Raw genomic sequence first — 57,671 nt, 5'->3', positions numbered from 1 at the left:
TTAGCTCTGCCCCTTGCTATGGGCGGCTGGTCGTTAGCTTTGTTTTCCGTCAGTGCCGTCACGGCGATCTGTCGGTGCAGGTGCGAAAGGCATCGGCGAGGTGGCGGGTGCCGTGGGGATCGCCGACCATGTTCATGCCGCTGGCCGTGAGAAAGAAGTGGACGGGTCCGGCGATGCTGCGGGGGGCGATCTTGGGGACGATCCAGATGGCCGCGCGGCGCAGCCAGTCGGGCAGGTAGGTGATGCGGGCGGGCCTGTTCAGGGTGGCAAAGGCGAGGTGGGCCAGTTCGGTTTGCGTGAAGGTTTCGGGGCCGCCGATGTTGCACCATGTCGCGTTGGCGGCGATGGCATCGTGGACGGCCTCTGCCAGATCGGCCCCGTGGATAGGGTTGATGCGTTGCGATCCGTCGCCAAACAGCCAGATGCGGCCCTTGCGCGCCATGTCGAGGAATTCGACCATGTCCGAGAAATAGCCCGTGGGCGCGATGACTGTTGTGTGGATCGGGGCGGCCTGAAGCTTGCGGACAAAGGCGCTTTTGGCGGCGACCATCGGGACGCTGCTCATCCGGTCGGCATGCAGGACGTGGATATAGGCAAACCGGGGAACGCCCGCGCGCAGGGCTTCGGCCAGAAGGTTGGCATTGGCCTGATAGTCCACGTCCCAGTAGCCGACCCCGTCGGTTTGGCGGGTGATCCCGAGGCTTGAGACGACAAGGTCCATCCCCGCCATCAGCCCCTCCAGGGCTTCGGGCCAGGTGGCTTGCGCCTCGACGATGTGATCGGCGCAAAGGCCCTGGGCGTGTTCGGCGTTGCGGACCAGCGCAGTGACCTGCCAGCCCTGCCGTTTGTACTGCGAACAGATGTGGCGACCGAGGTAGCCGGTGGCACCGGCGACAAACACGTGTTTCATGGCGGGCTCCTTGGTCAGTGGGGGGCAGGGACTGCGAGTTTCGCGGTTGGGCGGATGCAGGCGCGGGCGATGGCCCCCGCGAATAGGGCGCGCAGGGCGTCAAAGCGATGATGGCGGGTGGATAGAATCTGGAGCATGGATCAGGTCCTCAGCCAACAACCGGATGACCGCGGCGGCGCAGGCATTCTATCACGATGGTCTCGCGCTTGTCTGCCGCGTCGGAGGCACCGGCGGCACCGCCGCTGATCGCGCCTACAATGGCCCCGCCAAGGGGATCGCTGTCGTTGTCGACTTCGCCGAGAACCGCGCCGATGCCCGCGCCTATCAGGACGGCCTGTTTCGTGGAGCGGTTCAGGTGCTGCTGGTCCCGGGCGAGGGTTTGGCATTCGGCGAGATCGGATTGATAGGCGGCGTTGGGCTGGCCGTCGAGAACGGGCTGATAGGAGGCCCCGCGATCGGTGCAGCCAGCGGCAACAATCAGGAGGGGGAGGAGGTAGGCGGGTTTCATTGGGAATGGTCTTTCTGGAATGGGATCAGAGGAAGGAAAGGTCGGAGATGTCGGCGAGGCCGCGCAGGAAGATCGTGTCGCCGTCACCGTCGAGCGTGAGGGTGAGGCCGGTATCTTCGACGGCGTGGCTGGTGATGCTGCGGCCTTGCAGGGAGAGGTGATCGGTTCCGGCCTGATAGTCGGTGATGATGTCGTGATCGGCATGGCCGTCGCGTTGCGACGCCGAGAAGACAAAGACATCGGCACCACGGCCGCCGGTCATCTTGTCGTCCCCGTTGCCGCCGGGAAGGACGTCTTTGCCCTGTCCGCCGAACAGCCGGTCATCCCCGTTGCCGCCCTTGAGGATATCTGCGCCCTTGCCGCCGCGCAGGGTGTCGTGGCCCGCTGCGCCAACAAGGATGTCATTCCCCCTTTGGCCGCTCAGCACGTCATGTCCGAAGCCGCCGTTTTCATAGTCGTCGCCCGATCCGCCCTTGAGGCGGTCTTGGCCGGCGAAACCGCGCAGGTGGTGATCGCCTGTCGCGTCCGTTGCGACGGTGAGGGTGTCGGACTGGTTCGTTCCAAGGTGCAGGGCAGAGCCATCGGTGAAGATGAAATCGTCGCTGTCGTAGGTCTGGATGTGCGCCGCCAGCTTGAGCCGCGCGTCCTCGGCGACAAGGAAGGAGACACCGTCGATGGTTTCGATCTGAAGGGCGGCGGCGCTGATGTCGTCAACGGTGATGTCTTCGCCTGTGGCCGGTTGCTGCCATGCGGTATCTTCGCTGAGTTCCAGGGCGGTGGAGAGGGCCAGGCCGGTGCTGGAGGCGTCGCCGTTGCCAAGGTTTACCATCGCCGAGAAGATGCGCCCGCTTTCAAGGTGCAGGTAGGTGGCGGATTCAGAGCCGAAGATGTGGCCGGAGAACCCGACAAAGGTGCCGATGCCGTCGAAGGTGAACTGACCGAGACCGTAGTTGAAATCAAAGCCGCGCGGATCGGTGCTGCCGTTGTCGAAATCAAGCAGCATTTCAAGAACCTCGGGTGAGGCGAGGGTCTTGTCGACAAGCAGGGCCTTGAGGAAGGTGGTCATGTCGGCGGCGGTCGAGACCACACCGCCTTCGCCGTGGGTGTGGGCCTTGACCCATGACATATCGACAATGTCGCCGTCGATGAGGAAGTGGCCGTTGACGAGATCGGGATTGGCGCGGAAGTCGTTCAGATAGCTGTCCTCCATGCCCAGGGGGGCAAAGATGCGATCGTGAAAGACCTGTCCAAGGTTCTGGCCGGTCACGGCTTCGATCACCTTGCTGAGGTAGAAGTAGTTGGTGTTGGAGTATTCATAGGTCTGGTTCACGGGGGCGGAGGCGGGCAGCCCTTTGAGAAGGGCGAGGATTTCCGCGGTGCCGAATTCTTCGTCGGGATTGTCCACGATGTGGCTGAGCTGGCTCGTGCCGTCGGGGCGCACTGCGCTGGTATAGTTCACGATGCCGGTGGTCATTTGCAGCGCCTGTCGCACCGTGGCGATGTCGGCGTTGGCGATACCGTCGGTCAGGGCCGGATCAAGATAGCTGGCAAGCGGTGTGTCGAGGTCGATCAGACCTTCCTTGGCGAGTTCCAGAACCACTAGGCCGGTCATCATCTTGGTCTGGGAGCCGATCTCGTAGCTTTGGGTGTGGTGCAGGGGCGCGCCGTCCACCTCGTCGGTGCCGCTGGCGACAGTGGCCGTGCGCTGGCCGTCAGTGACCGAGATGATGGCGCCGGGAAGGCTGGAGGTTTGGGTGAAATAGTCGGCGATGGCCTGTGGCGAGAGGGACAGGGCCTTGGGGGAAAAGACGGTCATGTGATGTCCTTGCGTCTGGAGTGTGCAATCAGTTGGTCAGCGTCAGTGGCTGTTGGGGGCTGATATGCACGTCCGGCCCGTGACCGGCGACCGGACAGGCTGGATCAGACGTTCGGACAAGCTTGTTCGTACGGTCTTTTTATTTTTGGTATGTTTTACAGGTATTTATGGCTGGTGGGTTCTGCGCCATTGGGAGGGTGTCTGGCCGGTGATCTTTTTGAAACTGGTGTTGAACGTGGATTTCGCGTTGAAGCCGACGGTTTCGCTGATCTCGAGAATGGTCATTTCGGTTTCGATCAGAAGGGCGCAGGCGTCGCTGATGCGGCACTGGTTGATGTAGTCGTAAAAGGACATGCCGAGACGGGTGTTGAGCACTTCCGACAGGTGGATCGAGGGGACCGCGATTTCGGCGGCAAGGCGGCGCAGGTTGATATCGTGATCGCGCCAAAGCTGGTTTTGGGCGACGCGCTGTTCCAGCCGCTGGGCATAGCGGTCGAGATCCTCGGGTTGCAGGCCGGAACGGGCGTAGCGCCGGTTTTCGGTGTCGGGTTGGGGCGTCTCCTGGGGGGCAGGTGGCGTTTCGGGAAGGACTTCGGCGGACCATTGGGGCAGGGGCGGGACAGCGCGCAGGGCGAAGATCCCGAAAGACCCTGCCAGTATCAGGTCAAACGCCGCCGACACCCAGCCCGCGCGGATTTCCGGACGTCCCATCAGGAGGCCGATTTCGTCCACGATCACGATGAAGGCCAGAAGGAAGATCGTGGCGACCAGCGCGTCCAGCCACCGCAGGGTCCTGCCCTCCAGATCGGAAAACAGGGTTCGGATGTTGCGCTTGTGCCTGTAGAGGCGGCGCACGCTCAGGCCGCCGTAGAAGATCAGGAAGACCACCCACATCGCCCAGAAGGTGTTTTCACCGAGTTCGGCAAGCTGTTTGTAGGCGGGAGACAGATCGGAGGTCGACATGTTCCGGCGGATTGCGCCCGGTTGCAGCAGGCGCGGGGCGAGACACAGGAATGCGATGACAAAGGGCAGCAGGTGCAGGAGGTCACGGCGGCTCAGGGTTGGGTTCGAGCTGGTGAGGCCGCGGACGTAGAAATAGAGCGACAGGATGAAGCCGGGGATCAACACGTCCTGCCATTGATAGAGCGCGTCCGGACCAATCAGGACGGGGCCGTAGAGCAGGGAATCGAGCATGTCGAGGCTGTTGATGGTGAAAAAGGCCACCATCGCCCAGAGGAACATGCGGCGATCGGGCGTTTCGTAGAGGCGCAGCGCAAGTCCCAGAAGGACAAACAGGGAAATGGCCAGAGAACCGGCCAGCCCGAGGTGTTCAAGGTAAAGATCGTAATCAATGGTCATGTTGAAAAAGAGGCTGGTCAGTTTTTCGCGGTTGGTTCTGGTCGTGGCTTGGGATCGACGAAACGAATGTCGAGATCAAAGAGTCGGGCCAGCTGGCGGAGGAAGCCGGGGGAGGCAGAGATAATGACGTCGGCACCCAGTGTCACGCGCAGGGTTTCGTGGAATGCGTGATCCGTTTCCCCGAGGATGACCTTTGTCGCGCCATTGAGGAGGGGGCGGAGTTCTTTGCCAAGCGCCTGTTCCAGGGCCTGTGCGGTCATGGTTTTGTCGATCAGCAGGTCCCGGTTGTCTTCGACAAGCCGTTCTGCGAGTTTTGTAAAGCCATCGGAGACAAGGATGTGCGAAGAGGTGCCAACGTCCTGTTTCACCTGGTTCAGGACGTTCAAGTGCGTTGGCGTATCTACAAACCTGCGCCGATCGGACCATGGCACATCAGTTTGCAGTGTCGAAGGAGTAAAGACCCCACGTCTATGCAGGATTTTGTCTGCCGCCACGGCCATGTCAAAAAAGTCGGGGAAGTCATTTGCTTCAATCTGCGAAACGTCACCGCGCCGCACATGAACGGCTATGCCACCTGCGCCAGTCTTGTGTTTTGAAATCTCTTCGAAAAGGCGGCCGTTGCGAGCCAGCCGGCGCAGTGTCGGGTGGCTTTCCTTATCTCTGTCGCCAAGAGCACTTTTGATATCCGGGTTGTTGTAGCAGCCCAGATCAAAGGCGTAGGTGTCAGAGATGTCGGAAGCGATCATCGCCAAGCTTGTCGCCTTCTTGCGCGCGATAGCAGGCTTTGGAGCCATGATGCTTTTGAAACCGAGCTGATGAAAGAAGTCGTGGTTTCCGAGGCTGTTGCGTTGGTTGTTCTCCGGGATGAAAACTCTGGGATCGAAACCAAACGCATCTGCAAGATGAAAAAAGGAGTTCACCTGTTTGAGCATGTCTCCGAATCCGGCATTCCGGACGTAGAGTGTTGACTGCTTCATGTTTCGCGCGGCCCTGGTTGCAAATGCCTGTTCGAGCGCATCGTGGCGCTTGTCCGGCTGTAAGGCAAGGGCGGCGGAACTGTGGATGGGGGCCGCGTCTCGCACCGGTCTGCGCAGGATTGGATCAGATTTCGTCTTCCGGCTCGTCAACAGGGTCGAGCACCAGCAGCAGCCGTGTTTCGCCCGTCCCTTCAATGGGGGGCGAGCGGTGCAACAGGCCGCTGGCAGGGTGTTCGGGCCAGCGGGTGCCGCGCAGAATGATCGGGGAACTGGCCGGAACCGTGAAGACGCGGTCTGGGTCGGAGCCGGTCTGGCCTGTTCCATATTGCGTTCCCGTCCCACGATAGGTGCAGACCAGCCGAGCCTGCACGGCATCGACGTGGAACTTGCGGCAGGCGTTGGTGGTGACCAGATCAAGGCGCAGACGCAGCCAGCGCGCGCGCATCGTGCTGGCAAAGATGTCTGAAAGGGCGGCGATGTCGTCGATCAGCCGAGTTCGGTTGGCACAGTCGGGCGTGCCCGCCCTGTCGCAAAGGTGCGTGACTGCGTCACGCACGCCGTCCGGCCGCAGGATGATCCGTGCGCTGGGCAGGTTTTCCGGCGGCAGGGTTTCGATCCAGTTCTGGAACGATTTCAAAGGATGACGATGCCAGACCACCGCCGCGTTGCCGGGGCGGTGGATGGCCGAAAGTCCTTCGACGTCGTCCACTTGCTGGACACCCACTGGGGTGCCCTGCATCAGCGTGTGAACCGTGCTGTCGTGCATCAGCGGCGGCCCCAACGCGGGAACGGATCGTCCATGTCGGCCCAGAGGTCCGGTGTGAATGCCTCTGCATCCACAAGGGCGGCGTTCAGGCGGGCGCAGATATCTTCGCGGTCCATGCCGGTTCCGATAAACACGATCTCCTGACGGCGGTCGCCCCAGGGTTCGACCCAGTTGCTGGCGATTTCGGCCTGCGCCTGCGGATGTGTTGGCAGGCGATCCTCGGGAAGGGAGGCCCACCAAAGACCAAGCGGCGCAATCGAAGACAGCGCGCCGGCGAGGCTGAATTCTGCGGCCCATTCCGGGCGGGTGGCGATCCAGAAGTGGCCCTTGGCTCGGATGACGCCGGGCAGGTCGCCGTTCAGGGCCGCATAGAGCTTGGCTGGATCAAAGGGCGCGCGGGCGTGGTAGGCAAACGAGGTGATGCCGTATTCTTCGTCTTCGGGGGTGTGGTTTGCGAACCCATAGAGTTCCTTGGCCCACATCGGATGTTCATGTGCCGTGTCGAAATCAAACAGCCCGGTGTCGAGAATAGAGTCTGCCGGCACATCGGAGTGGTTGGTTTCGATGATCCTGGCATCGCCGTTCAGGGCGCGGATGATCTTGCGCGCGTGATCGGTGCGTTCGGGGCCGGCATCGTCCACCTTGTTGAGGATCACCACGTCAGCGAATTCGATCTGTTCGGTGAGCAGGCTGACAAGGCTGCGGTTGTCTTCCTCGCCAAGGGATTCCCCGCGGTCATTGAGGAAGTCGTGGCTTGAGAAGTCCTGAAGCAGGTTCACCGCGTCGACGACAGTGACCATCGTGTCGAGGCGGGCGACGTCCGAGAGGCTTTGACCGTTCTCATCGCGGAAATCAAAGGTGGCAGCGACGGGCAGGGGTTCCGAAATTCCGGTGGATTCGATCAGCAGATAGTCAAAGCGGCCTTCCTCGGAGAGGTGGCGCACCTCTTTCAGGAGGTCATCGCGCAGGGTGCAGCAGATGCAGCCGTTCGACATTTCGACAAGGGTTTCTTCCGAGCGGGAGAGTTCGGTGCCTTCGCGCACCAGATCGGCGTCGATGTTGACCTCGGACATGTCGTTCACGATGACGGCCACGCGGCGGCCATCGCGGTTGTTCAGAACGCGGTTCAGGAGGGTGGTCTTGCCTGCGCCGAGAAAGCCCGAGAGGACGGTGACGGGCAGGCGGGGATCGGCGTGCGATGCGTCTTTCATGTTATTGGTCCTGTTCGCGTGACGGGCTTGCGCCGCGCAGCATGTCGAAGCTGCGCTGAAGTTCGAATTGCGAGAGGTCGCGGGCGATCACCACGATGCGGGAACGGGTGTCGTCATGGGGCCAGTTTTTCACAGGCAGCGGCGGATCAAAGATGTTCTGGACGCCGTGGAAGACAAAGGGGGTCTCGATGTCTTCGAGGAACACGATGCCCTTGACGCGCAGGAGATCGGTGCCGCGCAGCATGACCAGCGTGTTCAGCCAGTTGTCGAACACCTCGCTGCTGATTGGATCGTCGAGGATGATCGAGGCCGATTCAATGCGGGCATCGTGGTTCGAAAGCGTTGCCTGTACCGGGGCAGGGGCGGCGAAGCCCGAAAGGTTGGCCAGGGGATCGACGGCTGGCTTGCGCCCGGTGGTCCATGTCATCACGTCGGCGGGCACCGCGCCCTTGCGCATGCCGCTCAGGCCCCAGAGTTTGCCGCTGAGGCCCGCGCCCTTGACGGAATGTACAATGCGGGCGGTCGCATTCAGGCCACGCAGCCGTTCCTCGAGCATCATTGTCTGTTCCGGGGCCACGAGATCGGCCTTGCTCAGCACCAGAAGGTCGGCCATCGCGACCTGCGACACGGCTTCAAACTGGTCATCCAGAGTCTGTGGGCCGTTGGCGGCATCGACCACGGTGACGATCCCCTCCATGCGCGTGCGCTGGGCAAGGTAGCGTTCGACGAGAAGGGTTTGCAGGATCGGTCCCGGATCGGCGAGGCCCGTGGTTTCGATCACGATCCTGTCGAAATCGAAGTCACCGTTTTCGCGACGGCGGAACAGGTCGGAGACGGTGTCGGCAAGTTCACCGCGCACCGTGCAGCACAGGCAGCCCGATTGCATCAGCACCACGTCGTCTGTCGAGGTTTCCATGAGGTCGTGATCCAGCCCGGCCTCGCCGAACTCGTTCACGATCACGGCGATACGGCCTGCCGAAGCGTCGGACAGGATCGCGTTCAAAAGGGTTGTCTTGCCTGCGCCGAGAAAGCCGGTGAGCAGGGTGACGGGCATTCGGGAGTCCAATGGTGCCTCCTTGGAGTGGATACCGTCTTTGGCGCCGAGGGGACGTGGGCGCAAAGAGGGCCGGAATTCTGATCGGGAAGTGGTGTACGTTATAATATAACATCGCGCAAGGGGCGTTTTACTAGACCGGAAGGTTTCCTGTTTTTTCGTCAGAAATTTGGGTTGCAATGTGGGCTTTAGATCGTGCCCGCAGGTGAAACGACTTCGTGAACGAAGGAGGTCCACTGTGAGAGGAACTCCTGCCCCAGAATAGATGGAGGGCGCTGGCTGGACGTGACGATGGAGTAACCGAAGGGCACTTTGGGCTCGAAGCGGGCAAAATGAATACGTCCGCGATCTCCGTGCATTCGCTTGTAGCTTTCGGCGCTCATAGCATCGACGAGGGCGCAGATGCGACCGGTTTCGATGAAATGGAACAAGGGAAAAAAGAACTGTGCCTGAACACGAACGTTGAAAGTTGCTCTTGCTGTCAGGAAGGCGCGTTCTGTCGCTTCGTATACTTGGTGGCCGGTTTGCAGAGAGCCCATCATCTCGCCATCGAGTTCGGCGGCATGAATGCTGTCGCGGCCGGCGAGTCGGTGGGTTTCTGGAACAGCTAAAAGACAGTCACAGCGTATGTGTTCTGCCTCAAAAAGATCACGACGTGTGCTGTCGACGGCAATATCGCAAAAGCCGACGTCGAAACTTTGTGCAGCAACAAGGCTCATGATTTGCGGGGAACTGCGGGTTGCCATCGTGACATGTACGTCGCCTCGATCCGCAATGAAACGGCTTAGAAAGTCGGGAAGGAGATAGGCCGACGTACCCGGCATCGCCGCAATCCTGAGGGTGCCTCGTGTCCGGTTGCGCAAGTCACGCAAGTTGGCTTCGGTCGTGTGCATCCGATCCAGAATTTCTGTTGCTTCCGTAAGGAGATAGTGCGCTTCGGGAACAGGGATCAGGCGGCGGCCTTCACGGTGAAATAGTTCAACCCCGAGGTGGTTTTCAAGCGCCTTGAGTGAGGCGCTGATTGCGGGCTGTGTTCGGTGCAGGTTGCGGGCTGCGGCGCTGACCGATCCGGTTTTCATGACTTCTCGAAAGACGGCAAGTTGCTGCAGGTTCATCGCAAATCCATATAAAAAGTATTTATATAAACCATAATATTTCAAATTTGATTTTATCTTTCAACTCTCCCCAAACTGCTTTCATCAAAAATCACGAGCGACCGTTGAGAGACGGCCGCTACGTTACAAACTCGCAGGAAGGAAATGAGAGAATGAGTTTCACCAAGAAAATGGCCGTTGCAGCGATTGCCACGCTGCTGAGCGCGTCGCTTGCGGCGGCACAGAGCCCGACCTTTTTCCGCATCGGCACCGGCGGTGCAGGCGGCACCTACTTCCCGATTGGCGGTACCATCGCCAACGGCATCTCTGCCCCTCCCGGTGCGCGTCCCTGTGACAAGGGTGGCCAGTGTGGCGTGCCCGGCCTGATCGCGATTGCGCAGTCCACCACCGCATCCGTTTTCAACAATGCGGCCGTTCAGAACGGCGAACTCGAGGCTGGCCTGGCTGCGGCTGACGTGACCCGGTCCATGTATCTGGGCGAAGGCAAGTTCAAAGGCAAACCGCACCCGAACCTGCGCATCATTGCCAACCTCTTCCCGGAAGACCTGCACCTCGTTCTGCCAAAGGGCGGCTCGATCAATGACCTCGGCGACCTCGAAGGCAAGCGTGTCGGTATCGCGCAAGCCGGTTCCGGCACCCAAGTTGCCGTGCTTCAGATGCTGGAAGCATGGGGTGTGAACCGCGACAACATGGACGAAGCCGAACTGAACAACTCGCAATCGGCCGAACGTCTGGCTGACGGCCAACTGGATGGCTACTTCTACGCGGCGGGCTGGCCCGTTGCGGCGATGGTTCAACTGGCCTCGACCAAGGGCATGGACCTGCACTCTTTCACCGAGGCAGACCTGGCCAAGATCAACGAAATCATTCCGGCCTACATCCCGTCGAAAATCCCGGCGGGCGTTTATGAAGGCGTTGATTATGACGTGAACACCCCTGCGGTGTCCGCGATGCTGGTTGTCTCGGCTGAGCAAGACGAAGAACTGATCTACGGCATCACCAAGGCGCTGTGGAACTCCAACACCCGCAAGCTGCTGGACAATGGCCACGCCAAGGGCAAGCAGATCACCGTTGAATCTTCGCTGGACGGCGTCGAAGCACTGGGCGTGCCGCTGCACGCAGGTGCCGAGCGTTTCTACCGTGAAATCGGTATGATCGACTAAGGCGACCAGAGTTTCCAAGAAATTTAGACGGGCGGTGGAACGACAATTCTGCCGCCCAGATTCCGAGAAAAACAAAAAGGTACCCTGGGGGACACGATGGCCGACAATACCCATGAGCTTTCAGCCGAAGAGCTGGCCGCCATTGAAGAAAAATACGATGAAGGCGCCGCGACCCGCTCAGTTGGTCAGAAAACCGGGTTGCTGCTGCGCGGGGTGGCGCTGGCATTCGCCATTTATCACTATCTGACGGCCGGTTTCGCCCTGCCGCCCGATCATTGGCACATGGGTTGGCACCTGGCCGGGCTCTTCATCCTGATTTATGCGTTCTTCCCCCTCGCGAAAACGAAAACGTCTTTCGATCTGAAAACCGGGGCGCTGCACCTGGGAGGCATCCCACACCTGGACTGGTTGCTGATGGTCCTTGGTGTATCGGCGGCGCTTTACCTCGGGTTTGCATGGCATGGTGTTCCTTGGCTGGGGATCGAGGAACAGACGTTCCGCATGGGCAACCCCAATACCTATGACATGGTCTTTGGCTGCATCATCATTGTGCTGGTTCTGGATATCGCGCGACGTACGCTGGGTTGGGTTCTGCCACTGATCATCTGCGTGTTCATGTGCTACGCCCTGTTCGGCCCGATCTTCCCCGGCATCCTTCAGCACCCAGGCGTGAAGTTCCGCACCTTTGTTTCGTCGATGTATTTTCCGCAGGAAGGCATCTACGGCGTGACCCTGTGGGTCGTTTCCACCATCGTATTCCATTTCGTCCTGTTTGGCGTGATCGCCCAGCGTACGGGTCTGGGACAGCTGTTCATCGACAACGCTACCATTCTGGCAGGCCGTTATACGGGCGGGCCCGCGAAAGTGTCTGTGGTATCGTCGGCCTTCTTCGGCACGATTTCGGGCTCTTCGGTGGCAAACACCGTTTCAACCGGTGCGCTGACAATTCCGAACATGCGTCGCCTTGGCTATCCCGGCCATTTCGCGGGCGGGGTTGAGGCCGCGTCCTCCGCTGGCGGCCAGATCACGCCGCCGATCATGGGCGCCGCTGCCTTTATCATGGCCGAGTTCCTCGAGGTCTCGTACACCACCATCGTAATTGCAGCGATCTTTCCGGCCATCCTGCACTACACCGGCGTTTTTGCCGTGGTGCACCTGATGGCGCGCAAGCTCGACCTGAAGGGCTTGAGCAAAGACATGCTCCCCAAGTTCAAGGAAGTCTGGGCCGATGGTTGGGCGAATATGCTGCCGTTGATTGCCCTCCTGGTCGTGCTGTTTTCGGGCTACACGCCGTTCATGTCGGCGTTCTGCGGTATCTCGGTCGCGATCGTCGCGGGCATGGCGCGGTACAAAAATCCCATGACGCTGGTCTACCCGGCGGCCTTCATCGCGTTTGTCATATGGAAATACTCCAATGGCGGGTTCGATTTGCCGATGTCCGCCCTTCTTATCGCCTGCTCCGCATTGGCCACCCTCAACCCACAGAAACGTATCAACCTTCCGCAGATGGCCGAGACGTTTGAGACTGGCGTGAAGTACGCGCTGGCCGTGGGCGCGGCCTCGGCTGCTGTGGGCATCGTCGTGGGAGTGATCAACACCACCGGGATCGGCTTTCGCATCGGTTTCATGGTCACCCAAGGCGCGGGCTCTCTTGGCGCGGATCTGCACGGGTTGTTCAGCTTTGGCGGCTTTGAACTGTTCTCGGTCGAAGATCTGACCCTGTTTATCTCCCTCGTCTTCATCGCTCTGGCCTGTATCCTGATGGGCGCGGGCATCCCGACCACGGCACTTTACATCATGCTGGTGTCCGTGGCGCAGCCTGCGCTTGCCCAGTTGGGTGTTCCTCCGATCGCAAGCCACCTGTTCGTTCTCTACTACGGTGTCGTAGCCGAAATCACACCTCCCGTTTGTACCTCGGCCTATGCGGCAGCGGCGATTGCCAATTCCAACCCCTTCAGAACCGGCATATCGGCCTTTACGCTGGGCTTGGGCAAAGTGGTTGCGCCGATGGCCTTTGTCTACGCGCCGGTTCTCCTGTTCGTTTCCTCCACCGGATTCGATCTGTGGGAGTTCACCTATACCGCCGCAAGCTGCATCCTGGGGGTTGTCGCCCTTTCGGCCGCAGTGGTTGGCTATTGGCTGGCCCCCATGGGCACGGTGTATCGCTGGCTGATGGCGCTTGCAGGGCTGATCTTTATCGCGCCCACATTGCAAGCCGATCTGGTGGCGCTGATCGTGGCATCACCCGCGATCATAAGTCAGCTGATCGCGCGGCGTAACCGGGAAGCGGCGGCGTAACCATGACTACACAAGTCACAGTACTAGGGGCTGGCATTGTTGGCATCTGCTCTGCGCTGTCCCTGCTGGAACGTGGCCATCAGGTCACATTGATCGACCGCGACGCACCGGGCCAAGCCACCTCTCTTGGCAATGCGGGCGTAATCTCCCCGTGGTCGATCATTCCCCAATCCATGCCGGGCACCTGGAAAAAGGTGCCTGGCTGGATGCTGGACCCGCTGGGTCCGGTTTCTGTCCCCGTCAGTTATCTTCCCTGGGTCGCCACTTGGGGACTCAGGTTTCTCGCCAACAGTCGGGAACACAGGGTCCGTGAGATTTCGGCTGGCATGGAGACGCTGAACAGGGATTGTGTCACCGGCTTTCGAAACCATCTGCGCGGCACCGGGGCCGAGGACTTGGTGGAAGATAGCTACTATGTTCACGCCTACCGCGACCCGAATGCAGCCAGTCTGGACACCCTCGACAATCGCATTCGCTTGGCTGCAGGAGCCGAACTGGATTGCGTGTCCGGTGGAGAGTTGCTGGAGATAGAACCCGACTTGTCACCCGATTTCAAATCCGCTGTGATCATCAAGGGCCAGGCGCGGGCCCGCTCGCCAGGGCGGATTGGCGCGGTTCTGGCCGAGAAATTCCAGACCATGGGTGGTGAAATCCGTCGAGAAACGCTGCACAGTATCGCGCCGAATGGAGACCAGTGGATTTACCGCACCGACGCGGGCGAATTTAACACCCCCAAACTGGTGCTATCCATGGGGGCTTGGTCCGCGAAGATACTCAAGCCACTGGGCATTCGCTTACCGCTTGAGGCAGAACGCGGTTATCATGTCACCTTTACCGAGCCCGGCATCAAGCTGAACAACTCGGTGCTGGATGCGGACAATAAATTTGTGGCCTCCTCGATGGAAGACGGAGTCCGCGCTGCGGGCACTGCCGAATTCGCGGGGCTTGACGCACCAATCAACGAAAAGCGCATCACGGGCCTGATCGAACTGGCCAAACGCATTTCCCCCAAGCTGAAAACCGAGGCACGGACCACATGGTCGGGCCAGCGCCCAAGCTTTCCAGACAGCCTGCCCGCGATTGGCGAAATTCCTGGGTTCCCGAACCTGATAACGGCCTTCGGCCACAGCCACTATGGGCTGATGCAGGCCCCGAAAACAGGGCAGTTGGTGGCCGAACTGGTTTCGGGCGCGCGTCCCAATATCGACATGAACATCTATTCTCCAACCAGGTTCTAAACAATGCTTCAATCCGGCGGAAAAAACATCTGCGGCGTCTCTATCGGCGTGCTGTCATTGGAAAGCTATTTCCCCAAACCACCCGGTCATATCAAGAACCCGTCAAGTCTGCCCTTCACCTTGTCGTACGAAATACTTGACGGGATCACGGTGCCGGAATTGCTCAGCAATCCGAACGGCGCGATGAAGGACCAGATCATCAAGGCCGCCAAACGTCTTGAGGCCTCGGGCGTGCGGGCGATCACGGGATCATGCGGATTTCTGGCGCTTTATCAGAACGATATTGCAGCAGCCGTCGAAGTCCCCGTTTTCGTATCGTCCCTCGTGCAGGTGCAAATGGCCCACGTGATGACCGCCGCACCAGTTGGCATCCTTACGGCCTCTGCCCCTTCACTGACCAAGGCGCATTTGAACAACGCCGGGGCGGGAGGTGTTCCCGTGGAAATCCAGGGGCTTGAAGAGACCAGCGAGTTCGCCACGGTCATTCTCCGCAACGAGCGCGATGACATGGACCTTGCCAAAGTTGCAGATGAAGTGATTGCAGCCGGCAAAGCACTTGTCGCCCGTGCGCCGGAGATTGGAGCCATCGTTCTGGAATGCACCGACCTGCCCCCCTATGCGCACCGCATTCAGGCTGCCCTGGAACGCCCCGTGTTTGACCTGACCACACTATCGACAATGGTGGCCTCAACCGTGCAGCGGGTTCCCTATTCCGGTTATATCTAGCAAGGACGATTACCTCAGGTTTCGCTGTCGTTCAGGTCGTCCAAATTTGCGAGGAAACGGCGCAGGTAGTCGTTGAACTGCTCGACGTCCTGCGGGGAGAAACCCGCGAGGAGTTTTTTCTGGCGGCTGAGGGCGAGCGCCAGCATGTCGTCGTGCAGGGCCTTGCCCTTTGGTGTCAGGTTCCAGTCCTTGCGTCGCGGATCAGGGTGATCGCTTTTGGCTTCGGCCAGACCTGCGCCTTCTAGGCGGCGCAGGCTGCGGCTGACGGCGGCCTTGTCGATGCCGATGGTCTTGCTGGCGGTCGCCACGCTGCTTCCGGGGACGCGGGTCAGCATGACCAGCATGCGCCAGTCCATCGCGCCGATTCCGAAACGATCCTGATAGACGCGCGCCGCGCTACGGGTGAAGCGGTTGGCGGCAAAATTGAGAAGAACAGTCGGGGTGCGGGAAAAGCCGAGGGTCTCGGAGGCAACGCTGCCATCGTCGTTGGGAACCCCAACCAGGAACATGGAATCCGGAAGGTCTTGGGAGTTGTCAGCCATTGCGTGCCCTTGGGTTTTTCACAGTGGTATCGTGCATGTGTTGACATGACAACAAATATTGAGTTGTCATGTCAACACATGAGTCGTGAAACGATTGTCGGGAGGTTTTCATGTCCAACGCTCCGGTTTACGAAATTGATCCCAAGGCGTTTTGGGAGGATCCCTATCCCGATCTCAAGAAGATGCGGGCCGCCTTTCCGGTGTGTTTTGTTCCGCAGCTTGGGGCGACGCTGATCACGCGGCGCAACGACATTTTCGACAACGAAAAGAAAATCGACGTGTTCTCGTCGGATCAGCCGGACGGGTTGATGACCCAGCTGATGGGGCAAAACCTGATGCGCAAGGACGGCGCGCCGCATATGACGGAACGCAAGGCGATTTTCCCGACGGTGTCACCGCGCACAGCCAAGAACGTCTGGCGGCAGAAGTTTGAAGAGATGACTCGGGAGGTGCTGGACGACATGCGCCCCCTTGGTCGCGCCGACATGGCCCGCGACATCGCCCGCCGGATTTCCGGTGAGGCGCTGAAGATCGTGACCGGGCTGACCAATATCACCTGGCAGGAGATGGATCGGGTCAGCCAGGGTATGATCGACGGTTGTGCCAACTATGCGGGGGATCCGGCGGTGGAGGCGAATTGCCATGACTGCACGGCGGCGATCGAACGTTATATCGACGAGATGACACCGGTGTTGCAGGCCGCGCCGGATACGTCTTTGCTATCGGTTCACCTGCAGGGCGGCATGTCGCAGGAACAGGTTTATGCCAACGTGAAGCTTGCAATTTCCGGTGGGCAGAACGAGGTCAGGGATGTGATTTCCGGGGTGATCTGGGCGCTGTTGACCCATCCGGACCAACTGGTCCTGCTCAGGAGCGGCGCGGTGCCGTGGAGCAATGCCTTTGAAGAATATACGCGCTGGATTGCTCCGGTCGGCATGTCGCCGCGCCGCGTGGCGCAGAGGTACGAGTTGCACGGTGTGACGTTCGAGCCAGAAGACCGCGTGTTCCTGATGTTTGGGTCGGGCAACCGTGATGAAGAGGTGTTTGACCGGCCCGAAGTCTTTGACGTGACACAGGATTTCTCGGCGTCGATCTCGCTTGGGGCGGGGCCCCATTTCTGTGCCGGGGCCTGGGTGGCGCGGGTTTTGATTTCGGAAGTGGCTTTGCCGCTGATCTTTGAACAGCTGAAAGGGCTGCGGCTTGAGGGGGAAACCAGCTTTGGGGGCTGGGCCTTTCGCGGGCCGCTGACAATGCCTGTGGCCTGGGATGTGTGATTTCTGAATTTGGCTCTACATATTTGATATTGCTTCATAAAACCATGTTGTGCCAGCTTGTGTGAGCTCGAAATCACACGGGGATCACACCCGACGCTTAGGACATTCTTAATGTTTCTGAGTGGAGGGCTGAGAGTTGGCCGATTGGATCGTGAACCCCGACGAGGCGTCGATGCTGAACCTTCGGGCGGGGATCAAACCTGCCGAGGTGCGGGCCGTTCTCCCGGCGGGGACGTCGGTGGCCAAGCTGGGCGCGCACCCGGATGATGCGATCTGGTGGCATGTGCGTGCGTTTCTGGCTGGCGGTGACGTCGAGGGCTACCTGCATTCCGGTTACCTGACCGAGGCCACGGGCACGCCGGTGGCCGATGTGCCGGTTCCGGCAGGCATGCCAGCCTGTAACCTTGCGCCCAAAGGGAACCTCAGGACACAGGATTTCGGCAGGGCGCGGCCGCTGGATGAAAACACCATGCCCGAACGCAGCGCGGCGGATCCGGCGCAGATCATCGCGATCATCCGTTACCTTGATCCCGGGCGCGGCACGCATCTGCGGTATCAACCCAAGTCTTCTGCCACCTACTGCAACATCTATGCGCATGACTATTGCGCGCGGATGGGTGTTTACCTGCCGCGCGTGTGGTGGCGCGAGAACGCCCTTGCCACGATTGCCGCCGGGGACACGCCGCAGGTTCTTTATGCCAACACCGTGCGCGAGTTGAACGCGAATTCCCTGCACGACTGGTTTGAAACCTATGGCGGCGCCTTTGGTTGGCGGCGGGTGTTTTCCGCAACCGATCTTCAGGACGCGGCCAATGCCGGCGGTGTTGGCATCATCGTTGCCAAGCGCAAGGACGAGAGCCGTTCTGGCCATATAGCGGCGGTGGTGCCGGAACACGGCCATCTGAACGCGGCGCGTCATGGTTCGGAAGTTCTGCGCCCGGTCATGAGCCAGGCGGGCAGCCGCAACTATACCGCCGAAACGCCATCGTCGCGCTGGTGGCTTCACAGCAAATTCAAATCATTCGGGTTCTGGGTCCATGACTGACGCTTTATCTTTCGACACCGATCTCGCCCCGATCCGCGATCTGCACATGTCGGAGGATTTGCTTAGGCGAATTTTTCCGAAACGGGCTAAGCTGCGGCAACGACAGCCCGATTGGGTATTTGCAGATTGGAATTCAGACGTGCATTGGCCGGATGCCCAGGTGCGTGTCCTGCGGGAGACTTGGGCGCGACACGACAGGCGACAACAGATTTTTGCCCCCGGATTCTGCGTTTATCAGGCGCTGACCACCGATGGTCAGAGCGTGAGCGGGGCTGCGGAAACGGCGAAGGGTGCGGTGTCGCGTCTGTTGGGTGAGACTGCCGAGGCTGCGTATTTGTCTGCGGGGCCGGTCGTCGCGTTTGCAGCGGAGGCGGATGGGTTGGCCGCTGGGACGGATCGGGCTGCGACGGCGCATCGTGCGCTGATGGAAGCGGTGGAACGCAAGCGTATTCGTGAGTGGTGGCAATCCGAGGTTTCGGCCTGTCGGGTGGATGCGGCGTGGATGGCGGCGGTTGGACTGGATGGCTGGCTGCGTGATCTGCGCGAGGGTGCAGAGATCGTCCGGCAAAGCCGGCTTTGGCGGTTGCCATCGGTGGCGGGTGAGACCGTCATGATCGCGGCCAGTTTCGGAGCGCCCGACGAGGCACCTGTTGTGGGCTATGGAACAGCGGTTGATCCGGTTGCAGCGGCGCGCAAGGCGCTTCGTGAAACGCTTTTGATGGAAATGCGGGTTGTGGATCAACGCGCCTATGAGAGTGGGGCGGTGGCGTCGGACGAGGTTATGGCGCGTCGTCTTGCCGAGACGCGCCGCGTTGGGGACAGGGCGGTCGGGCTTTTGCCGCATGATGGCCCCCGCGATTATCCGGCCCCTGTGCCGGATGTGGATGTCGATGTGCTCGAGTGCTGGCTTGGTGGTGTTCACTATCATTTCTACGCCGATCTGCCTGTAGTGCATTGCAAAGTGAAAGGACAAAAGATCATGACCAGTGACGGCTTCCCCTTCTATCGCGACGCAGACGACGCCCCGGAGGCGGCGCGCGCGCCCGTGGGGTGTTGCCCCGTATCCAAGGCGCAGTTTCAGAAGAAATCGGTGATCTCCGCTCCAACCGATGGGGCCGGTAGCCCGGTGCCAAGCCGCCCGGCGATTGCGCATCTGGCCGGCAGCGCGGACTGGCGGGTGTTGTGCCAGCGCGAGGTGGCGCAGATCCCGTCCGGCTATACCTATCTGGCGCAGCTGGTGGGCCATGACATGGGACACAGCACGCCGCTGGATCAGGTTGTCTATTCCGCAAAGACCCAGCAGGGTGCGACCAACAACCTCCAGACGCCGATGCCGCAGGCCATTGCCGAGCGTCAGCAGGCAGAGGGCGTTTCGCCGGTTCGCTATAACCTGATCGAAAACCCGCTGACGCTTGAGACGGTCTATGGCACGGGGCCGGACCTGATGAACCACGTCTTTGATCAGGCGACCGGAAAATTCCATCTGGAACGCGGATCGCGGATTGCCAAGACCGCGACGGCGGGCGGTATGGCGGTGCGGGCGCTGTATGATCCGCGCAATCGCGACACGCTGATGCTACATGAGCTGACGGTGGCGTGGATGCAGTTTCACAACCGCACGATGGATCGCCTGAACGCAGCCGGTGTGGCGTGGGAGGATGCCTATAACATCGCGCGGGTGCATTGCGTGCTGGTCTGGCACGACATCATTCGCGAAGACCTGTTGCCGCGCTTCGTGCTGCCGGGTGTGATGAATGCCCCGCTGGATGCGTTGCATCAGGTGGACGAGGTGACGCTTTTGCACGCGATTTTCCGGGCGTTCCACTGTCTGCCGCTGGATGCCTATCGTCTGCGCCGTGGCAATATTCGCGGGCGTGCCCTGAAAGACCTGATGTCGACCAGTTTTGCTCCATCTCTGGCCGAGAGGGAATGGGATATCAGTTGGGACTTCTTCTTTTCCAGTGACGCGTTCCAGCACGGCAAGGCGCTGCCGACGACCGGCATTTCGCCCAGTTTTGCCCAGACGTTCAACGTGAATGGCAGCCATATCAGCCTGCTTGATTTCAACACCGCCGCCGAGACCCATCCGCTGTGCATCGCCGACCCGTGGTTCGCCGATCTGCGGGCAAACTGGACCGTGTCGGATGTGTCGGCGCCGATGACGGCAGCAGACCTCTGCGCGGCATTCGAAACCCGCTTTGGCACGGATCGGGCGATTGATCCGGCGGTGCTGGCCAATGCGCCGCTTTACGAGGTGCTGATGGTCGAGGGGCTGTTGCAGGGCGCGCGCGGCGGGTTTGGCCCACTGGGAAGTTGCCTGCTTCGGGGATCGCTGGAAGCGGCGATGGCACGGGTGAAACTGCACCCGGAAAACAAGGCGCAGAGGGATGCACTGTTGGGGCAGTTGCACGCGCCAAAAACAATGTTGGACCTGATAAATTCAAAATAAAGGAAATGACCATGAAGGGTGGAAAATACATCATCGTCGGAGCCGATCTTGGCGATGAACAGAACATGATCACTTTTGACGAAAACGGCGTGGGCGTGATTGTCGCCATGGCCGACAGCCTGTCTCCCGAGGGCACCGTGATGGCAACGCTTGCCGCCGATCCGGCGCTGGCCAAGGTGGTGGGGTCTGGGCCGCTGAACGTGGAAGCCATCGGGCGGCTGATGGTGCACATGTCGGAAAACCCGTCCCCGTCCGAGGCGCAGAAGGCAAATTACGAAAGCGTCGTGAAATACGCGATGACGGTGCTTGAGCGGCCCAAGGACGGCAAGCTGGACGACGGTGACCGCGCCGCCCTTCTTGCCGAAACGCAGGTGCGGATCGAGTTCGAAACCCGTGCGGCCGTCGAGAATGCCGCCGACAAGAACGTGCGTATCCTCGTGGTGCCGTCGGATGGCACCCTTGCGGAGGGGCAGAGCGCGGCCAAGCAGATGGACCCGCATTACCAGCCGCCGCTGAGCTATGATCTTGACGAGTACCTGATGCTGTCGCATCTACGCGACAAGGTTGAAAAGCTGCTGCGGGATTTCGATGGCTCGCAGGTGGCAGGTTGGGAGTGCACGCATCTTCCGGCGCTGCTGGGCCATGCCGAGACGTGGATCAACGAAAACACCTATCACCACATTGATGGCGCGCCCGACGCGGACGATGCCTTTAACCAGATTCTCGACACGCCTGAGCGCGCGTTCCACCGCGCTGTCGGGATCTACGGCACCAATATGTGCCGCTAGGCAGCATGTGTCGCGACGGCCTGTAATACCCCTCGGAGGTCGTCGCGCACGGCTTCGTCGCGGAATGGAAAGACCGAGACGAACCAGTCAATAAGAGATTGTTTTCCAAAGCTTTCGTCGCCTTTCCACATGGGGGCGATTTCCTGCTGGTAGGCCTCAAGCCGTTCCGCGGCGGCGTCGTGTTCGCCAAGTTGCCAGAGCGAGGCGGTGTGCCAGCCGCCCACCGTGGTCATCAGGCCGCGGCCTTCGGAACAGTTGCGTTCGGTCAGGGCGAAATCCCCGCACAGGTAATCGGTGGCGGCAAGGTAGATCTTGTAGAAAGGTTCCATGCCTTCCCTTTGATCCCGCGTGCGGCGCGCCAGTTCGGCCGCGCGGTCGAGGCGGTGGGTAAAGGCAAAGCCAAGCGCGGTGGAGGCCATGGTCAGGGTGTTGTCCTGATTGAGGTTGAGGGCCTGTTCAAAGTGGAACTCGGTCAGCTCGAACTCGCCCCGGTGACAGTAGCACCATGCCAGAACCCTGTGGGCCCGTGTATCCAGCGGGTCGATCGTCACGGCCTCGATGGCGTGGTGCAGCGCCATCTGCTTGACGTCTTCGGTCTGGTAGGTGCCGGGCAACAGGATGTGGCGCACATTCAGCGCGCCCGCCAGTTCGGCATGGGCCGGGGCAAACTTGGGGGCTTCGGCGGTGACCTTGCTGAGCATTTGCAGGGCTTCGGCCTCGGTGTCCGGTGACCAGGCATCCAAGAGCGCCTGCGAGCGCAGCCAGTAGTCATAGGTGTCGGCGGCGGGGCTGACATCGGAGCGGCCCGCAACCTCGACAGACAGGGCGCGGGCGATGTTCATCAGGACGGGATGTACCTTGTCGTCCCAGCCGACCTGCGGCGCGGCGATCACGTCGGACCAGACCAGTTCGCCACGGTCGGGGCGGCTGACTTCGACGTGCAGGGTCTGGGTGCCGGCCACGGGCAGGAGTTGCAGGTCCAGCGCGAGATAGGCCGACGCGGTGTTGCGATCATCCAGGATCTGCCATTCGCGAAAGCGGCTGAGGCGGCGGCGAAGATCGGCGGCCAGCACCTTGAGCAGGCTGTTGTCCTGATCGCTGGCGCCGGGGTCTATGGCCGGTGCAACCGAGACGGTCAGTTTCGGGCGGATGTCCTGCTGCCAGGTGAGATCGGCCTTCTTTTCGGGGTCGAGCTTGATCGCCGCGACAAGGGCCTGTGTCTCGGAATCGGGCTCGTGATCGTATTCCTCGCCAAGATAGCGATACAGCGCGTTGTAGCATTCAAGGGCGCGGGTGGGGGCCTGGTTTTCCCAGTAGTGCTGCATCAGAAAGCGCACGGCCTGTTCGTTGGAGGGCTCGATCTCGAGGGCGAATTCGGCGGCCTCCACCGCGACGTTGCGCGCGGATCGTGACGAGAATGTCTTGTCCAGCGCCTCGCGCAGGTCAGTCAGAAAGCGGCTGCGCTGGATCACGAGCCAACTGTCGAGAGAGCCGCTGAGGCCAAGGAGCGTGTCCATCTGGGCCAGGCAGAGACGCACGATGTTGCCGTTTTCCGTGCACCATTCCTTGGGCGACAGGGCATGGGCCAGGTCACCCAGAAAATCCGATATGCCGGGCCAGGCCAATGTGACCTGTCCCGCGCCGGTTTCAATCGCGATGCCGGGCGCGTTTTCCAGTGTCAGGCGAATCTGGCGCACGGTTTGCCGGAACGAGGCGTTTGCCTGTTTTTCCGCCGAATCCCGCCAGAGCAGATCGATGATCTTGTCGGTGCGATGCGGTTGATTCGAGGTGCAGGCCAGATAGAGAAAGAGGGCGCGGGCTTTCTTAAGCCTTTGCGAAGAAATCACTTCAACCAATTCGACAGGTCGCATCCTCTGACCGCCTTACCCTTTAATCTATCCCCTCAAACTTCATTAACACTTTTTAAGAAAAAGCAAAAAACCTTTAAATTTGGCATGGTTCCACGGTTTGCGCCCTGCGCGTTGGGTAAATCACACGGGGATCACACATAGGTGGCATTACCGGATCACGGTCGCTACCGACCGCTGCGAGTTCTTCGCAGAAATCTCCCCAGCCCCCGGCGCGTAGGATGGCGACCAACTCCATTGCCACCACGCGTCGGGGTGTTTCTTGACGAAATCACGCGGCCGAGAAGACCCCTTGTTCCTGAAGGAAGGTGAGCGAAGGCATGACTTTGATCTCGAGGTATTCTTCGAGACCCGCCTTGCCGCCCTCACGTCCGTTGCCGGATTGTTTGTAGCCCCCGAAAGGGCTGCCGTAGGTGGTGCCGCGCCCGTTGATTGCCACTGCGCCGGCACGAAGTTGCGAGGCGACCCGTGCCGCGCGTGAGGCGCTGCCTGTCTGGACATAGGCGTAGAGGCCATAGTCGGTGTCATTTGCAATCGCGATCGCCTCTTCTTCGGTGTCGAAGGGGATGATCACCAGTACGGGGCCGAAAATCTCTTCGCGTGCGATACGCATCTGGTTATGCACGTCGGCAAAGATGGTCGGGCGCACGTACCATCCCTGTTCAAGCCCCTCGGGTTTGCCAAGCCCCCCCGCGAGCAGACGGGCGCCTTCATCGATGCCGATTTGGATCATGGCCTGAACGCGGTCGTATTGCATCTGGTCGAACATCGGGCCGATGTGGGGGCCTTCTTCCGCGGGATTGCCAACCGCCTGCGCCTTTGCCGCACGTTCCGCAATCTCCAGAGCGGCGGCATAGCAACTGCGTTCCACGAGAAGGCGTGTTGGGGCGTTGCAGGATTGTCCGGTGTTGTGAAAACAGGCCTGCACCGAGGCGGTGACCCGGGCTTCGAGATCGCAATCAGCAAACAGCAGGTTGGGAGATTTGCCGCCCAGTTCGAGGGTGACGCGCTTGATCGTGTCGGCGCTGTCTTTCGAGACGAGGGTGCCTGCGCGGGTCGAGCCGGTGAACGACATCATGGCAATATCGGGGTGGCGCGACATGGCGGTGCCGACCGACGGGCCATCTCCGAAAACGAGGTTGAAGACACCTGCGGGATAGCCTGCCTCGTGCACCAGTTCGGCAAATAGCGCGGCAGAGAGGGGCGTGTATTCGGAGGGCTTGAGGACACAGGTCGCCCCGACGGCGAGGGCCGGAAGGACCTTTTGCGCGATTTGGTTGATCGGCCAATTCCACGGGGTGATCAGGCCGCATACGCCAATGGGTTCACGGGTCAGGATATCGCCGTTTGGCAGGGCTTCCTGATCTTCCATCGCGGCAAGAAGGGTGGCGAAATCCTCGGCATAGGCGGGGCCACATGCGGTCTGTTCGTCGCGCGCCATGCTGATCGGTGCCCCCATCTCCTGGCTGATGGCGGCGGCCATGTCGTCGTTACGCGCCACAAGAAGGTCACGCAGTCGGTGCAGAAGTGACAGCCGCTCTGCGCGTGTTGTTTGCGAAAAACTCTCGAAAGCGCGGCTGGCGGCGGCGACGGCCCGGTCGACGTCGGCCTCGTTGCCAAGCGCAACCGTACCGATCTGCGTGTTGGTCGCCGGGTTCATGATTGGAAAGGCGCGCGGGTCAGTGGGCGCAACCCAAGCACCATCAATGTAGAATTTGTTGAGTTCCATGAGGAGATCCTGTTACTCGGCCGCCTGGGCCAGTGTTTGCGTGTCTTCCAGCACCATGTCCGCAGCCTTGTCAGCAAGCATCAGGGTTGGTGCGTTGGTGTTGCCGGAGGTGATGTTGGGAAAGGCCGACGCGTCGATCACGCGCAGGCCGGAGAGCCCGTGGACCCGCAGGCGGGAGTCGACGACGGATGTGTTTGGATCGTCGCCCATGCGGCAGGTGCAGGTGGGGTGAAATACGGTGCCGGCGCGCGTGCGGAAGTTTTCCAGCAGCGCATAGTCATCCATCCCCACGATGTCCGGTGCACAACGGTCGCGGGTGACGGCCTGAAGGGCTGGTGTCATGGCTAGGTCCTGCAACAGGCGGCTGGCCCGGATGGCGGTTGCGCGATCTTCTTCGGTCGCCAGAGAGTTCGGTTTGATGACGGGCGCGACCGTGGGATCGGCGGATCTCAGGGAGATTTCTCCACGGCTTGTCGGGCGGCAGGGCTGAACGCAGAGCAGGTAGCCATTGTCGCGATCCATGTAGGGTTTGCCGTTGGGCAGGGTGCCGTAGGATGCAGGGTTGCAATAGACCTGAACGTCGGCACGGTTTGCGCCCCGGGTGCGGGCAAAGCCGCTGCATTGGTTGACCGGAACACTTAGCGGGCCGCGCCTTGCGAGTGCGAATTGCAGGGCGGCGACGGCTTTTCCGGGAAAGGTGCCCAGCTTGGCGTTCAGCGTGTCCTCGGTGGCCCGGAACAGGTGGGACACCGCGAGGTGATCCTGCAGGCCTTTGCCGACTTCGGGCAGAGCGTGGTGTAGCGCGATTCCGTGGGTCTTGAGGTCTGCCTCGTTGCCAATTCCGGAGAGCATCAAGAGCTGGGGTGAGTTCACGGCACCGGCGCTCAGGATCACGTCGCGGGCGGCCCGGGCCTCCTCAGTGCGACCTTTGTGGCGGTAGCGGATGCCGGTGGCGCGCTTGCCGTTCAACAGGACGCGTTCCACCTGGGCCTTGCGTATGACCGTCAGGTTGGGGCGTTTCAGGGCCGGGCGCAGGAAGGCATCGGCGGCGGACCAGCGCAGCCCACCTTTCACGGTGCTGCGCACATAGGTCAGACCTTCGCCAAACTGGCTGTCGTCGGCGTTGTCGGGGGCGGCGTTCATGTTGTGCGAGACCGGCCAGCCCATCTCTTCTGCGGCAGACAGGAAGTGGCGCGTGAACGGGTTCATGCGGTCCTGAAGGGAAGAAACCACAACGGGGCCAGTGCCGCGTTGCGCAGTTTGCTTCTGCGCACCGCTTTCAAGGTTGCATTCCAGTGCGTCAAAGCGGGCCTTGACGGTTTCCCAGTTCCATCCCTTTGCTCCGGCGGCCTCCCAGTCGTCGAAATCATGCGGCAGGCCGCGGACATAGGCCATGGCATTGATCGAGCTTGAGCCGCCAATGACCTTGCCGCGCGGCCAGTATCCTTCTCGGCCATCAAGGCCGGGGTCGGCTTCTGTTGTGTAACGCCAGTTCACCGCCGGGTCGGCAAAGGTGTAGGCATAGCCTACGGGCACCTTGATCCAGGCGCGCCGGTCGCTGCCTCCGGCTTCGACCAAAAGCACCTGATGCCGTCCACTTGCCGTTAGGCGGTCTGCGAGCACACAGCCTGCCGATCCGGCTCCGACGATGATGAAGTCGTACGTCTGCGCCATGCGCGGTCCCTTCCTGTTCTTGCGTGAAGATGGGACGGGCGTTAGGTGTAAATCAAACAATGTGTTTTTCGCCTAAGACTAAACTGAGGTTAATGATAAATGGCCGATCTCCCACACGTGACATGGCTCAGGGCCTTTGATGCAGCTGCTCGTCACAGCAGTTTTTCGTCGGCGGCAGATGAACTTGGGCTGACGCCTGCTGCGGTGAGCCAGCAGATCAAACACCTTGAAAGCCGATTGAACGCGCAGCTTTTCAAACGGTTGCCAAGGGGCGTGGCCCTGACCGATGTCGGCCATGCCTACGCACAGGAAATTCGCAAGTCTTTCGAGGAGATGGCCCTTGCGACGAATGGGTTGTTCGGGGCCAAGCGCAAGCGGGTGGTGCGCGTTCGCGCGTCGATTTCCAGCGCGGCGCTTGTGATTGCTCCGCAACTGGCCTTGTTCAAGGCAGCGCATCCGGACATTCACGTTCAGATGACGACTTCAATCTGGACCGATCGGTTTGACGACGAGGGCCTGGATGTGGACATCCGGTTTGGGCAGGGCAACTGGGGCGAGGCGCGTATCCTTCATCTGGGGCACGAATCTGCGATTCCGGTGTGTCGGGCGGACTATGCTGCCAGATTTGGGCCGACGCCTGCGATAGAAGACCTCGCGTCATCCGAGGTGGTGCAGATTATTGGGTCGGAAACCGACTGGGGGCGGTTGGCGGAATTGCACGGGTTGGACCTGAAGCCGACAACCGACTGGCTGAAGGCGGATTCCTCGCTGATGGCCTTGCAGACCGTCAGCGCAGGACGCGGCGTGACAATGGTGCTTGAGAGCTTTGCCCGGCCTTATCTTGAACGCGGCGACCTCGTGGCGCCGACCGAGTACAAGCTGCCCAAGCGGCGATCACATTACCTTGTGCTGAACGATCGCAAGGGGCCGCGTGACGAGGTGAGGCTGTTCTGCAACTGGGTGCAGTCGTTGTATTTGGATCAGGTTTCGGCCTTTGATCCGGGGGCGTGACGGGAATTCTGGGATCGTGACGTGCCGGAACTAAATTCCGCATACTGAAATTTACCAAGGCGCAAGGTATTCCAGTTCACGTCGCATCCGGGAGGTAGGGAGGTCCGATGCAAAGACGAATTCATGACTTCTTGGATGAAGTGGTTGCCGTGAAACCCGAGGCAACGGCGATCATCGACCACGCGGATGTTGCCTATAGCTGGCAGGATCTGACGGGCGCTGTGGAGGACGCCGAGGCGGCGATGCGTGCGAGGGGAGTAAAGGCGGGCGACCGTGTTGTCCTCGTGTTCGAGAACACGATTTCCGTGCCGGCCTTCTTTCTCGCGGCGAGCCGTCTGGATGCGATTTCCGTGGTGATCAACGCGCGCCTAACGGAGGCCGAGTTGCAGCGCATTTTTGATCACAGTGATCCAAGCCTCGTGATGTTCAGCACTGACGTGTCCGATGCGGCACGCGCACATGCCGCGCATTTCGGTGCCGAGTGCGTGGAGGGACGCTTTGGGCAGGTCGGGTTGATGCCGCGGGGCGGGGCCACGCCGGAACCCGTGTTCGAGGCCGCCGCGGAACAAGTGGCGCTGATGCTTTATACGTCGGGCACGACGGGGGCACCGAAAGCGGCGATGCTCACCCATGGCAACCTTGTCAACGCGGCTCATGCCTCGGCAAAAGTGCGGGGGATGCGGGCGGATGATACTTGTTTCCTCGCTTTGCCGCTGTCGCATATCTACGGGTTCGTGACCTTTCTGGCGATGTGCAAGGCGCAGGGCGTCATGCGCATGGAAACCCGGTTCTCGGTCGAGCGGATGTTCCGGGCCCTGGATACGGATGTCACCTTTCTACCCGGGGTGCCACAGATGCACGCGCATCTGTTTCACTACGCCAAGGAGCAGAATATCCCCCGGTATGAAAAGGGATTACTGCGCTATGTATCGTCCGGCGGTGCGCCGCTTGATCCGGTCTGGAAGCGCGAGGCCGAGGCCTTTTACGGTCTGCCGCTGCAAAACGGCTATGGTTTGACCGAAGGGGCGGCCGGGGTCTGTGCCACCAACAACGCCTTTGGAGACCCTGACATCAGCGTCGGCCGCCCGATGCTGAACTGCGCGTTCCGCATTGACATGGAAGCGCCCGGGGCCGAGCCGGACGAGGGGATTGGGGAAATCCTTCTTGGTGGACCACAAGTGATGAAAGGGTATTTTCGTGACCCGGAGCAGACCGCCAAGGCCCTGACAGAAGACGGATTTTTCCGGACCGGCGATCTTGGGAGATTTGATGCCGAGGGTCGGATGTATATCGTCGGACGCTCCAAGGAGTTGATCATCCGCTCAGGCTTTAACGTGTATCCTGTCGAGATCGAGGCGACCCTGACGGACCATCCCGAGGTTATCGTGGCGGGCGTGGTGGGGCGTGCGGTGGAAGGCAACGAAGAGGTGCTGGCCTTTGTCAAAGTCGCGCCGGATTGCGCGATCACAGAGAGCGATCTGAAGGCCTTCGTGAAGGATCGACTGGCCCCCTACAAACGGCCAAGCCGGATCATCGTGGCGCATGAGTTGCCCGCCGCGCCGACGGGCAAGATCCTCAAGGCCAAGCTGATCGAGAGGTTTCAGGATCAGCTCTGAGACGGGGAGCCATCCGGATGGTTCAGGTCATGTAGCTGTTCAGCCAGTCCAGCACCTTGCGGCTTTCCCGCCGGCTGCGCGCGTCTTCGCGGATTTCCGCAAAATACCCGTGGGTTGCAGGCATGTCCTCGTCGAAAAGGCGCACCACACGACCTTCCTTGAGGTCCTGTTCGATCAGGGGCAGCCACCCGATGATCGCGCCCTGACCTTCGGCCGCGCCGCGAATGAGGACATTGGCATCTTCGAACACCGGACCGCGCAGAGGCAGGGAGATCGGGACGTCCTGCGCCGAGAACCAATCCATCCAGCCCCAGTGATTGCGTTGATGCAGGATTGGAACAGACAGCAGATCTTGCGGATTGGCGAAGGGCCCGTGTTTTTCCACGAATGCAGGTGCGGCCACGGCGATGGGTTGCAGGGCAACCAGAGTGGCGGCTGCGTGGGGCATGTTTTGCAGACGGTCCCAGCGGATGATGATGTCGGTTGTGGTACCGCCGGATTCACCCGGGCGGTAGGTTGGCGTGAATTCCAGTTCGATGCCCGGATGCTGATCCCAGAAATCGCTGATCCGCGGCATGAGCCAGCGGGCGGTGAAAATGGGGCCGGCGGCGATGCGAACAACTTTCCGGCTGCGCTGTGTGAAGCTGTCGACCGCGTCTTCGAGACGGGCAAAGGCCTCTGACGTGGCTTCGGCCAGACGCTGGCCGTCTTCGCTCAGTTCCACGTTGCGACCAACGCGGTGGAACAGCTGCGCATTCAGGTGGTCTTCGAGGCCGCGCACGTGGTGGCTGATGGCGGTTGTGCTGACCGACAGGGCGTCTGCGGCGGCGCGGAAACTGCCAAGGCGGGCTGCGGCGTCAAAGGCGCGAAGGGCGGAGAGAGAAGGCAGCATGGCAGTCTACTGTTAAGTTTGGCTCATCATTTGGTGAGAACACTGTCTTTGTAAAGAGGATTTTGGCGTGGTTTCCTGTGAGAAATCTTGAGCGAAAGTCATGAGATCATGTCAGAACCAGCACGCAGGCGCGGCCGCAAGACCCGACTGAGCCAAGCCAGTGACGTCGAAGAGAACCCGCCGGTATGGGCTGGTGTGGAAGCCGGGCGGTTCAAGCCGCTGTCGGAAAGCGAGGTGCGGCTGGTTGACGAAAGTGCCCTGACGCTGCTGGAAACGCTGGGCCTGAGCCAGGCCATTCCCTCAATGAAAGAGCGCGTGATCGCGGCCGGTGGCAGCGTAACCGAGGATGACCGGCTGTTGTTTCCGCGCGCGTTGGTGACATGGGCCATCGAGGGGGCGAGCCGGAATTTCAAACTGTGCGGGCAGGTTGCCAAGAACGATCTGACCTTGTCTTCAGCCCGTGTTCACATGTCGACCGGTGGGGCGGCACCGGGGGTGTTCGACCTCGATACGCACGATTATCGGGATTCGACGCTTCAGGATCTCTATGACGCGGCGCGGATCGTGGACCAGATGGACAATATCCACCATTTCAGCCGCTCGGTGGTGGCACGCGATATCGAAGAGAACGCGGTGATGGATCTTAACACCGCCTATGCCTGTCTGATGGGAACGTCAAAGCACGTTTCCATTTCCATCACCGAACCCGAGAACGTGCAGCAAATTGCCGAGCTATGTTACCGGATTGCCGGAGGCGAGGCGGCGTTTCGGGCGCGGCCGTTCCTGACGGTGATGGTGTGCCACGTGGTGCCGCCGATGCGGTTTGCCGAAGAGGCCTGTGAGGTTCTTGAACTGGCGATCCAGGCAGGGTTTCCGGTGCAGTTGATCAGCGCGGGGCAGGCGGGGGCAACTAGCCCGGCCACCATCGCAGGATCGCTGGTGCAGGCGGTGGCGGAAACGCTGGCGGGGCTGGTGTTTGCCCGGTTGGTCGACCCGGAGGTCAAGGCGATCTTCGCCCCCAAGCCGCTTGTGGCCGATCTGCGGACCGGATCAATGAGTGGTGGCGGCGGCGAACAGGCGATCCTGATGGCGGGTGCGGCCCAGATGGGGCGACACTGGGATTTGCCGACCAGTTCGATCGCCGGGATCACTGACGCCAAGCGGCTGGATGCGCAATACGGGGCCGAGAAATCGCTGGCGGTGACGATGGCGGCGCATGCGGGGTCAAACATCGTGACACAGGCGGCGGGCATGATGTCCTCGCTGCTGGGGGTCAGCCATGCGGCCTATGTGAGCGACAATGATCTTCTGGGTAACATCCTGCGGACCATTCGCGGGATTGAGGCGACACCCGAGAACATCGCCGCCGACGTGATTGCCGGGGTGTGCCGTGGCGAAGGGCATTACCTTGGCGAAACTCACACCTTCAACCGGATGAAATCCGACTATTTCTACCCCGAGGTCGGGGATCGTCGCAGCCCGCGCGACTGGCAGGACAGCGGCGGACAGAGAGTTGGCGATGTGGCTCGTGAAAAGGCGCGCGAGATTCTTGCCAGCCATTTTCCAACCCACATTCCGGATGCGCTGGATCTGGGCGTGCGGGAGGCCTTCGACATCCGCCTGACGCGCGAACAGATCGGAAGAGGGTGAGGTCCGTGCCCCTTTCAACCCAAGACCTTGGCGTATGGATGGACGGTTTGCTTCGGGACGGCGAGGGCGCTGAGCGCGTTTTGATCGACCCGGCGCATGAGACGCCGCTTACGCCGTTTCGCGAAGCCTCTGCGGATCAGGTGTCGCAGGCGGTGGCCTCAGCTGCGTCTGCCCTGCCGATTTGGGCTGCGACGCTGCCAACAGAGCGTGCGGAGGTGTTGCACCGGCTTGCGGATATGATTGCAAGGAATGCCGACGACCTGGCGCGGATCGAAGCTACGAATGTGGGCAAACCCCTGTCGCAGGCGCGCAGGGATGTTGGGCGCGCGTCGGACTATTTCCGGTTCTACGCAGGGGTGTGTGACAAGCTGAATGGCGAAACGATCCCGCTTGGGCCGGATCAGACCGCACTGACAGTGCCCGAACCGGTGGGCGTCACGGCGCATATTCTGCCTTGGAATTATCCGATATCGACCCTTGCGCGCGGCGTGGCTCCGGCGCTGGCGGCAGGTGCGACGGTGGTGGCCAAACCATCGGAACTCACACCGTTTACGGCTTTGGAAGTGGCGCGTCTTGCAACACAGGCAGGGCTGCCGGACGGGGCGTTCAACGTGGTGACGGGCGGCGGCGAGATCGGTGCAGCCCTGGCAGGGCATGAGGGGATTGCCCACGTGACCTTTACAGGGTCCACTGCAACCGGGCGCAAGGTGATGCAGGCCGCATCCTCGCCGGTGGCAGGTGTGACGCTTGAACTCGGGGGCAAATCCCCGGTGATCGTGCTGGAAGATGCAGACCTTGATGCCGCCGCAGATGGGGTGGTGCGCGGGATTTTCTTCAACGCGGGGCAGGTTTGTGCGGCGGGCGCACGCCTTATCTGTGCGCGTAGTGTTCATGATGCGCTGTTGGCCAAGGTTGCGGCAAAGGCCCATGCAATGGGGTTTGGTGATCCGCTGGACGATCCGCACATCGGCCCCCTGATCTCGAGCGGGCAGTTGGCCCGGGTTGAAGGCTTCGTTGCGCGGGCCAAGGCCCAGGGGCTGACCTGTGTGTTGGGCGGGGCGCGTGTTGATCGGCCCGGCTTTTTCTTTCCTCCAACGATTTTTGCCGATGTTCCAACCGATGCAGAGATCGCGCGGGACGAGGTTTTCGGTCCGGTGCTGGTGACCCATCTTTGTGATGATGCCGAAGATGCCCTGCGCATTGCCAATGACAGCCCCTATGGATTGGTTGCCGGCGTCTATACGCGCGGCCATGACACCGCCCTCTGGCTGGCCCGCAAGCTCGAGGCCGGACAGGTGTTTATCAACGGCTTTCTGACCGGTGGCGACACCGTCCCGTTTGGTGGCGTGAAGCACTCGGGCATCGGGCGGGAAAAGGGGCTGGCGGGTTTGTCCGCTTACCTCGCGCCGAAATCTATCATCCTTAACCATGCGAGGCCGACATGAGCCATAAGAACGCCGAGTGGGCCGCGCGCGCCCGTGCTGTCATGCCGGGCGGCGTCAGTCACGAGTTGCGCTATCGCGCGCCTTACGCGGCCTATTTCACACGGGCCGCAGGGGCCGAGAAATGGGACGCTGACGGCAAGCGTTACATTGACTTCAAGCTTGGCGCGGCGAGCCAGTTGCTGGGCCATGCGCATCCAGTGATCGTCGAGGCGGTGTCGCGGCAGATGGGGGCCATGCCCTATACCGGAGACTGCCATCCGCTGGAGGTCGAATGGGCCGAATGGCTATGTCGGCTGTTTCCCTGCGCGGAACGGGTGCGTTTCACCGGGTCCGGGACGGAATCAACCATGCTTGCCCTGCGTCTTGGTCGCGCCCATTCGGGGCGTGACAAGGTCCTGCGCATCGACGGGCATTTCCACGGCTGGCATGACATGCTTCTCAAAGGGGCCAAGCCCGGTGCCAACACCGCGCCGTCGCTTGGCGTGCCGCAGGCCATCAGCGACCTGACGGTTGTCGCGCCGCCTTCGGTCGAGGCTATTGCCCAGGTCCTTGCCAGTGACCCGCAGATCGGCACCGTCTTTGTCGAAGCATCAGGTGCCAACTATGGTTCGGTGCCGCTGCCGGATGGGTTCCTGCAAGGTATCCGGGCGCTGACGGCGGAAACGGGTCATGTGCTGATCTTCGATGAGGTGATTACCGGTTTGCGGTGGTCCCCGGGTGGCCGACAGGCACGTGACGGCGTGACACCGGACCTGACTACGCTTGCCAAGGTGGTGACGGGTGGGCTGCCGGGCGGTGCCGTGATTGGCCGCGCCGAGATCATGAACCTTTTGTCGCCTGCCGAAACCCGCGATGGTCTTTCGCCACCGGTGAGCCACAAGGGCACCTTCAACGCCGCCCCCATGGTGGCCGCAGGTGCCGTGAAGGCGATGGAACTCCTCTCGACCGGTGATGTACAGGCCCATGCAGATGCCATGGCCGCCCGATTGCGGGATGGGTTCAACGCAAGCTTTGAACGCCATGGTGTCGCGGCGCTGGCCTATGGCGATAGTTCGACCTGCCACCTCTATTTTGGGGGTACCTCCATCGACGGTCTCGACGCTGCCGCGATCCGCAGAACGCCGCCCACGCTGGTGAAAGCCCTTCGCGATGGCCTGTTGGCGCGGGGTGTTGATTTCATGTCGTTTACCTCTTGCGTGACCGGCCTGCCGCATACGCCTGATCTGATCGACGAGGCGGTAAGCCTGTTCGACGATGCCATTTCCTCGCTCATTCGTGACGGAGTCCTGACATGACCCTGCCAACCCATGCCCGCACCGTGATCATCGGTGGAGGCGTTATCGGCTGCTCCATCGCCTATCACCTCGCGCGTGAGGGGCGCAAAGACATCGTGGTGCTGGAACGCTCAAAGCTGACCAGCGGCACCACATGGCACGCGGCGGGCCTCGTGCGCCGGTTGCGGCCCTCTGCAACGCTGACCAAGCTGATCAACTACTCGATTGATCTTTATGGCGAGTTGGAGGTTGAAACCGGACAGGCGACTGGATGGACCCAGACCGGGAGCCTGACGCTGGCCACCAACGAGGACCGGCTGACCAATATCAAACGGCAGGTGTCGCTGGGGCGGGCCTTTGGCCTTGAGGCTGAGGTTGTCGATGCGGCCCGCGCCAAGGAACTTTGGCCGCTGATCGAAGTGGACGATGTGATCGGAGCGGTCTGGTCCCCTGCGGATGGGCGGGTGAACCCGTCGGACGTTGCGCTGGCGCTGTCCAAGGGCGCACGCGCACGCGGTGTAAAGATCTTCGAAGACACCGCCGTGACCGGCTTGCAAAAGAAGAGTGGCCGCATTTCCGGTGTCGAGGTGGGGGAACATCTGATCGAGGCCGACGAGGTAGTCATCGCCTGTGGTCTGTGGTCCCGGGAGGTGGCGGCAATGGCGGGTGCGCATATGCCGCTTTATGCCTGCGAACACTTTTACATCCTGACCAAACCACTGCCCGAGGTGCAGGCGCTGGGCAAGGGCGCGCATCTGCCGACACTGAACGATCAGGATGCCTTTCTCTATGCGCGTGACGACGTGGAAGGGCTGTTGGTTGGCAGCTTCGAGCCACATGCCAAGGGGCTGCCGCTGGATCGCCTGCCCAAGGATTTCTCTTTCGATCTTCTGGACGAGGATTGGGACCACTTCATGCCAATGATGGAAAACGCGCTGCGGCGGATTCCTGCACTGGAGAAGGCCGAGGTGAGGATGCTGCTGAATGGCCCCGAAAGTTTCACGCTGGACAGCCAGTTCATGCTGGGCGAAAGCCCCGAGGTGCCGGGGCTGTTCCTGATGGGCGGTATGAATTCGACCGGTATCGCGCTGGCCGGTGGGGCGGGTAAGGCGATGGCTGAATGGATCATCGCCGGTGAGCCGACGATGGAGCTGAACGAGGCCGACATCCGGCGTTTCAGCCCCGAGATGAACGTGCTGGGGGCGCTTGAGGCGCGGATTCCCGAGGTGCTTGGCCGTCACTATGACAACCCCTATCCCGGGCGTAGCATGGAGACCGCGCGTGGCCAGCGCCGTTCGCCCATTCACGCGGGCCTTGTCGCGGCAGGCGCGCGGTTCGAGGCGCGGGGGGGCTGGGAACGTGCGGTGCATTTCGGCGGCGAAGATGCGCATCTTCCCCTGAGCTTTGGCGTCCCGAAATGGCGCGAACAGGTCGGACGGGAAGTGGAGGCCTGTCGCGACGGCGCCGCGATTCTGGATCAGAGTGCCTTTGGCAAGATCATGGTGCAGGGGCCGGATGCCTGTGCCTTCCTCAATCACCTTTGCGCGGCACAGATGGATATTCCCGAAGGCCGCATCGCCTATAGCCAGATCCTGAACCGCAGGGGCGGGGTGGAAAGCGACATCACCGTGCAGCGGCATGGGCCGGACACGTATTTGATGATCGTGGGCGCGGGCGAAGTGGTGCGCGATCTGAAACGTATGCGTGAGACGCGCGGGGCGTTCCGCGTTGAATTCACAGATGTCACCAGCGGCTATGCCATCATCGGCCTGGCTGGGGCCGAGGCGCGGCGGGTCTTGCAAGCCACATCGAATGCCCCGGTGCCAGAGCTGAAGCGCTTTGGCTTTGCTCCTGTCGAGATCGGGCTGGCCCGTGGCTGGGCGGGACGGTTGAGTTTCACCGGAGAAGAGGGATACGAGCTCTACATCCCGGCAGAAATGGCAATGGCGGCCCACGAGGCACTTGTCGCGGCTGGTGCGACTCACGCGGGGCTCTACGCAAGTGGTTCCCTGCGGATCGAAAGCGGGTTCCGGGCGTTCGGGCACGAGTTGTCCCCCGGCACCACGCCGTTCGAGGCCGGTTTGGGGGCGTTCTGCGCCTTTGGCACGGGGTTCGTTGGCGAGGCGGCGCTGGAAGGGCCTTCGAAGGCCCTTGCGGAAGGCGTTTCCAAACGCCTTCCCACGGAGCGGCAGATCGTGACGGTTTTGTTTGACGATCCGGAGGCCATCCCGATCCATGACGAGCCGGTTTACTTTGACGGCCGCGTGGTCGGCCAGATCACCTCGGCCGCGTGGAGCTATCGCTTTGGGCGTTCCGTGGCGCTGGCGATGGTCGAGGCTCCCTTGGAACAGCTTGCAGAAACAACGGTTGTGTCCGGCTTCGAAGTCGAGATCGCCTGTACCCGCTTTGCCGCCAAGGCTTCGTTGAAACCCGCCAAGGAGGCATTCTGATGTCTGACACCCTGCGCACCACCCAGGTCGCCATCATCGGCGGCGGTATCATGGGCGTGGCCACCCAGTTCCAGCTGGCCGAGAACGGCTGGACCGACACCATCCTTTTCGAGAAGGCTGAGCTGACCTCGGGGTCGACCTGGCACGCCGCCGGGCAGATCGCACACGCGGTTGGCAGCCGTTTGGCTGGATGGATCAACACGACCTCGATCGAGACCTACAAGCGGGTCGAGAGAGAAACGGGCCAGAGCATTGGCTGGCACGAGGTTGGCGGCTTTCGCATTGCCACAACGGATGACGAAGTGGATTGGATGAAGTCCATCATGGGGGTCGGCAAGCTTTTGGATCTGCCGATGGAACTGGTCGGCCCTGAGGAGGTCGCGAAGGTCAATCCGTTCTACAAAGTGGATGACGTCAAGGCGGCGGTGCAAACCTTCGAGGACGGGCATATCGACCCCTCGGGCGTGACCATGGCGCTTGCCGCGGCGACGCGTGCGCGGGGTGCCAAAATTGAACGCCACAACCAGGTTCTGGGTGCCTCGCGCAAGGGCGATGGCTGGTTGCTGCGCACCGAAAAGGGCGATGTTTGGGCCGAACACGTCGTCATCGCGGCGGGCAGCTATGCCAACCAGGTCGGGGAATGGTTCGGGTTGAAAATTCCCTCGGTCTCGTGCCTGCACCACTATCTGGTGACGGACACGGTGCCGGAGTTCATGGATCGACCGGAATTGCCCGTGATGCGCGACAATGCCTATGGCGGCTATATCCGGCAGGAGCAGAAATCGGGACTGATCGGTATCTACGAGGGCCACGTCTGTCCAACCGTCTGGGAAATGCCGCAGGGTGCGCCCTGGGCGGCGGAGAACGAGCTGTTCGAAGCCGACTACGACTCGATTGGTGATTTCCTGATGGTGGCTTTCGACAAGATGCCCATTCTGGCGGACCTTGGCATCAAGCGCGTTGTGCGTGGGGCGATCACCCATACGCCGGATGGCGGGATGCTGGTCGGTCCTTCGGGCGCACCGAATGTCTGGCTGTCCTGCGGTTCTTCAATCGGTCTGGCCTGGGGGGGCGGTGCCGGCAAGGTGCTGGCCGACTGGATGGTGCATGGCGAAACGCCGATCAACACGCGGGGCATGGACCCGCGGCGGTACGGCGATTTCAGCACCGATCACTTCATCGTCGAGCGCACCAAGGACGAGTTCATGCGCCGTCATGACACGCCATGTCCGGGCAAGCAGTTCCACAGCCTGCGCCCACTCAATCGCCATGTCCTGTACGATCGGCTGGCCGCCAAGGGGGCCGTGTTTGGCGAGGTCGCCGGTTGGGAGCGCCCGCGTTATTTCGGCGCGGTGGGCGAGAGTGAACAGATTGGCTGGGGGCATCAGGATTGGCATGAAAACGCCCTGAACGAGGCGAAGGCTACCCGCGAAGCGGCGGGGGTGATCGATCTTTGCGCCTTTGCGCAGTTCGAGATCACGGGCAACGACGCAGGCGCTTTGCTGGATCGCCTTTCGGCCAACAAGATCCCGGCACGCGAAGGGCGGATGAGCCTCAATCACCTGCTGACGGAAAAGGGACGGTTCGAAACCGAGATCACAATCTGGCGGATTGCCGAGGATCGCTTTTTCACCGGTTCTCCGATCGCGCGGGCCAATCCCGATTTCGACTGGATCAAGAGCAATATTCGCGCAGGCGAAGATGTGCAGATGGTCAATCGGTCGGCGGATTGGGGCATGCTGGCGCTGTCCGGTCCAGCCTCTCGCGGCATCCTTGGCGAGTTGACCGACGCGGATCTGTCAAACGCCGCTTTCCCGTGGTTGTCGGGGCAGGAAATCACGGTGGCAGGTGTTGCCTGCTATGCGCTGCGTGTATCCTTCGTGGGGGAACTGGGATGGGAGTTGCACGCCCCGCTCGAGCACATCGGAACGCTTTATGACGCGCTGTTCGACGTGGGTGCCAAGCACGGGCTTACCGATCTCGGCAGCTATGCGTTCAACGGGATGCGTATGGAAAAGGCCTATCGTGCCTCGGGCGAGCTGACCACGGATGTCGGACCGTTTGATGTCGGGCTTGAGCGTTTTGTCGTGACCGAGGGGCGCGAGTTTGTCGGGCGGGATGCGCTTTTGCAGGCTGCGCCCGAATGGGAGCTGTTCTACGCCGAACTTCACGCGGAGGATATCGATATCCACGGCGGTGAGCCTGTGTTGCTGAATGGCGAGGCCGTCGGTCTGACCACCTCGGGGGGCTATGGCTATACCGTCGGCAAGTCACTGGGCTGGCTTTTCGTTCGCAAAGGTACGCCCCGCGAAGGCCTGAGCGTTCAGATCCTGAATCGCGCCATCCCTGTTACCGTCCACTCGGACGCCATTTTTGACCCGCAAAACCAGCGGCCCCGATCAGAGGATTGACCTATGACCAACATCACTGGCGGCGAAGCCGTCTATCGCGTTCTCAAGGCCAATGGCATCGATACCGTTTTCGGTCTGCTTGGTGGTTCGATGCTGGAACTGTACGACGCCATGTATCAGGGCAAAGACATTGCCTATGTCGGCGCGCGTGACGAAAGGGCGGCGGGGCATATGGCCGATGCCTGGGCCCGGATGACAGGCAAACCGGGCGTGGTCCTGGGCGCACAGGCCGGGCCGGGGGTGGTGAATATCGTCACCGCCGTGGCCGAGGCGCAGCTGGCCTATTCACCGATGGTGGTGATTGCTGGTGCGATCACCCGCGCCGACCAGTGCAAGGACACCTTTCAGGAGGTCGACCAGGTTGCCTTGTTTGCCCCGATCTCAAAGCGCTCGGTGATGGTCACCGATCCGTCGCGCCTCGCGCCGATGCTGGAAGATGCGATCCGCCTTGCCAATACGGGCCGGCGCGGGCCGGTTGTCCTGCATGTGCCGCGTGATCTGTTTGCGGAAGAGGTTCCCGAAATCCAGCCGCAGCCCCTGAACATCGCCCGCCCGGGGCCAGCTGCTCCGCGCGACATCGACGCCATTGCATCCATGCTCTCAACCGCAGAGCGTCCGGTGATCTTTGCGGGCGGTGGTTTCAAATGGGGGGAGGGGCGCGCGGCTTTGGTTGCGCTCGCCGAAACCCTGGAGGTGCCGGTCGTGGCCTCGACCGGCCACGCCGATGTCATGCCGCACCGCCATGCGTGGTTTGCCGGTCAGGCCGGGCCGCGCGGCAACCGCGTTGCCAGCCGTCTTACGAAAGAGGCCGATGTCATGGTGGTTCTTGGCGCGCGACTTGGGTTCAATTCGACGTTCCACAGCAACGATTATGTTGGGGCGGAAACACGGATTGCACATGTGGACGTTGAGGGATCGGCCGTTGGGCGATACTTCCCTGCCGAAATCGCGGCGCAGGGGGATGCCCGGTTGACGGCAGAGGCCTTGACGCAAACCCGCTGTCGGCCTGAGTGCGATCGGTGGCGCGCGGCGTTCAAAGCGGACATGGACAGCCTTTGGGCCGAACGGGCCGAGGAAGCTGCCATCGACACCCTGCCGATGCATCCGCGCCGCGCGTTGGGGGAACTCCGCGAGGCTCTTCCGGAAAACGCGATTGTCACGCTGGACACGGGCAACACCTGTCTTCAGGCGGCGGATCGGCTTGCGCATTATGCGCCGATGTCGCTGATCACGCCGCTCGATTTCGGCCTTGTCGGATTTGGCCTTGCCGCGGCCATCGGGGCCAAGGCCGCCGCGCCGGAACGGCCGGTGGTGGCGATCATGGGTGACGGGGCCGTGGGCTACACGATGATCGAAATCCAGACCGCGATATCGCATGGCCTGCCGATCACCATCGTTGTGCTCGACAACGAAGCTTGGGGCGCTGAGAAAGCGTATCAGCAAGAGTTTTATGGCGGGCGTCTGCTTGGGGCGGAAATCCAATCGCCGCGCTATGACAAGTTCGCAGAACTGTGTGGCGGCAAGGGCATCTGGGTCGAGGGTCCGGGCGGAATGGGGCCTGCGCTTGAGGACGCGATGGCCTCGGGGCAGACCACGGTCATTCAGGCCAAGATCGATCCAGGCGCATTGATGACCCTTCGCAAGGATCTCTTCAAAGCCCCAACCGAGGATTAAAGCACGGCGTGTGGCTGGCGGGCGCGTGCCAGCCAGTCATGTATGTGGCGTTTGCCAAGATCACAGGCTGTTTTCAGGTCTCGTCCAAGGGCGAGGTGGCAGGCGATGGCGGTGGCCAGGGAACACCCTGTGCCGCGCTGTTGGACATCCAGACGCCGCGCGGACATTGCGTGGTGGGTGTCTCCGTCGAACAGGTGGTCGGTTGCCTCGTGACCGCCCGCGTGTCCGCCTTTGACCAGAACGGCCCGCGCGCCAAGGGCTTGCAGGGTGCGCGCCTGTTGCGTGATCTGGGCAAGGTCCGCGACCTCGGGCAGGCCTGTCAGGGCCGCGACTTCGGGCAGGTTGGGTGTGATCAGGGTTGTGATGGACAATAGCGCCTTCGGGAGGCCGCCCTTAAGCAGGGTTCCCCCGGATGTGGACTTAAGTACCGGATCAAGGACGATGGGCAGGCCTTGCTCTGCCAGGGTTGCGGCGACGATTTCGGCAATCGCGGATGAGCCCAGCATACCGATCTTGACGGCGTCTGGCCGCGTGGTTTCGAGGGCGGCGGTGATTTGTGACTGCACGAGGTCGGGCTGCATCAGTTCCGCGTCAACAAGGCCCTTTTGGGTTTGTGCCGTGACGGCGGTGACGACCGGGGCGACCGTGACGCCAAGGGCCGCAGCAACAGACACATCGCGCGTCAGCCCCGCGCCGCCGCTGCTGTCGGTGCCTGCAATCACGAGGAGGCGTGTCATAGGTCGGCCCTTGCCGCCTGAAGGGCGAGGGTGCGATGGCCTCTGGCTTGCAGGTCCAGCGCCGTGCGCCATGCGCGCAATCCCGTGGCGCAACACAGGACAATCCGGCGGTCGGTTGGGGGCAGGTGCTCTGCGATCCTGTCCGGTGCCAGCCGCAGGGCATTGGGTGTGGGGAGATGTGGGGCCTCGGTCTCGCTGCGGAGGTCGACCACGATGTCCTGTTCGGTGATCTGCGCTCTGGACAGGAAAGGCAGGTGGGTGTCGGGTTCCGGCGTGCCGAGAAAGCTAAAGTCGGACAGGCGCAGGGTGGCGAGGTCGAGGGATACTAGTTTGCCAAGCGGGGAGGGGGTGGTGTTCAGAAGGATTTGTAGGGTGATCTGGCCCTGCAACGCGCCGATCACGCCGACCACGGGGCCGAGAACGCCGGCGGTGGCACAGGTTGCGCCGGATGATGGCAGATCGGGGAAGACCGCCCGCAGCGACGGCGCACCACCGCAGAAGGCTCCGACATAGCCGCCTTGTCCCAATGCGCTTGCCGACACCAGCGGTGTCTGTGCCGCAAGACAGGCGTCGGACAGGATGTAGGAGACGGCATAGCTGTCGGCGGCGTCGATCACGAGATCGGCTGTTTGCGCCAGATCCGGGGCGGTGAGCGGTGTTAGCGGGGCGACCAGGGCCTTGATGTGGATGGTGGGGTTGGTGGCCAGAAGGGCATCGCGGGCGGCTTCGGCCTTGGGGCGTCCGATGTCGGACATGCGATAGAGCGGCTGGCGGTGCAGGTTGTGCTCTTCCACGTGATCGGGGTCAATCACCGTGATCTGGCCGACACCAGCGCCCGCAAGGTACTGCAACACAGGACAGCCAAGACCACCGGCCCCCACCACGACCACATGCGCCGCGCCAAGCCGCGCCTGTCCGTCTTCGCCCACGTCGGGCAGGATCATCTGGCGTGCATAGCGGTTCATGCGTTGCACACCCTGATCCATTCCCGCGTACGGGCTTCGGGGTCGTCGGCCTGCTGGATATCGGTCACCACGGCCGCGCTGTCGGCCCCGGCCTCGAACACACCTGGCACCCGATCAGGTGCCAGGCCGCCAATCGCAACAAGCGGCGTGGTGCCTGCCATGCGCTTCCAGCGCGTGACGTTCTCAAGGCCCTGCGGCCCCCATTTCATCTTTTTGAGCAGGGTGGGATAGACTGGCCCCAAGGCCACATAGGCCGGATCAAAAGACAGGGCGCGATCCAGTTCGCTTTCGTCATGTGTGGAAAGGCCGAACCGGACACCGGCGCGGCGCAGGGCGACAAAGTCGGCAGTGTTCATGTCTTCCTGTCCGAGATGGACGAAGCCGCAGTTGAGATCGAGGGCGGCCTGCCAGTAGTCGTTGACCACCAGTTGCGCGCCATGCACGGCACAGAAATCGCGGGCGCGGGCGATCTGTCGGCGCACTTCGGTCTCTGGCAGGTCCTTGATCCGCAGTTGCACCAGTTTCACGCCATGGGGCACCAGCAGTTCCAATGCGCTGACGTGGCTGACGATGAGGTAGAAACGCTCCATTATCCAAGCTCCGCAAGGCCAAGGATCGGGGTCGAGGGCACGGCCATGTCGCGCCGTTCCATTGGATCTGCCGTGTGGCCAAGGCGGCCCGCCTCGATCGCCAGCGCCATTGCGCGAGCCATGGCAACCGGATCACCGGCCCGTGCAACGGCGGTGTTGAGAAGAACCGCGTCCATGCCCAGTTCCATTGCCTGCGCCGCGTCCGAGGGGCGGCCGATGCCGGCATCCACGATCAACGGGGTATAGGGGAAATGCGCCCGCATCGCGCGCAGGGCATCCGGCGTGCGCAGCCCCTGGCCCGAGCCAATCGGCGCCCCCCAGGGCATCAGCACCTCGCAGCCAGCGTCCAGAAGGCGTTCACCAACCACCAGGTCATCTGTGGTGTAGGGAAAGACCGCGAAGCCCTCGTCGACGAGTTCCCGCGCCGCATCGACCAGTGCGAAGACATCAGGCTGGAGGGTGTCGGAATGGCCGATCACCTCGAGTTTGATCCAGTTGGTGCCAAAGATCTCGCGGGCCATATGGGCGGTGGTGATGGCTTCTTGTGCGCTGTGGCATCCGGCGGTGTTGGGCAGCACGCGGGCGCCCGTGTCGCGCAGCATGTCCCAAAACCCCGCCCCTGAGCCTTGGGCGGTTTCGCGGCGCAGCGAGACCGTGACGATCTGGGTGCCGCAGGCGCGGATCGCCTCGGCAAGGATCGCGGGAGAGGGGTACTGCGCGGTGCCTAGCAGAAGGCGCGAGGTGATGTCTGTGCCGTATAACTGCATCGTCATCCCCCCTGCATCGGCGCCAGCACTTCCAGCCGGTCGCCTTCGGCAAGCGGGGTCGTGGGGCGGGCGTCGCGGGCGACAAACTGGCCGTTGATGGCGGTGGCGATGGCGGGGCTGTCAAAGCCCAGCTCGGCCAGAGCCTCGGCGAGGGTCGCGGAGGTAATGTCACGCGGTTCTGCGTTGACGAGAATGTTCATCGGAATGTTCCTGAAAGAAGTGCTGTGCCAGTTGGGTCGCCAGGGCCGGTGCGATGAGAAAGCCGTGGCGGTAGAGGCCGTTCACATGGGTGGTCTCGCCAACATGGGTCAGACGGGGGATGTTGTCGTCAAAGGCGGGGCGCAGGCCGACACCGGTTTCGATCACGCTGGCCTCTGCCAGGGCGGGGTGGAGCGCAAAGGCCGCGCCCAGAAGTTCAAGGAGCGAGCGAACCGTGATGGGGGTCCAGGCCCCGCTTTCGATCATGGTCGCGCCGATCATGTAGACCCCGTCGCCACGCGGCACGAGGTATAGCGGGATACGTGGGTGCAACAACCGCAGGGTTCGCGTGATCTCGACCTCTGGTGCCTCGATCACCGCCATTTCCCCCCGGATGGGGCGCAGGCCGGGCAGGGAGGACGCCATGCCACGACAATCGACATCAACGGTCGGGGGCGCGGGGGTGTCGTAGAGGATCGAGACACCCATTTCCTGAACAGTGCTGGTGAGGTCCAGAAGCGCCCTGCGCGGATCAAGATGCGCCTCGTCTGCAAAGAACAGCCCCGAGGTGAACCGCCCTTGCAGCGCAGGTTCAAGCGTGGCGATTTCCGCGCTGTCCACGGTGCGGTGGGCCTCTGTGCGGCGGGCAAAACGGGTCAGTTCGGCACGGTCGCGGGGCGGCGCAACCACGAGAGTGCCGCGCTTGGTGACAGGGGTGATCTGCTCCCACCACGTGATCGCGCCCTGACCAAGGCGGACGACCTCTGGTTCGGCGGTTTCGCCTTCGCACCACGGGGCCAGCATGCCGCCGGCAAACCAAGAGCTTAGGTTGTCAGAGGGGGCAGCACCTGCCTCGTAGATCGTGACCGCCGCGCCGCGTCTGGCCAGTTCATAGGCACAGGCGAGGCCGGCAACGCCGGCCCCCGCGATGGTGATCATGCCTCGTCCTCCGCAAGCGGCACATAAAGCTCTCCGCCCTCACGGAACTTGGCGGCCATGGCCTCCATGCCTTCCTTCTGGGCTTCGGCGCGGATGTCGTGGCTGATCCGCATCGAGCAGAACTTCGGCCCGCACATCGAACAGAAATGAGCGACCTTATGGGCCTGTTTCGGCAGGGTCTGGTCATGGAATTCACGCGCGGTGTCGGGATCGAGAGAGAGGTTGAACTGGTCCTCCCAGCGGAATTCGAAACGGGCGCGCGACAGCGCATCATCGCGGCGCTGGGCACCCGGCAGACCCTTGGCCAGATCGGCGGCATGGGCGGCGATCTTGTAGGTGATCACGCCGGTTTTCACGTCGTCACGATCCGGCAGGCCAAGGTGTTCCTTGGGCGTCACGTAACACAGCATGGCACAGCCGAACCAACCGATCATCGCCGCGCCGATACCGGAGGTGATGTGGTCATAGCCCGGCGCGATATCGGTGGTCAGCGGCCCAAGCGTGTAGAACGGGGCTTCGTGGCAGCACTCGAGCTGCTTGTCCATGTTCTCCTTGATCTTGTGCATGGCCACGTGGCCCGGCCCCTCGATCATCACCTGGCAGTCCTTGGCCCATGCGATCTTGGTCAACTCGCCAAGGGTTTCCAGCTCGGCGAACTGGGCCGCGTCGTTGGCATCGGCAATCGAACCGGGCCGCAGGCCGTCACCAAGCGAAAAGCTCACGTCGTACTTGCGGCAGATGTCGCAGATTTCCTCGAAATGCTCGTAGAGAAAGCTTTCCTTGTGGTGATGCAGGCACCACTTGGCCATGATCGACCCGCCGCGCGAGACGATGCCGGTGACGCGGGTGGCGGTCATCGGCACCATGTGCAGGCGCACGCCCGCGTGGATGGTGAAATAGTCGACACCCTGTTCGGCCTGTTCGATTAGCGTGTCGCGGAACACTTCCCAGGTCAGGTCTTCGGCGATGCCGTTCACCTTTTCCAGCGCCTGATAGAGCGGCACGGTGCCGATGGGCACGGGGCTGTTGCGGATGATCCATTCGCGGGTGTTGTGGATGTTGCGCCCCGTCGACAGGTCCATCACGGTATCGGCGCCCCAGCGGATCGCCCAAACCATCTTGTCGACCTCTTCCTCCATGCTTGAGGTGACGGCAGAGGTGCCCATGTTGGCATTGATCTTCACAAGGAAGTTGCGGCCGATGATCATCGGCTCGGATTCGGGGTGGTTGATGTTGGCGGGAATGATCGCGCGGCCCGCGGCGATTTCGCTGCGCACGAATTCGGGCGTGACATAGTCGGGGATGTTCGCGCCCCAGTCGTTTCCGTCGCGGTGGCAGGGGGCGGTTTCGCGCAGCTGGTTCTCGCGGATCGCCACGAATTCCATTTCCGGCGTGATGATACCGGCGCGGGCATAGGCGAGCTGGGTCACGGCGGCGCCATCCTTGCCGCGCAGGGGCGGGCGGATGGAGGGGAATTCAGGGGTCAGGCGGTCGCCTTCGACAAATCCGTTGTCTTCCGGTTTGACGGCGCGGCCGGTGTAGGCCTCGACGTCGGCGCGGGCGTCGATCCATGCGCGGCGCAGTGGTTCGAGACCCTGCCGGATGTCGGTGAGGATGTCGGGATCGGTGTAGGGTCCCGAGCTATCATAGACGGGCAGAGGCGGCTCGCCCGCGGTGGGATGCACGGAAATCTCGCGCATTGGCACGCGAATGTCGGCGTGGATGTCGCCCGGCACGTAAATCTTGCGCGACGCGGGCAGTTCACCCGTGGTGATCTTGGGGTTGGGGACGTTCATTTTGGCGCTCCTCAAGTGGTCTACTCAAAAAGACACCAATTGAGGAAAGGCTGGGAAACAGAGGGTGTACGGCCCCCTTGTTCGGTCAACGCCGCCCTTGGGTGTACAGATCCCGCGGGTGAGCGCACCTAGCTTCCTACGCCAGCATCAACTGGGTCAGGTTCAAAGGGTCGCGTCACCTAGATCGGATCGCTCCGACCAACTTCAGCCTCTCAGTCCCATAGGCGGGACTCCCCTGCGTGCCTCAAGTCATAGGAGATGAATTTGGCTTCGGCAAGGGGGGGGTGCGGGGGCTTGCGAGGGGTTTGAATGGGGTGTGAATGAGCCGTTCCGTGTTGGATGAACGGTTGCGAAGTGAGTTTGGGAGCTATTGAAGTAGTAATAATTTCAGTATGTTAATCCGGTTTTGAAGGCATTTTCCTTTTGGGTGACGTTGGTGAGTTCTGAGCATTCTAACCGTCGGAAATCCGTGTGCCCGATGCGTGCTCGCGCCTAGGCCAGTTTCGCTGAACACCTAGCGCCAGTCGAGAAAATCACTGCGCTCACCCCCGTCAAGAATCACAATTTCAGGTGCGTGTCAGAAAAGTGTGGACAGGAATGTCCAGAATCGCGGATACAATTGGACAGAGTTGTCCAGTTTCGGGCGCGACGCGTTGCGAGACCCATCGGATCAGGGAGAGAGATCATGAAGTCGCATTATCGTGCAGTTGTCATTGGCGGTGGCGTCGTCGGCGCGTCCGTTCTGTATCACTTGGCCAAGTTCGGCTGGACCGATGTCTGCCTGATCGAACGTTCGGTCCTTACCGCAGGTTCGAGCTGGCACGCGGCGGGCGGCTTTCACGCGCTGAACGCCGATCCCAACATTGCCTCGCTTCAGGCCTATACCATCGATCTCTTGTCCGAGATCGAAAAGGAAAGCGGCCAGTCCGTGGGGATGCACATGACTGGCGGTATGACGCTGGCAGGCACGCCGGACCGTTGGGAATGGCTGCAGTCGGCCTATCGCACCTTCCAGTCGATCGGCATCGACGACTGTCGCCTGATCACGCCGCAGGAAGCCAAGGAGCTCTGCCCGATCATGTCGACCGACGGCATCATCGGCGGTATGTGGGCCGACCGGGAAGGCTATGTCGACACCACCGGCACCGTACATGCCTATGCCGGCGCGGCCAAGAAACGCGGGGCGGAAGTGATTGAGCACAACCGCGTTCTGGAACTGCATCAGGTCGAGGGTGGCTGGAAAGTTGTGACCGAGAAGGGCACGATCCACGCCGAGAACGTGGTGAACGCGGCAGGCCTTTGGGCCAAGCAGGTTGGGCGCATGGCGGGTATCGAACTTCCGGTATCGCCGCTCAACCACCACTATCTGATTTCCGACACCATCCCCGAGTTGGAACAGCTTGATTTCGAAGTGCCGATGACCGTCGACCTCGAAGGGTTCACCTATATGCGGCAGGATCAGAAAGGCATCCTTCTTGGCATCTACGAGATCGACCACGAACACTGGATGGTGGATGGCGCGCCGTGGGAATATGGGTTCGAGCTGCAACAGGAAGATCCGGACCGCATCGAGAAAGAGCTGATCCTTGGGTTTGAACGCTATCCGGCCTTGCAGGAGGTCGGGGTGAAGACCTGGGTCAACGGTGCCTTTACCTTTGCACCGGATGGCAACCCGCTGGTTGGTCCGGTGCGCGGCAAGCCGGGGTATTGGTGCGCCTGTGGCGTGATGGCGGGCTTCCTTCAGGGCGGCGGGGTTGGCAAATCGCTGGCCGAATGGATGATCCACGGCGAACCCGAGGCGGATGTCTTTGGCATGGATGTCGCGCGTTTCGGTGACTATGCCCAGAACAAACGCTTCATCAAGGAAACCACCGGCCAGTTCTACACCCGCCGTTTCGTGATGACCTATCCGAACGAGCAATTGCCCGCGGGCCGCCCGTTGAAGAAGGCCCCCGCCTATGACGGCATGACCGCCGCTGGCTGCCGCTGGGGTGTTGGCTATGGGCTGGAGCAGCCGCTCTACTTCGCACCCACCGAGGATTTTGTCGAAACCCCGACCCTCAAACGCTCCAACGCCTTCGATATCGTCGCTGGCGAGTGCAAGGCTGTGCGCGAGGCGGTGGGCCTGCTCGACATTTCCGGCTTTTCCCGCTTCGAAGTGTCGGGCGAGGGCGCCGAAGCCTGGCTCGATAACATCATGGCCTCCGCACTCCCGGCGCCAGGTCGTGCTAAACTTGCCCCGATGCTGGGCCACGATGGCCGCATGAAGGGCGATCTGACTGTCTTCAACTGGGGCGATGGCACATGGTGGATCATGGGCAGCTACTACCTGCGGGAATGGCACATGCGCTGGTTCCATGACCATATGGGAGAGGGCGTTGCTGTACGTGATCTGTCGGATGCGACCGTGGGCTTTAGTCTGTCCGGCCCCAACAGCCTCAAGGTGCTGGAGACGCTCACCGAAAGCCCCATCGGCGACCTCAAGTTCATGGGTTGCGGCACCTTCGATATCGGCATGTTGCGCTGCAAGGTGGGCCGTCTCTCGGTTGCGGGCGAACTCGGTTATGAAATCCATTGCTCGGCGGCAGAACACATCACCTTGCGCGAAACCCTTCTGGAGGCAGGGGCCGCGTTCGGGATGAAAGAAGTTGGCTTCAATGCCCTTCTGAGCCTGCGTCTTGAGAAGAGCTTTGGCATCTGGAGCGCGGAATTCACCCAAGGCTATACCGCTGGCCAGACCGGCATGGATCGCTGGATCGACTGGACCAAGGGCGACTTCATTGGCCACGCAGCAGCTCTGAAGGAGCGCGAGTCCAACGGCCCGAACCAGCGTGTGGTTACCTTGGAGGTGGATGCCGTGGATGCGGACGCCAGCGGGTACGAGCCTGTCTGGAAAGACGGTAAGCGTGTGGGTTTTGTCACCTCCGGCGGCTATGGTCACACGGTTGGCAAATCGCTGGCCATGGCCATGATCGACAGCGACGTGGCGGGCGAAGGATCGGAACTGAGCGTGCATATCGTGGGCGCGGAACGGCCCGCGCGGGTGATTGCGCCGTCACCCTATGATCCGCAAGGCAAGGCGATGCGAGGATAAGTCATGAGCATGGAAAACTCTGGTTCAACACGCGGGCGTCGACGGCGGGGGCGTGGGGGCGCGGATGTGGCACCCGAGGTCAAGCGCGAGGTAAACTATCGCCAATTGCGCAATCCCTTTCCCCCGATGAACGTGTTCTCGGAAGACGAGATCGCGAACATGCACGAAACCGCGCTTCGGATGCTGGAAGAGCTTGGCATGAAGGTGCTGCACGCGGAGGCGCGCAAGATCTATGCCGCCGGGGGCGCGCGGGTCGATGAAGACAGTGAAATGGTGTTCATCGGGCGCGACATGATCGAGGCGGCGCTGGCCTCTGCGCCGCGCTCGATCCAGTGCCGTGCCGGCGCGCGAGAGCGTGACATTACCCTTGAGCTGGGCAGTCTGGTGTTCCAGGCGGGCGCAGGGGCCCCCAATGCAACCGATCTTGAACGGGGCAGGCGGCCGGGCAGTGAGCGGGACTATATCGAGTACCTGCAACTGACCCATCATTTGGACGTGTTCCAGATGATTTCGCCGCAAGTCGAACCCCAGGACGTCCCTGTCCATCTGCGCCACTATTTCACCACCCAGGCGCAGATGACCTATACGGACAAGTTCCCCTTCATCTTTTCGCGTGGCACGCCGCAGGTGATGGACAGTTTCGAGATGATCCGCGATTTCCGTGGGCTGAGCGACGACGTCTTCATGGCCAACCCGCACTGTTACACGATCATCAACACCAACAGCCCCCGTACGCTGGACATTCCGATGGCGCAGGGGCTGATTGACTTTGCCCGCAACGGTCAGGTGTCGATCATCACGCCGTTCACCCTGATGGGGGCGATGGCGCCGATCACCGTGGCGGGGTCGATCACCCTGTCACATGCCGAGGCGCTGGCGGCCCTGACGCTGACCCAGTTGGCAAGGCCCGGTGCGCCAGTCTGTTACGGCACCTTCACGTCGAACGTGGATATGAAGTCTGGTGCGCCGGCATTTGGCACGCCCGCGCATTTTCAGGCGTCGCTGGCGGCGGGACAGCTGGCTCGCTTCCTCGGATTGCCCTGGCGCTCTGCGGCAGGGTCGGCGGCAAATATCAACGACGTTCAGGCCGCGAATGAGAACCAGATGGGCCTTTGGGGCTGCCTGATGGCTGGTGCGACGGTGGTGATCCACTCCGCAGGGTGGCTCGAAGGTGGGTTGAGTGTGTCTTATGAGAAACTGGTGACCGATGCCGAGGTTCTCAACATGATTGCCGAACTCTGCGCCGGGGCGCAGGCGGGCGAGGACGAGATCGGATATGAAACCGCGATGAAGGCGGTTGAGCCGCAGGGCCATTTCTTTGCCGCACCGCAGACGATGGCGCGCTACAACACCGAGTTCTACGAGCCGGTCGTGCATGACTATGCCAACTTTGGCACCTGGACAGAGCGTGGCAGTCTTGATGCGAACCAACGGGCGACACAGGTCTGGAAGGAGATCGTTGCCGCCGACGCGCGTCCGGAGATTGACCAAAACCGCCTTGAGGCATTGAAATCCTTTGTGGCAAAGCGTACCGCCGAAGGTGGCGCCCCACCCGAGAGTTGACATGGCCAAACGAGTAACCCCGCTGCTGCACCGAGACGACCCCAACAAGGATCCGCTTGTCGGCCACGTGAAGGTCACCCGCGAAGACTGGCTGAATGTCGCGCGGGATGTTCTGGTCAGTGACGGGGTGGCCGAAGTGAAGGTGCTTGCGCTGGGCGAGCGTCTCGAGGTGTCGCGCTCGAGTTTCTACTGGTACTTCAAGAGCCGCAAACACCTTCTCGAGGTGCTGTTGGACGACTGGGAAGAACGCAACACCAAGACCATCGTCGACAACTGCGCCCTGCCTGCCGAGACCATCACCGAGGCGGTCTGCAATTTCTTTCGCTGCTTCATTGATCCTGCTCTGTTCGATCAGGGGCTGGATTTCGCGGTGCGGGAGTGGTCGCGCCGTGACGGGGCCGTGCGCCAACGGATCGACAATGCCGACAAAACGCGTCTCGCTGCCTTGGCGCAGATGTTCGAGCGGCACGGCTATGATGCGCAGGAAGCGGATGTGCGCGGGCGTATCCTGTATTTCATGCAGCTTGGCTATCACGCCTTGGAAGTGCGCGAGCCAATGGAGGCACGGATCGGGCGTCTGGACGGCTATCTGGAGTGCTTCACCGGGGTGAAACACGATCCGGAGTCGCTGGCGGACTACAAGGCCTATAGCGAAGTTCTGGGCAAGACGACCTAGGGCAAATCAGGGTGATTTGCGGCGGAGCGCCGCTCGCAAACGCGGGGGCGAGCACCTTGAGATTTGCGCAGGATTACACGTCAGGGTGAATGACGCCATTTAGCGACACAACCCATTGTGGAAAGTGTGACATCTTTTCGACGGCCTAGATATGGTGATGCGAAGGGATAGCACAAAACTATCTAGTATTTTTTCGAAGGCAGAAGTATAAAGTTTTCCAATTAAAGGCGCGTTAAAGCGCTATATATCGAGCGGTGAAATGTCATGAGTGGTATTGGATTTGCCGTCCGCAGTGCGGACGGGGTAGTTGTGCGCGGTCAAGCGATTGATGGTACGGTCGAGGCGCGCCACGCACAGGAATTGTCTTTGAACCTGTCACCCGAAGAGGTGAAGGTGATCTCACGCCGGGGCGGCGATCTGGTGATCCAGACGCAGGACGGCGAAATTGTTGTTCTCGAGGGGTATTTCCAAGGCCCTCTTTCGGATGAGCGCGAACTCTTTCTCAGTAAAAGCGGCCAATTGCACAAGGTCGATCTGGACGACGACGCCGGCCAGCTTGTCGCCAGTTTCGATGCGATCCCGCTGACGGAGAAGTGGAGCCAGTATGACGAGCTGACCTTCCTCAACCTCGAGCGCGTCGAACCGGTGGTTGCACCGATTGGCGGCCCTGTGATTGGCGGGCTGGGCAGCTTGCTGGGCATTGGGGGCGCGGCGGCCGTCGCAAGCACGATCGTGCCGGGTGGCGACGGTGGCCCCGCGACGCCGACGGTGGATGATGTTGATGTCGACCGGATCATCGGCGGCACCGGCCCTTCGGATGTCGTCGTGACCGGTACTGGCGAGCCGGGGTCGGACGTTGTGGTGGAAATCGGCGGCGAGACCGTGACGACCACGATTGGCGACGACGGTATCTGGACCGCAACCTTCCTTGGGGTCGATCTGCCGGACGACGGGGTCTACCAGACCTCGGTAACCGTGACCGATCCTTCTGGCGACGTCCACGACTTGACGGGACCGACCGTGGACATCGATACGACTGCGCCCGATGTCGCGGTGCAGTCCGGGACGCAATCGACGTCTGACATCGTGAACGCGGTTGAACACAACGACGGCCCGGTGATCACCGGAACCGGCGAGCCGGGGGCCAATGTTAGCGTCGAAATCAACGGCGCAACTCACAGCACAACGGTTCTGGAGGATGGCAGCTGGAGCGTCACCTTCGACGCCAGTGAAATCACGACGGGGGAGTATGAAACCGTTGTCACCATCACGACAACGGACGCGCGTGGCAACGTGAACGTGGTTTCGGACGTTCTGGTTGTGGACACGGTTGCCCCCGATGTCGACCTTGGCGTCACGGCGGGCGATGACGTGATCAACGCCAATGAAGCCGCCGCCGGTGTGCAGCTGAATGGTTTCGGCGAGGCCGGCACGACCTTGAGCGTCACATTTCAGGGCCTGACCCGCGAGGTTACCGTGGGCGCGGACGGCAACTGGTCGCTGGCCTATGACGCCTCTCAGATCGCCCCTGGCACCTATGACAGCGCAGTCGTGATCACCGCAACCGATGCGGCGGGCAACAGCACGACCGAAACCTTCACCGTTCATGTGGACACCGAAGGCGGCGTGACCTTCTCGACCCCGGTTGCCGGGGACAACATCGTGAACCAGAGCGAATTGAACGCGGGGTTCGCGGTGAATGGCACGGCCGAGCCGAATGCCGAAGTGCAGGTCACCCTGCACGGTGTGACACATACCGTCACTGCGGACGCAAGCGGCAACTGGACGACGACCTATCTTGCCAGCGAAATCCCGCAGGGAGACTACGAGGCGCAGGTCAGTGTCACCTCGACCGACGCGGCGGGCAATGTCTCGACCACCTCGGGCACGATCCACGTGGATACGGAAACCAGCGTCGGGATCGACGCTACTCAGGTGGGCGACAACATCGTCAACGCCGGTGAACAGGGCAGCGGCTTTGCCCTCACTGGAACCGCCGAGGCGGGATCGCAGGTTCAGGTCACTCTGGAAGGTGTCACCCATACTGTCACTGCCGGGGCAGACGGCACCTGGGTGGCGGACTTCGCCGCCAACGAAATCCGTCAGGGCACTTACGATACCACCGTGACAGTCGTTTCGACCGATGCCGCAGGCAACGTCGCGAGCAGCAGCAGCAGCCTGCATGTCGACACCGAGATGACGGTTGGTCTCGATGCCGGGCAGGCAGGGGGCGATGACATCGCCAATGCAGGTGAGGTGGCCAGCGGCGTAACCCTGACCGGCACTAGTGAACCGGGAGCCGAAGTGGTTGTGACCCTTGCCGGTGTCGCGCGCACCGTAACTGCGGGCGGCGATGGAAGCTGGGCCGCGACCTTTACGGCGGCCGACATTGCCCAAGGCGAATATGACGCGCCGGTCTCCGTTATTGCGACGGATGCGGCCGGAAACGTCGCCTCCACGTCGGGCACCCTGCATGTCGACACGAGCACCCAGATCGACATCGATGTCACGGCCTCGGGCTTTGCAGGTGGCACGGTCAATGCCGAGCAGATCCAGAGCGGGCTTGTCCTGACCGGTACGAGCGAGCCGGGCGCGAATATCGTCGTCACGGTGGATGGCATCGTGCGCACCACCACCGTGGACAGCAACGGCAACTGGTCGGTGACCTATGAGCCGGGCAGCCTGCCCGAGGGCACCTACGAGGCAACGGCGACCCTTCAGGTGACCGACCTTGCCGGGAACACCGCGACCTCGTCGACCACCTTCCTGGTTGATACCGAGATCACCAACCCAGTTGTCCAGTCGGTGACCTTCTCGGACGACGACGTTACATCGGTGTCGCTTCTGACGGGAAGCGAAGAAGACTACTCGATCACCGCCCTGAATGGCGATGGCAGCAGCAGTGCGCTTGCCACGACCGAGGTGCCGCTGGCAGGAGATGAATCGCTCTTTGTCCTGAACCCGGCCGCGTCAGATGGCACGCATCTTGTGGTTTCGGCAGAGGATGGCGCCGGCAACAAGTCGGACACGTTGCTTGTGCTGGACGACAACATGACCAACGCAGGCACGTTGGACCATGCCGGGCTTGGTGCGTTCAACATCGAAGGCATCGAACTCGACTATGCGTCCGATACCTCACTGACCCTGACCGAGGCACAGATCAAGGATCTGTCCGACACCTCTGACAGCCTGACAATTCACGGCGGCTCGGACGATCAGGTCAATGTGTCCGGCGCGGTCAAGACGGGGCAAACGGTTGATATCGAAGGGGAAGCCTATGATGTCTACACCGTTGGAGATGATGGCGTCACGCTGGTCGTCGATCAGGACATCAACGTCGTGATCTGATGTCCCGCAAGGGAGCGGGGCGCCAGTGGCGCCCCTTGGGAAACTGGGCTTTGGGGCGAACCACATGACTTTGCGACGCGGTGCATGTCTTCTGTTGGGATTTGCCCTGCTTGGCGGTTGCAACCTGTCCTTGCCGTTGCAGGGGCGGGCGCCGCAGGAAGTTAGCCACCGGACCAGCAGCTTTGAACCCTCTTCCGAGGCCCCGCAATCCGAAATCCTGTCGGCCCTGATCCAGCGCCGTTCGGTGATAGCCGAAGACAGTGCGCTTGGCGATGTGGCGCGTGTTGCCCTGGCCTCTGGCGCGCGGCCGTCCGAGGCCAAGTTGCGCACGGCCAAGCTGCGGGCCGAGGCCGAGAACAAGAACTGGCTGCCCACCATTGGCCCGGTGGTGAGCCTCACGAGCCTTGGCGATGTTCTGGCGAGCCTTGTCGTGGATCAGGTGCTGTTTGATCACGGCCGCAAAAAGGCCGAACGGGAATTTGCCTGGGCCGACGTCGAGGTTGCCGCCGTCACCCTGTCGCAGGATATGAATGACCGCGTGTTCACCGCGCTTTCGCTCTATGTCACTGCCTTGCGGGGGCAGGAAAAGGCGCAGGTCGGAGACGGGGCCATGCGCCAGATGCGCGCGTTCAATCGTATCGTGGCAGGGCGCGTGACGGGCGGGGTTTCGAACCTTGGCGATCTGCGCATGGTCGAGGACAAGACCCAGTCGATCCTGTCGATGCGGGACACCGCGAAGGATGAGGCAACTGCGGCCCTTGCCGAACTTGAGGCCATGACCGGAACCCGTTTTGACGGTAAGCCAGTGACGGCTCTGGCGGGTCTTCCTGACGAACGTGGTGCCCCGCTTGAGGTGCTCAAGGCCGATGCCGAGGCCAAGCGCAGCGTTGCGCAGGCGACCATTCAGCGAGCCTCTCTTTTGCCGGGATTGAACGCAAGCGGTACGGTCTCCAACAGCGGGTCTTCTGCGACACTTGAAGCCTCGGGCGAGACAGGCATCGGGCTTGGCACCGGCGGCAAGCTGAAGGCGATTGAGGCCAGCAAAGAGACCGCCCGGCGTCAGGTGGCCGAAGCGCGGGAAGACGCTGCACGCAAGCAGAGCCGTCTGGAACAGCGTATCGCCAGCCAACAACGCCAGCAGGCCGAGGCGCAGCGCCTTGCGCAGCAGGGGCAGGAAACCTATCGCCTGTTCCAGGCCCAGTTCCGGGCTGGCCAACGCTCGGTTCTAGAGGTGGTCAACGTCTACGAACAATCGGTGCGCCGTGCGCTGGAAGGCGTGGATGCGAAATATGACGTGATCCTTGCCCAGTTGGAACTGGCGCGCGACATGGGGCTTTTGGCGGATGGAGATGCCATTTGATCCCGCCGACCTCTTCAACTGTTCTCTCGATCAATTCTCTGAAGGCCAAGCCATCGGACCGGCAGGTGCAGACATCTGTTGATGCGCCAAAGCCATCCGGCATTGCCAACCCCGTGGACGGGTTTCAGGAACTTGTCGAAACCACCGCCAAGCGTATTCAGCATCGCGCAACGCTGATCTCGACACTGGCGGCGCTGAACGGCGCGGAAATTCCCGTTTCGGACGTTGCGGAATACATGTGGAGCACGTCGCCCGGTGATGTCTCGGAAAAGGCGCTGGCCAAGGCGCTTCAGAATGCCGGGGTCGAGCCGCGTATCGCCACGCGCGTTCCGGTGCAGCCGACCTCATGGCCCGCGATTGCGTGGATGACCAATGGCCAGTCTGTCCTCGTGCTGTCGCAGGAAGATGAAACGCTCACCCTGTTCGATGCCACCTGTCCCGACAATCGCACCGAGGTGCCGCTGGCCGAGTTTGCGCCCTATTTCGCGGGCACCACCCTCGCGGCCAGGGTCAGCCTCAAGCAGCTTGCCGAACGACACGTGCCGCAACTGGCGGGGGGGCATTGGTTCTGGGGGCAGTTTCGCGACTATCGCGGCCATATGGCCGAGATCATGCTGGGCTCTCTGGTGGCAAACCTGTTGGCGGTGGGCGTCGCGCTGTTCTCGCTGCAGGTTTACGATCGCGTGATCCCGCACCAGTCCGAGG

Annotated in this window: 44 protein-coding genes and 1 riboswitch (1 of these 45 running past the window's edge); of the genes, 22 read left to right on the top strand and 22 right to left on the bottom strand. The window is 61.7% G+C overall.

Features of this window, described 5'->3' with window-relative positions; translation table 11 throughout:
• Nucleotides 1-58: 58 nt before the first annotated feature.
• The 10 genes from ABWV42_RS04125 to ABWV42_RS04080 all read right to left on the bottom strand — a co-directional run bounded on the left by ABWV42_RS04125 (nucleotide 59) and on the right by ABWV42_RS04080 (nucleotide 9,761).
• Entirely contained in the window at nucleotides 59-910 is an 852-nt protein-coding gene (locus tag ABWV42_RS04125; RefSeq protein ID WP_353339003.1) for an SDR family oxidoreductase, read from the bottom strand.
• 14 nt (nucleotides 911-924) lie between these two features.
• Nucleotides 925-1,047: a hypothetical protein gene (locus ABWV42_RS04120; protein ID WP_353339002.1), complete on the bottom strand. Its 123-nt coding sequence runs from the start codon at nucleotides 1,045-1,047 to the stop codon at nucleotides 925-927.
• Nucleotides 1,048-1,058: 11 nt separating this feature from the next.
• Nucleotides 1,059-1,418 carry a glycine zipper family protein gene (locus tag ABWV42_RS04115; protein ID WP_353339001.1) on the bottom strand — a complete coding sequence of 120 codons (360 nt, stop codon included), beginning with the start codon at nucleotides 1,416-1,418 and terminating at the stop codon, nucleotides 1,059-1,061.
• Nucleotides 1,419-1,443: 25 nt separating this feature from the next.
• Nucleotides 1,444-3,234 carry a serine hydrolase gene (locus tag ABWV42_RS04110; RefSeq protein WP_353339000.1) on the bottom strand — a complete coding sequence of 597 codons (1,791 nt, stop codon included), beginning with the start codon at nucleotides 3,232-3,234 and terminating at the stop codon, nucleotides 1,444-1,446.
• 165 nt (nucleotides 3,235-3,399) lie between these two features.
• The gene (locus tag ABWV42_RS04105) at nucleotides 3,400-4,593 is read right to left on the bottom strand and encodes a helix-turn-helix domain-containing protein (protein ID WP_353338999.1); all 1,194 of its coding nucleotides are present in this window, start codon (nucleotides 4,591-4,593) and stop codon (nucleotides 3,400-3,402) included.
• A 17-nt stretch (nucleotides 4,594-4,610) separates the two neighbouring features.
• Nucleotides 4,611-5,570 (bottom strand): hypothetical protein, encoded by a 960-nt coding sequence (locus ABWV42_RS04100; RefSeq protein WP_353338998.1) that lies wholly within the window; start codon nucleotides 5,568-5,570, stop codon nucleotides 4,611-4,613.
• A 124-nt stretch (nucleotides 5,571-5,694) separates the two neighbouring features.
• Complete coding sequence (locus tag ABWV42_RS04095; RefSeq protein WP_353338997.1) at nucleotides 5,695-6,336, bottom strand: DUF1826 domain-containing protein; 642 nt, start codon at nucleotides 6,334-6,336, stop codon at nucleotides 5,695-5,697.
• Nucleotides 6,336-7,547: a GTP-binding protein gene (locus ABWV42_RS04090; protein ID WP_353338995.1), complete on the bottom strand. Its 1,212-nt coding sequence runs from the start codon at nucleotides 7,545-7,547 to the stop codon at nucleotides 6,336-6,338. Before ABWV42_RS04090 ends, ABWV42_RS04095 begins: the two co-directional genes overlap by 1 nt.
• A gap of 1 nt (nucleotide 7,548) precedes the next feature.
• Nucleotides 7,549-8,601, bottom strand: a complete 1,053-nt coding sequence (locus ABWV42_RS04085; protein ID WP_353338994.1) for a CobW family GTP-binding protein — start codon at nucleotides 8,599-8,601, stop codon at nucleotides 7,549-7,551.
• Between the two features lie 188 nt (nucleotides 8,602-8,789).
• Nucleotides 8,790-9,761 (bottom strand): LysR family transcriptional regulator, encoded by a 972-nt coding sequence (locus ABWV42_RS04080; protein WP_353338993.1) that lies wholly within the window; start codon nucleotides 9,759-9,761, stop codon nucleotides 8,790-8,792.
• A gap of 107 nt (nucleotides 9,762-9,868) precedes the next feature.
• Here ABWV42_RS04080 and ABWV42_RS04075 point away from each other — a divergent pair, with 107 nt between their 5' ends.
• From ABWV42_RS04075 to ABWV42_RS04060, 4 genes are all read left to right on the top strand, one after another.
• Nucleotides 9,869-10,879, top strand: a complete 1,011-nt coding sequence (locus ABWV42_RS04075) for a TAXI family TRAP transporter solute-binding subunit (protein ID WP_353338992.1) — start codon at nucleotides 9,869-9,871, stop codon at nucleotides 10,877-10,879.
• Nucleotides 10,880-10,975: 96 nt separating this feature from the next.
• Nucleotides 10,976-13,177, top strand: a complete 2,202-nt coding sequence (locus tag ABWV42_RS04070; protein WP_353338991.1) for a TRAP transporter permease — start codon at nucleotides 10,976-10,978, stop codon at nucleotides 13,175-13,177.
• Between the two features lie 2 nt (nucleotides 13,178-13,179).
• On the top strand, nucleotides 13,180-14,415 hold the full coding sequence (locus ABWV42_RS04065) for an NAD(P)/FAD-dependent oxidoreductase (RefSeq protein ID WP_353338990.1): 1,236 nt from the start codon (nucleotides 13,180-13,182) through the stop codon (nucleotides 14,413-14,415).
• Nucleotides 14,416-14,418: 3 nt separating this feature from the next.
• On the top strand, nucleotides 14,419-15,141 hold the full coding sequence (locus ABWV42_RS04060; RefSeq protein WP_353338989.1) for an aspartate/glutamate racemase family protein: 723 nt from the start codon (nucleotides 14,419-14,421) through the stop codon (nucleotides 15,139-15,141).
• A gap of 14 nt (nucleotides 15,142-15,155) precedes the next feature.
• On the opposite strand, the gene ABWV42_RS04055 is transcribed toward ABWV42_RS04060, so the two are convergent.
• Complete coding sequence (locus ABWV42_RS04055; protein WP_353338988.1) at nucleotides 15,156-15,683, bottom strand: MarR family winged helix-turn-helix transcriptional regulator; 528 nt, start codon at nucleotides 15,681-15,683, stop codon at nucleotides 15,156-15,158.
• Nucleotides 15,684-15,793: 110 nt separating this feature from the next.
• Here ABWV42_RS04055 and ABWV42_RS04050 point away from each other — a divergent pair, with 110 nt between their 5' ends.
• The 4 genes from ABWV42_RS04050 to ABWV42_RS04035 all read left to right on the top strand — a co-directional run bounded on the left by ABWV42_RS04050 (nucleotide 15,794) and on the right by ABWV42_RS04035 (nucleotide 21,239).
• Complete coding sequence (locus ABWV42_RS04050; RefSeq protein ID WP_353338987.1) at nucleotides 15,794-16,957, top strand: cytochrome P450; 1,164 nt, start codon at nucleotides 15,794-15,796, stop codon at nucleotides 16,955-16,957.
• Between the two features lie 136 nt (nucleotides 16,958-17,093).
• The gene (locus ABWV42_RS04045; protein ID WP_353338986.1) at nucleotides 17,094-18,002 is read left to right on the top strand and encodes an SH3 domain-containing protein; all 909 of its coding nucleotides are present in this window, start codon (nucleotides 17,094-17,096) and stop codon (nucleotides 18,000-18,002) included.
• Nucleotides 17,995-20,451: a YcaO-like family protein gene (locus ABWV42_RS04040; protein ID WP_353338985.1), complete on the top strand. Its 2,457-nt coding sequence runs from the start codon at nucleotides 17,995-17,997 to the stop codon at nucleotides 20,449-20,451. Before ABWV42_RS04045 ends, ABWV42_RS04040 begins: the two co-directional genes overlap by 8 nt.
• An 11-nt stretch (nucleotides 20,452-20,462) precedes the next feature.
• A complete protein-coding gene (locus ABWV42_RS04035) occupies nucleotides 20,463-21,239 on the top strand; it encodes a hypothetical protein (protein ID WP_353338984.1) in 777 nt (258 codons plus the stop codon).
• Here ABWV42_RS04035 and ABWV42_RS04030 read toward each other — a convergent pair.
• The 3 genes from ABWV42_RS04030 to ABWV42_RS04020 form a co-directional block, all read right to left on the bottom strand.
• Nucleotides 21,236-23,110: an AfsR/SARP family transcriptional regulator gene (locus tag ABWV42_RS04030; protein WP_353338983.1), complete on the bottom strand. Its 1,875-nt coding sequence runs from the start codon at nucleotides 23,108-23,110 to the stop codon at nucleotides 21,236-21,238. The genes ABWV42_RS04035 and ABWV42_RS04030 overlap by 4 nt on opposite strands.
• Before the next feature lie 268 nt (nucleotides 23,111-23,378).
• A complete protein-coding gene (locus tag ABWV42_RS04025) occupies nucleotides 23,379-24,836 on the bottom strand; it encodes an aldehyde dehydrogenase family protein (protein ID WP_353338982.1) in 1,458 nt (485 codons plus the stop codon).
• Between the two features lie 12 nt (nucleotides 24,837-24,848).
• Nucleotides 24,849-26,510, bottom strand: a complete 1,662-nt coding sequence (locus ABWV42_RS04020; RefSeq protein WP_353338981.1) for a GMC family oxidoreductase — start codon at nucleotides 26,508-26,510, stop codon at nucleotides 24,849-24,851.
• Between the two features lie 99 nt (nucleotides 26,511-26,609).
• Here ABWV42_RS04020 and ABWV42_RS04015 point away from each other — a divergent pair, with 99 nt between their 5' ends.
• Both ABWV42_RS04015 and ABWV42_RS04010 read left to right on the top strand, forming a co-directional pair.
• Entirely contained in the window at nucleotides 26,610-27,521 is a 912-nt protein-coding gene (locus ABWV42_RS04015; RefSeq protein ID WP_353338980.1) for a LysR substrate-binding domain-containing protein, read from the top strand.
• A 107-nt stretch (nucleotides 27,522-27,628) separates the two neighbouring features.
• Nucleotides 27,629-29,137, top strand: a complete 1,509-nt coding sequence (locus ABWV42_RS04010; protein ID WP_353338979.1) for a class I adenylate-forming enzyme family protein — start codon at nucleotides 27,629-27,631, stop codon at nucleotides 29,135-29,137.
• A gap of 22 nt (nucleotides 29,138-29,159) precedes the next feature.
• On the opposite strand, the gene ABWV42_RS04005 is transcribed toward ABWV42_RS04010, so the two are convergent.
• Entirely contained in the window at nucleotides 29,160-30,029 is an 870-nt protein-coding gene (locus tag ABWV42_RS04005) for a LysR family transcriptional regulator (RefSeq protein WP_353338978.1), read from the bottom strand.
• 108 nt (nucleotides 30,030-30,137) lie between these two features.
• Here ABWV42_RS04005 and ABWV42_RS04000 point away from each other — a divergent pair, with 108 nt between their 5' ends.
• From ABWV42_RS04000 to ABWV42_RS03975, 6 genes are read left to right on the top strand one after another with little or no spacing between them, the layout of a single operon-like run.
• Nucleotides 30,138-31,679: a trimethylamine methyltransferase family protein gene (locus tag ABWV42_RS04000; RefSeq protein WP_353338977.1), complete on the top strand. Its 1,542-nt coding sequence runs from the start codon at nucleotides 30,138-30,140 to the stop codon at nucleotides 31,677-31,679.
• Nucleotides 31,680-31,717: 38 nt separating this feature from the next.
• Nucleotides 31,718-33,124 carry an aldehyde dehydrogenase family protein gene (locus ABWV42_RS03995; protein WP_353338976.1) on the top strand — a complete coding sequence of 469 codons (1,407 nt, stop codon included), beginning with the start codon at nucleotides 31,718-31,720 and terminating at the stop codon, nucleotides 33,122-33,124.
• Nucleotides 33,121-34,419: an aspartate aminotransferase family protein gene (locus ABWV42_RS03990; protein WP_353338975.1), complete on the top strand. Its 1,299-nt coding sequence runs from the start codon at nucleotides 33,121-33,123 to the stop codon at nucleotides 34,417-34,419. The genes ABWV42_RS03995 and ABWV42_RS03990 overlap by 4 nt, the downstream gene beginning before the upstream one ends.
• Nucleotides 34,416-36,848 carry a GcvT family protein gene (locus ABWV42_RS03985; RefSeq protein ID WP_353338974.1) on the top strand — a complete coding sequence of 811 codons (2,433 nt, stop codon included), beginning with the start codon at nucleotides 34,416-34,418 and terminating at the stop codon, nucleotides 36,846-36,848. The genes ABWV42_RS03990 and ABWV42_RS03985 overlap by 4 nt, the downstream gene beginning before the upstream one ends.
• A complete protein-coding gene (locus ABWV42_RS03980) occupies nucleotides 36,848-39,259 on the top strand; it encodes a GcvT family protein (protein WP_353338973.1) in 2,412 nt (803 codons plus the stop codon). Before ABWV42_RS03985 ends, ABWV42_RS03980 begins: the two co-directional genes overlap by 1 nt.
• A gap of 3 nt (nucleotides 39,260-39,262) precedes the next feature.
• The gene (locus ABWV42_RS03975) at nucleotides 39,263-40,933 is read left to right on the top strand and encodes a thiamine pyrophosphate-binding protein (RefSeq protein WP_353338972.1); all 1,671 of its coding nucleotides are present in this window, start codon (nucleotides 39,263-39,265) and stop codon (nucleotides 40,931-40,933) included.
• Here the strand turns inward: ABWV42_RS03975 and thiD are convergent.
• The 7 genes from thiD to thiC are packed head-to-tail and all read right to left on the bottom strand — an operon-like array spanning nucleotide 40,930 to nucleotide 46,925.
• A complete protein-coding gene (gene thiD / locus ABWV42_RS03970) occupies nucleotides 40,930-41,670 on the bottom strand; it encodes a bifunctional hydroxymethylpyrimidine kinase/phosphomethylpyrimidine kinase (RefSeq protein WP_353338971.1) in 741 nt (246 codons plus the stop codon). The genes ABWV42_RS03975 and thiD overlap by 4 nt on opposite strands.
• Nucleotides 41,667-42,635: a ThiF family adenylyltransferase gene (locus ABWV42_RS03965; protein ID WP_353338970.1), complete on the bottom strand. Its 969-nt coding sequence runs from the start codon at nucleotides 42,633-42,635 to the stop codon at nucleotides 41,667-41,669. Before ABWV42_RS03965 ends, thiD begins: the two co-directional genes overlap by 4 nt.
• Nucleotides 42,632-43,225, bottom strand: coding sequence for a thiamine phosphate synthase (locus tag ABWV42_RS03960; RefSeq protein WP_353338969.1), 594 nt, complete (start codon nucleotides 43,223-43,225; stop codon nucleotides 42,632-42,634). The genes ABWV42_RS03965 and ABWV42_RS03960 overlap by 4 nt, the downstream gene beginning before the upstream one ends.
• On the bottom strand, nucleotides 43,225-43,992 hold the full coding sequence (locus ABWV42_RS03955; RefSeq protein ID WP_353339513.1) for a thiazole synthase: 768 nt from the start codon (nucleotides 43,990-43,992) through the stop codon (nucleotides 43,225-43,227). Before ABWV42_RS03955 ends, ABWV42_RS03960 begins: the two co-directional genes overlap by 1 nt.
• Nucleotides 43,993-43,994: 2 nt before the next feature.
• A complete protein-coding gene (gene thiS / locus ABWV42_RS03950; protein ID WP_353338968.1) occupies nucleotides 43,995-44,192 on the bottom strand; it encodes a sulfur carrier protein ThiS in 198 nt (65 codons plus the stop codon).
• A complete protein-coding gene (locus tag ABWV42_RS03945) occupies nucleotides 44,161-45,129 on the bottom strand; it encodes an FAD-dependent oxidoreductase (RefSeq protein WP_353338967.1) in 969 nt (322 codons plus the stop codon). Before ABWV42_RS03945 ends, thiS begins: the two co-directional genes overlap by 32 nt.
• The gene (gene thiC / locus ABWV42_RS03940; protein WP_353338966.1) at nucleotides 45,126-46,925 is read right to left on the bottom strand and encodes a phosphomethylpyrimidine synthase ThiC; all 1,800 of its coding nucleotides are present in this window, start codon (nucleotides 46,923-46,925) and stop codon (nucleotides 45,126-45,128) included. The genes ABWV42_RS03945 and thiC overlap by 4 nt, the downstream gene beginning before the upstream one ends.
• A 116-nt stretch (nucleotides 46,926-47,041) precedes the next feature.
• A riboswitch (TPP riboswitch) is annotated at nucleotides 47,042-47,172 on the bottom strand.
• 438 nt (nucleotides 47,173-47,610) lie between these two features.
• Between thiC and ABWV42_RS03935 the strand changes: the two genes are divergently transcribed.
• The 6 genes from ABWV42_RS03935 to ABWV42_RS03910 form a co-directional block, all read left to right on the top strand.
• Nucleotides 47,611-50,019 (top strand): GcvT family protein, encoded by a 2,409-nt coding sequence (locus ABWV42_RS03935; protein WP_353338965.1) that lies wholly within the window; start codon nucleotides 47,611-47,613, stop codon nucleotides 50,017-50,019.
• Nucleotides 50,020-50,022: 3 nt separating this feature from the next.
• Nucleotides 50,023-51,582 carry a trimethylamine methyltransferase family protein gene (locus tag ABWV42_RS03930; RefSeq protein WP_353338964.1) on the top strand — a complete coding sequence of 520 codons (1,560 nt, stop codon included), beginning with the start codon at nucleotides 50,023-50,025 and terminating at the stop codon, nucleotides 51,580-51,582.
• Nucleotide 51,583: 1 nt separating this feature from the next.
• Nucleotides 51,584-52,258, top strand: coding sequence for a TetR/AcrR family transcriptional regulator (locus tag ABWV42_RS03925; protein WP_353338963.1), 675 nt, complete (start codon nucleotides 51,584-51,586; stop codon nucleotides 52,256-52,258).
• A gap of 264 nt (nucleotides 52,259-52,522) precedes the next feature.
• The gene (locus ABWV42_RS03920; RefSeq protein ID WP_353338962.1) at nucleotides 52,523-55,606 is read left to right on the top strand and encodes an Ig-like domain-containing protein; all 3,084 of its coding nucleotides are present in this window, start codon (nucleotides 52,523-52,525) and stop codon (nucleotides 55,604-55,606) included.
• Between the two features lie 64 nt (nucleotides 55,607-55,670).
• Nucleotides 55,671-56,966 carry a TolC family protein gene (locus tag ABWV42_RS03915; RefSeq protein WP_353338961.1) on the top strand — a complete coding sequence of 432 codons (1,296 nt, stop codon included), beginning with the start codon at nucleotides 55,671-55,673 and terminating at the stop codon, nucleotides 56,964-56,966.
• Between the two features lie 101 nt (nucleotides 56,967-57,067).
• Nucleotides 57,068-57,671: the beginning of an ATP-binding cassette domain-containing protein gene (locus ABWV42_RS03910; protein WP_502930947.1), read on the top strand. The gene runs 1,541 nt beyond the window's last position; 604 of the gene's 2,145 nt are visible here — the first part of the coding sequence; the start codon lies at nucleotides 57,068-57,070; its stop codon lies off the right edge, out of view.

This window comes from Pelagimonas sp. KU-00592-HH (genome assembly GCF_040369695.1).
Classification (GTDB): domain Bacteria; phylum Pseudomonadota; class Alphaproteobacteria; order Rhodobacterales; family Rhodobacteraceae; genus Shimia.
Note: the sequence above shows the minus strand (reverse complement) of the source record. Positions and strands in the feature narration are given on the sequence as shown.

What these genes read in the sequence shown, in the direction of transcription:
- ABWV42_RS04125 (WP_353339003.1), bottom strand. Translation starts at nt 910, where the DNA reads ATGAAACACGTGTTTGTCGCCGGTGCCACCGGCTACCTCGGTCGCCAC.
- ABWV42_RS04120 (WP_353339002.1), bottom strand. Translation starts at nt 1,047, where the DNA reads ATGCTCCAGATTCTATCCACCCGCCATCATCGCTTTGACGCCCTGCGC.
- ABWV42_RS04115 (WP_353339001.1), bottom strand. Translation starts at nt 1,418, where the DNA reads ATGAAACCCGCCTACCTCCTCCCCCTCCTGATTGTTGCCGCTGGCTGC.
- ABWV42_RS04110 (WP_353339000.1), bottom strand. Translation starts at nt 3,234, where the DNA reads ATGACCGTCTTTTCCCCCAAGGCCCTGTCCCTCTCGCCACAGGCCATC.
- ABWV42_RS04105 (WP_353338999.1), bottom strand. Translation starts at nt 4,593, where the DNA reads ATGACCATTGATTACGATCTTTACCTTGAACACCTCGGGCTGGCCGGT.
- ABWV42_RS04100 (WP_353338998.1), bottom strand. Translation starts at nt 5,570, where the DNA reads ATGAAGCAGTCAACACTCTACGTCCGGAATGCCGGATTCGGAGACATG.
- ABWV42_RS04095 (WP_353338997.1), bottom strand. Translation starts at nt 6,336, where the DNA reads ATGCACGACAGCACGGTTCACACGCTGATGCAGGGCACCCCAGTGGGT.
- ABWV42_RS04090 (WP_353338995.1), bottom strand. Translation starts at nt 7,547, where the DNA reads ATGAAAGACGCATCGCACGCCGATCCCCGCCTGCCCGTCACCGTCCTC.
- ABWV42_RS04085 (WP_353338994.1), bottom strand. Translation starts at nt 8,601, where the DNA reads ATGCCCGTCACCCTGCTCACCGGCTTTCTCGGCGCAGGCAAGACAACC.
- ABWV42_RS04075 (WP_353338992.1), top strand. Translation starts at nt 9,869, where the DNA reads ATGAGTTTCACCAAGAAAATGGCCGTTGCAGCGATTGCCACGCTGCTG.
- ABWV42_RS04070 (WP_353338991.1), top strand. Translation starts at nt 10,976, where the DNA reads ATGGCCGACAATACCCATGAGCTTTCAGCCGAAGAGCTGGCCGCCATT.
- ABWV42_RS04065 (WP_353338990.1), top strand. Translation starts at nt 13,180, where the DNA reads ATGACTACACAAGTCACAGTACTAGGGGCTGGCATTGTTGGCATCTGC.
- ABWV42_RS04060 (WP_353338989.1), top strand. Translation starts at nt 14,419, where the DNA reads ATGCTTCAATCCGGCGGAAAAAACATCTGCGGCGTCTCTATCGGCGTG.
- ABWV42_RS04055 (WP_353338988.1), bottom strand. Translation starts at nt 15,683, where the DNA reads ATGGCTGACAACTCCCAAGACCTTCCGGATTCCATGTTCCTGGTTGGG.
- ABWV42_RS04050 (WP_353338987.1), top strand. Translation starts at nt 15,794, where the DNA reads ATGTCCAACGCTCCGGTTTACGAAATTGATCCCAAGGCGTTTTGGGAG.
- ABWV42_RS04040 (WP_353338985.1), top strand. Translation starts at nt 17,995, where the DNA reads ATGACTGACGCTTTATCTTTCGACACCGATCTCGCCCCGATCCGCGAT.
- ABWV42_RS04035 (WP_353338984.1), top strand. Translation starts at nt 20,463, where the DNA reads ATGAAGGGTGGAAAATACATCATCGTCGGAGCCGATCTTGGCGATGAA.
- ABWV42_RS04030 (WP_353338983.1), bottom strand. Translation starts at nt 23,110, where the DNA reads ATGCGACCTGTCGAATTGGTTGAAGTGATTTCTTCGCAAAGGCTTAAG.
- ABWV42_RS04025 (WP_353338982.1), bottom strand. Translation starts at nt 24,836, where the DNA reads ATGGAACTCAACAAATTCTACATTGATGGTGCTTGGGTTGCGCCCACT.
- ABWV42_RS04020 (WP_353338981.1), bottom strand. Translation starts at nt 26,510, where the DNA reads ATGGCGCAGACGTACGACTTCATCATCGTCGGAGCCGGATCGGCAGGC.
- ABWV42_RS04015 (WP_353338980.1), top strand. Translation starts at nt 26,610, where the DNA reads ATGGCCGATCTCCCACACGTGACATGGCTCAGGGCCTTTGATGCAGCT.
- ABWV42_RS04010 (WP_353338979.1), top strand. Translation starts at nt 27,629, where the DNA reads ATGCAAAGACGAATTCATGACTTCTTGGATGAAGTGGTTGCCGTGAAA.
- ABWV42_RS04005 (WP_353338978.1), bottom strand. Translation starts at nt 30,029, where the DNA reads ATGCTGCCTTCTCTCTCCGCCCTTCGCGCCTTTGACGCCGCAGCCCGC.
- ABWV42_RS04000 (WP_353338977.1), top strand. Translation starts at nt 30,138, where the DNA reads ATGTCAGAACCAGCACGCAGGCGCGGCCGCAAGACCCGACTGAGCCAA.
- ABWV42_RS03995 (WP_353338976.1), top strand. Translation starts at nt 31,718, where the DNA reads ATGGACGGTTTGCTTCGGGACGGCGAGGGCGCTGAGCGCGTTTTGATC.
- ABWV42_RS03990 (WP_353338975.1), top strand. Translation starts at nt 33,121, where the DNA reads ATGAGCCATAAGAACGCCGAGTGGGCCGCGCGCGCCCGTGCTGTCATG.
- ABWV42_RS03985 (WP_353338974.1), top strand. Translation starts at nt 34,416, where the DNA reads ATGACCCTGCCAACCCATGCCCGCACCGTGATCATCGGTGGAGGCGTT.
- ABWV42_RS03980 (WP_353338973.1), top strand. Translation starts at nt 36,848, where the DNA reads ATGTCTGACACCCTGCGCACCACCCAGGTCGCCATCATCGGCGGCGGT.
- ABWV42_RS03975 (WP_353338972.1), top strand. Translation starts at nt 39,263, where the DNA reads ATGACCAACATCACTGGCGGCGAAGCCGTCTATCGCGTTCTCAAGGCC.
- thiD (WP_353338971.1), bottom strand. Translation starts at nt 41,670, where the DNA reads ATGACACGCCTCCTCGTGATTGCAGGCACCGACAGCAGCGGCGGCGCG.
- ABWV42_RS03965 (WP_353338970.1), bottom strand. Translation starts at nt 42,635, where the DNA reads ATGAACCGCTATGCACGCCAGATGATCCTGCCCGACGTGGGCGAAGAC.
- ABWV42_RS03960 (WP_353338969.1), bottom strand. Translation starts at nt 43,225, where the DNA reads ATGGAGCGTTTCTACCTCATCGTCAGCCACGTCAGCGCATTGGAACTG.
- ABWV42_RS03955 (WP_353339513.1), bottom strand. Translation starts at nt 43,992, where the DNA reads ATGCAGTTATACGGCACAGACATCACCTCGCGCCTTCTGCTAGGCACC.
- thiS (WP_353338968.1), bottom strand. Translation starts at nt 44,192, where the DNA reads ATGAACATTCTCGTCAACGCAGAACCGCGTGACATTACCTCCGCGACC.
- ABWV42_RS03945 (WP_353338967.1), bottom strand. Translation starts at nt 45,129, where the DNA reads ATGATCACCATCGCGGGGGCCGGCGTTGCCGGCCTCGCCTGTGCCTAT.
- thiC (WP_353338966.1), bottom strand. Translation starts at nt 46,925, where the DNA reads ATGAACGTCCCCAACCCCAAGATCACCACGGGTGAACTGCCCGCGTCG.
- ABWV42_RS03935 (WP_353338965.1), top strand. Translation starts at nt 47,611, where the DNA reads ATGAAGTCGCATTATCGTGCAGTTGTCATTGGCGGTGGCGTCGTCGGC.
- ABWV42_RS03930 (WP_353338964.1), top strand. Translation starts at nt 50,023, where the DNA reads ATGAGCATGGAAAACTCTGGTTCAACACGCGGGCGTCGACGGCGGGGG.
- ABWV42_RS03925 (WP_353338963.1), top strand. Translation starts at nt 51,584, where the DNA reads ATGGCCAAACGAGTAACCCCGCTGCTGCACCGAGACGACCCCAACAAG.
- ABWV42_RS03920 (WP_353338962.1), top strand. Translation starts at nt 52,523, where the DNA reads ATGAGTGGTATTGGATTTGCCGTCCGCAGTGCGGACGGGGTAGTTGTG.
- ABWV42_RS03915 (WP_353338961.1), top strand. Translation starts at nt 55,671, where the DNA reads ATGACTTTGCGACGCGGTGCATGTCTTCTGTTGGGATTTGCCCTGCTT.